Genomic DNA, 55,925 nt, shown 5'->3' with positions numbered 1-55,925 from the left:
ACGCGGCGATGACCATGATCGATGGCATGGTGAACAAGCAGGCGGCGATGATCGCCTATATCGACGATTTCTACCTGATGAGCTGGATCTCCTTTGGCGCGGTGCCGCTGGTGCTGCTGCTGCAGAAGCCCAAGGGCAAGATAGAAGTGGTGCACAGCGAGTGAGGGGACGGGCATCGTGGGGGGAGCACGCCTGTGGAAACGGAAACCTTTCCTTTCCCGCGCCGCGCTTGATCGACCGGTCCCGGAGCGCCACATGGGGATCATGCTGATCGAAACCGAAACCACGCCCAATCCGTCGACGCTGAAGTTCCTGCCTGGCCGGATCGTCATGGAGGCGGGGACCCGCGACTTCGCGACCCCGGAGGAAGCGGAGGCATCACCGCTCGCCACTGCGCTGTTCGACCTGGGCGATGTGAGCGGCGTGTTCTTCGGTCGCGACTTCATTTCCGTTACGATCGCGCCGGGCGCCGCCTGGCATGAAGTGAAGCCCGACGTGCTTGCCATCCTGATGGACCATTTCACCGCGCAGATGCCGCTGTTCCGCACGGGCGGAACGGCAGGGTTCAGCGTGCCGGCGGAAGAGGAAAGCTTCTCCGACGACCCCGCCGATGCGGAGATCGTCGCGCAGATCAAGGAGCTGATCGACACGCGCGTCCGCCCTGCCGTTGCCAATGATGGCGGGGACATCGTTTACCGTGGGTTCGACAAGGGCAAGGTATTCCTGCGGATGCAGGGCGCGTGCTCCGGATGCCCGTCATCCACGGCAACGCTGAAGAACGGGATCGAGCAGCTGCTGCGCTATTACGTGCCCGAGGTGACCGAGGTTCGCGCGATCTGATGATGCCGCACGGCACAGCGATGCCCTCTGGTTCACCTGCCCTGATGTTTTCTGACCTGCGCCGCACAACGGCGTAGTGTCACCCCTCTGCTGACGGAGAATTTGATGTCCGCTCCTCTCGACGACGGCGCGCTCGACCAGCTGTTCCGCACGGCGCGGACGTACAATGGCTATACCGACGAGCCGGTGCGCGAAGAGGAACTGCGCGCGATCTGGGACCTGATGAAGATGGGCCCGACCAGCGCCAACCAGCTGCCCGCGCGGCTGATCTGGTGCACCAGCCCGGAAGCAAAGGAAAAGCTGGCAGGCTTCGCCAGCAGCACCAACGCTGACAAGATCCGTCAAGCACCGGTCACCGTCATCATCGGCATGGATGTGAATTTCCACGAGCAGTTGCCGGACCTGTTCCCTCATACGGATGCCAAGAGCTGGTTCGACGGCAACACCGAACTACGGGAAGCGTCGGCATTCCGGAATTCCTCGCTTCAGGGCGGCTACTTCATCCTCGCCGCGCGCGCGCTTGGACTGGACACGGGACCAATGAGCGGCTTCGACGCGGGCGAGGTCGACAAGGCGTTCTTCGCGGATCAGCCCGGCGTGCGGACCAATTTCATCTCCACGCTCGGCCATGGCGATCCCGCCACCATCTTCGAGCGCAGCCCCCGACCCGAGTTTGAACGCTTCAACCGCATCGCGTGACTATGCGGTCAATGCCTAGCTCGCCTGATTAGGGGTTGAGCCGTGGCGCGGCTTTGGCAAAGGGATGTGATGCCGCGCACCCTTGTCATCGATACCGCCACCGCCGCTTGCTCTGTCGCCCTGCTCGGGGGCGAGCGGGTAATTGCCGCGGGGCACGATGTGGTCGGTCGCGGCCATGCAGAGCGGCTCGTCCCGATGATCGCGGCGCTGCCCGATGGTGGGCGGGCCGACGACATATTGGTCGATGTCGGACCGGGTAGCTTCACTGGAATTCGGGTGGGCATCGCGGCAGCGCGCGGTCTTGGCCTTGGCTGGGGTGTGCCCGTCCGGGGCTATTCCTCCACCTCCTTGCTCGCCGCCGCGGCGATTGCGGATGGCGTGCCGGCACCGCTTGCTGTCGTGCTGGAAGGGGGGCACGGTGAGGTGTTCATGCAAGGCTTCGTTGCCCCTCCGCTGGAACCCATCGATGCGCTGGTATCGTTGCGCCCGGACGCCGCTTTGGTCGCGCTGGCCGGGCGTCCGGCGGTAGGCAATGGTGTACGTTGGCTCCTTCAACTCGACCCAGCTCTCCAGGCACATGAAGCGCTGCCCAATGCGTCGCGTGCTTTCCTGCTACCGGCCGCGCTCACCAATTTGCCTCCTCGGCCGCTGTATGGCCGTGCGCCCGACGCAAAGCTGCCCGCGTGAGCAACCGGCTGCACATGATCGAACTCACCCGCGGCACGGCAGCCGACATCGGCGCGGTGGAGCAGGTGATGGCCGAAGCGTTCGATGCCCGCTTCGGCGAGGCATGGACCCGCACCCAATGCCTCGGCATCTTGGGCATGCCGGGCGTTTGGCTCACCCTGGCCAAGATCGACGGCGAGGTCGCCGGCTTCGCGCTGACCCGCGCGATCGTCGATGAGGCCGAACTTCTGCTGATCGCCACCGCCCCTTCCCACGGCCGACGCGGTGTGGGTGCGGCCCTGTTGCGCAGTGTGATGGCCGATGCGCGCGCGCGCGGCGCCGCCCGCCTCCATCTGGAAGTGCGTGCCGGCAATCCGGCCACGCACATGTACTGCCGCCATGGCTTCACAAAGGTCGGCGAACGGCGCGCCTACTACCGCGGGCGTGCAGGCGAAATCTTCGATGCGCACAGCTACGCGGTCAGCCTGACATAGGCTTGTTGCGAGTCGATAACGCTTTCGGCGTGCGCTCGCAGCGACTACATGGTCAGCATGCCACGAAAGATTGATCTCGAAGCACTCTGTCAGGAAAAAGGCCTGCGCATCACCGAACAGCGGCGGGTCATCGCCCGCGTCCTGTCAGAAGCTGATGATCATCCCGACGTGGAGAAGGTCTACGAACGCGCCTCGGCGATCGATCCGGGCATCTCGATCGCGACCGTGTACCGCACGGTTCGCCTGTTCGAAGAAGCTGGAATCCTCGATCGCCACGATTTCGGCGACGGTCGCGCGCGTTACGAGCCGTCTCCCGAGGCGCATCACGACCATCTGATCGATGTCGAAACCGGTAAGGTGATCGAGTTCGTCGATCCTGAGCTGGAACTGCTGCAGAAGCAAATCGCGGAGCGACTGGGGTTCCGCTTGGTCGATCATCGCATGGAGCTTTACGGCGTCAGCCTGACTCGCAAGGACTGAGCCGCGGGCCCGCGAGCCTCACGCGTGTAGAGGTTTTAAGCACTGAGATCCCGTTGCGAGCTCGCGACGGGTAAGAACGTGGGGTCACGGCCGATGGGCCTGCCCCACGTTCCATACGTTTCGCTTAGGACGGCTGGAACACGCCGCAAGCAATCCGCGCGCCGCTGTTGCCCGACGGATCGGTCTTCAGATCGTCCGCCTCTGCATGCACCACAAATGCGGCCCCATCGGTGTCCAGAAGGCCGGCCATCGTGGCGCCGGGCACTGTTGCTGCCACCGTGCCACGGCCGGCCGAATCGATGATAAGATTGGGAATGTCGCCCTGGTGCGGTCCCTGCGGGTTCATCGTGCCGTGCTTCATGCTGGTCGGGTTCCAATGCCCCCCTGCCGTTTCGAAGCCGGGCGCGTCGCAGCGGCCAGTGGTGTGGACGTGCGCGCCGTGGGTGCCGGCCGGCATATCCTTGGCGTCGACGGTGAACCGTAGCCCGCCCGTCACCTCGGTCGCGGTCACCCGGCCGACGTTAGCACCCGCCGCCGTCTGCAGCGTTGCAATAGCCGATGCGCCACCCGCGGTGGGCATGCCGGTTTCCAGCTTGCGATCATCGCATCCGGCCAAAGCCAGCACGCAAGCGCCCAGTCCGACGGCGATCGTAAGGTTGTTCATCATTTTCTCCCGTTTCGGGGACGAAACGAGGAGTGGATGAGCGAGTTCCGTCCGGCAACGACGATCAGTCAGGAAGCGGATCAGTTCGAGCCGTTCGCAATCAAGTGAACAAGGCGTCGGCATTGTGCGCGCTGGCGAAGGATGGCGACGACCAGGATCACGTTCAGAACCGTTATCTCGACCAGGAAGAACCACATCGGGGTGCCAGCAATCATGCTGAGACCGAGGATGATCGTCCGCGGGTTCGCGCCGAGCGCGCCGGGCAGCGACAGGAATGACGGACCAACCTCCCGCGCCAGTTGAGCGATGCGCTGGCGTTCGGCCGGATCCACCTCTGCGCCGGCAACGATGGCGTTCACCTTGTCCGTCGCGCCGGTCAGCACGTGCGACATCGCGAGATACGCCTTGCCGAGCGCGCCGCCGATCCCGGTTGGCGCGGCACGATTATGCTGAAGCCATGGCACGCCATAGGCCCACCATTGATAGCTGCGACGCGAACTCTCCGCGAAGACCGACTGGATGATGCGCGAGCCGCCGGCGCCGACCGCAAGCACCCAGGCGAACCCACCCATCGTGTCGTCGAGCATCGCCCCGAGCAGCAGGTAGAGGACGACGTGGCCACCATAGTCGCACAGTCCATCGACCACTTCGCCATTGGGGCTGGCCCGGCCAGTCATGCGGGCAAGATCGCCATCCGCCCCATCGACGACATGCCACAAGAGATGGAGCGCAAAGCCCAAGGCGATCGCGGTCGGGGTGCCGATCCGGGCGTAAAGGATCCCGGCGGCGACCACCATCAGCGCGCCGAATACCGAAACCATGTTGGGCGTAACCGGAGTCGCGGCAAGCGCGCGCGCCAGACGGCGGGCCGCAGGATGATAAAGCGTCCTGTTGAGAAACCCTTGCAACTCGCGTGGCTTTCCAGTCACGCTTGGCCGCAGTTCGATCGTTGCCACTTTTCGCGTCCCCTTGGCGGCCCCTTAGCACCGGCACGGTTTGCTTGACAGGCGTCGCGTATCTGTCACCACGCTGCCATTCATTTGTCACGTCGGGGAAGCTTTCCCGACGCTTCGGGGTTCAAGAGAATGGCGACGATCAAGGTGGCGGTTATCGGTGTCGGCAACTGCGCATCCAGCCTGGTTCAGGGCAAGTATCATTATGCTGCCAGCAACACGGCCCATGGCCTGATTCACGAGGAAATCGGCGGCTATCGCGTTTCCGACCTGGAATTCGTTGCGGCGTTCGACGTCGACTCGCGCAAGGTCGGTCTGGACCTCGGCCAGGCGATCTTCGCCAAGCCGAACTGCACCAAGGTGTTCCACGCCGACGTGCCGGCCACCGGCACGATCGTGAAGATGGGCGCGAAGCTGGACGGCGTGGCCCCGCACATGCTGACCGCCGCGAACGATCGCGGCTTCGAAGTTGACGAAACGCGCGACGCCACGAAGGCGGAAATCATCCAGACGATCAAGGACTCGGGCGCCGAGGTCCTGGTCAACTTCCTGCCGGTCGGCAGCCAGGAAGCGACCGAATTCTACATGGAATGCGCACTGGAAGCAGGCGTGGGCGTCGTGAACTGCATGCCGGTGTTCATCGCCAGCCGTCCCGAGTGGGAAAAGAAGTTCGCCGACGCCGGTCTGCCGATCATCGGCGACGACGTGAAGGCGCAGGTTGGGGCAACGATCGTTCACCGCGTGCTTTCAAACCTGTTCAAGCAGCGTGGCGTGACGATCGATCACACCTACCAGCTGAACACCGGCGGCAACACCGACTTCATGAACATGCTCGACCGCAATCGCCTGTCGAGCAAGAAGGAGTCGAAGACCGAAGCGGTTCAGGCCGTTCTCAGCGAGCGGCTGGCTGACGAGAACATCCACGTCGGTCCTTCGGACTACATTCCGTGGCTGCACGACAACAAGCTGTGCTTCCTGCGGCTCGAGGGCAATCTGTTCGGTGACGTTCCGATGAACCTGGAGCTTCGCCTGTCGGTGGAAGACAGCCCGAACTCGGCAGCAGTGGTCGTTGACGCGATCCGCTGCGTGAAGGTTGGCATGGATCGCGGTATCGCCGGCGCTCTGACCGGCCCGTCGGCGTTCTTCTGCAAGCATCCGCCGGAGCAGTTCACCGACGACGTCGCAGCACAGATGACCGACGATTTCATTCAGGCAGAATCGCCGCTTGCTGCTGAGTAAGTGAAGGCGCTGATTGTCGCAGCCGGCTATGGTAGCCGGCTGCGCGCTGTTTCTCCGTCGAAGCCGCTGACCGAGATCGCGGGCGTTCCAATGATCGCCCGCGTGATTGACGCGGCACGTGCCGGTGGCGCGACGTCGTTCGTCGTGGTTACCGGACATGAGGGCGAACGGCTGACGCAGTTTCTAAGCCAGCTCGATCCGGCGATCACCTGCGTTACAACCCCGGATTGGTCGCAGCCCAATGGTCATTCAGTTCTGACCGGGGCGGACGTGATCGGACCCGAGCGCCATTTGTTGATGATGGCGGATCACCTGTTCGACCCGCAGATCGTGGGCGCCGCAATTGCCGCCGAACCCGCCCCATTGACCCTGGCGGTCGATCGCGCGCTCGACAATCCACTGGTCGATCTGGACGATGTCACCCGGGTCCGGACGGCGGGCGACAGGATTGTCGCGATTGGCAAGCACCTGGACGATTATGACGCGTTCGACTGCGGCATCTTTTGCGTTGATGGACGGTTCCACGACGCGCTGCGGGCGGCCGTCGCGCAAGGGCAGGCAGGATCTATCTCGGACGGCGTCACGGCGCTGGCGAAAAGCGGCGACGCCAAGGTGGTGGACGTCAGCAATGCCTGGTGGTTGGATGTCGATGATCCGAAAGCGCTGGCGCAGGCGGAGGCGCATTGGGCCAGTACACTGACTGCCTGATAACATCTCGCAAGAGAAACAACCTCGCGCATGGCCGGTTCTCCCTACTCCAACGGAGAAGCGGCAATGACTCAGGCGCAGATCTATCAAGATTTGATCGCAGACCACGACAAGCAGCGCCAGATGCTCACTCGGCTGGGCGACTCGCGCGGCGCGTCGGGTGAGCGGCAGTCGCTGTTCGAGGCATTCAGGCTTGAGCTGCAAAGCCATGCGGCCGCCGAAGAGGAAGCCCTGTATTCGGTGATGCTCGCCGATCCGGAGCTCCGCGACGATGCGCGTCACTCGGTGGCCGAGCACAAGGAGGTCGATGACCTGCTGGGCGAGATGATGGCGGTCCAATTCGGTTCCGACGAATGGGAGGAGAAGTTCGCCCATATGCGTCACCGCTACGAGCATCACATCGACGAAGAAGAAGAAGAGATGTTTCCCGCGGCGGAAGCCGAGCTCGACGACAAGGTCGAGGCACGGATTGCGGCAACGTACGAGGAGCGCAAGCCCAAGGAACTGGAGATCGCGCGCGAGAACCCGCCCGGCGACGACGAGCGCGACTGAAGCCAGCCGGCGCGATGCGGATCGTCACCTTAGCGGCACCCGATGACTTTGACGGTTGGCGTACCGCCGCGCGTGGGCTGATGAGCGGCAGCGTGCCGCCCGAAGCGGTCGTTTGGCAGGTGGGCGGCGAAGCAACAGATCTGTTTGCCGCCACGCCGCCAGAGACCAGCGCACCAGATTCGACGATACCGCTGACGTTCAAAGTGCCTCGGGCTTTTCTGGACCTTGCGCGCGACGCCATCCTCCACAGCGATCCTGAGCGGTTCGCGATGCTGTACACGTTGCTGGCGCGGCTGCGGCAAACGCCAGCCCTGATCGAGGACCACGCCGATCCGTTGATCCGGCGGCTTGAGGGGCTCGCCAAGCAGGTGCGGCGGGACATCCACAAGATGCGCGCCTTTCTTCGCTTCCGTGAGGTACCCGACGAGGGAGCGGCTGAGGGTGGCGGGCCCAGGTATGCCGCGTGGTTCGAGCCAGAGCATCATATCGTGCGGGCGAACGCGGCGTTCTTCGTTAACCGTTTCGGTAACATGCGCTGGTCGATCCTGACCCCCGAGGTGTCGCTGCACTGGAGCGGCACTGCACTGCAGGAAGGCCCCGGCGCGACGAAGGCAGAGGCGCCCGACGGCGATCCAATCGAAGAGGTTTGGAAAACCTACTACGCCTCCATCTTCAATCCCGCGCGAGTGAAGGTAGGCGCGATGCTGAAGGAAATGCCGCGCAAATATTGGAAGAACATGCCCGAGACGGCGTTGGTCCCCGAACTGCTGGCGACGGCGCAGCGACGCGAGAGTGGGATGATTGAAAAGGCAAAGGCCGCACCGGGCGGCAACAGCGAGATTGCTTGGGAAGCGTTGAGAGAGGAAGCGCTGAGTTGCACGCGGTGCCACCTGTACAAGCACTCTACGCAGACCGTCTTCGGTGAAGGCCCCCTGTCCGCCAATATCATGTTCGTCGGAGAGCAGCCGGGCGACCAAGAGGATCTGGCGGGTCACCCCTTTGTCGGCCCGGCGGGACAGCTCTTTGATCGGGCGTTGGCCGAGGCAGGGATCGATCGCGCGCAAACCTATGTCACCAACGCGGTCAAGCACTTCAAGTTCGAACCGCGCGGCAAACGCCGCATCCATGCGAAGCCCGACGCCGGAGAAATTGAAGCGTGCCGATGGTGGATCGAGCAAGAGCAGGCGCTGCTGCGCCCCAAGGTCACGGTGGCACTGGGCGCAACCGCTGCGCGATCCCTCCTCGGCAAGGTCGTGACGATCAGCCGCGAACGGGGCCGCGCGCTTCAACTGCCGGGCGGGGGTGAGGCATGGATCACGGTTCATCCCAGCTATCTGCTGCGCCTGGCCGACGAAGCGGCCCGCGCGAGCGAATATTCCCGGTTCGTCGATGACTTGCGCCTGGCTAGCGAAGCGGCCGCCTGAGACCCGCAACAGGCAATGTCGTGCGGATAGGAAAGCAAGTCGGTCGGCAGACTCCTAAGCCGATTGACCGACCTGCTGCCTTCGCCCACAGGCGCGGCCATGTTCGAGAAGATACTTGCTGCCCTCGCCATCTTCACCGTCGGGGTGATCCGTGCCGGCGGATATTGGGGCATCGTGCTGCTGATGGCGATCGAGAGTGCCTGCATCCCGCTGCCCTCCGAGATCATCATGCCCTTTGCCGGCTATCTGGTCTCCACCGGGGAAATGAACATCTATCTGGCAGCAACTGCCGGCGCGTTTGGCTGCAACGTCGGCTCGGTCGTCGCCTATGAAATCGGCCGCCGCGGGGGGCGCCCGATGGCGGAGAAATGGGGCAAGTACGTCCTGGTCGGCCCGGGGGAGCTCGACATGGCGGACCGTTTCTTCAATCGCTGGGGTGCTGCAGCCATTCTGATCGGCCGGATGCTGCCGATCATCCGCACCTTCATCGCCTTCCCAGCCGGGGTTGCGCGCATGAAGCTGATCCCGTTCCACGTCTACACCTTCATCGGATCGTGGCCGTTCTGCTTCCTGCTGGCGTGGATCGGGTCGCAGCTCGGCCAGTCGTGGAACAACGATCCGCGCCTGAAGGCGTTCTTCCACCAGGCGGATCTGGCGATCGGCCTGACGCTGGTCGTCGCAGGCGGCTTCTACCTGTGGCACAAGCTCCATGGGCTGAAGAAGAAGCATTGAGGAGCAACGGCAGCGGGACCCGTCCCGCCGCCTGACAACAAGCTGCTCGGCCTAGCGCAGCCCGAGCAGCTTGTGCGTCTGCAATGAAAGGCGCCAGCGCGGCCGTTCCATGACCATCTCCATCGCCGCGGCCTGATTGGCCGCCGCGTTGGGGTCATCGAGCGGCTGGAGGAGGAAGTGGTGGAAGCGCCAGTCTTCCATGCTCACCAGGTCCGCGCCGGCTTGCGGCCAAACGACCTTCAGTTCATCGCCGCTGCGCTGAACGGTGTCGCTTCCCGCCTTCGGGCTGATGCAGACCCAGTCAATCCCAGGGTGCACAGGAAGGGTGCCGTTGCTTTCGATCGCCAGGAAGAAGCCTGCCGCGTGCAGGGCGTCGACCAGGGCGTCGTCGACCTGAAGCATGGGTTCGCCGCCCGTCAGGACAACGAACCGGTCCTTCTCGCCGCCTTCCCACATGGCGACCACCGCTGCGGCAAGCGCATCGGCATCAGCAAAGCGGCCGCCGCCCAATCCATTCATACCAACAAAGTCGGTGTCGCAGAACTTGCAGACAGCGGTGGCGCGATCCTCTTCGCGTCCGCTCCACAGGTTGCATCCGGCAAAGCGCACAAACACCGCGCGCCGCCCCGCCTGAACGCCTTCACCCTGAAGCGTCAGGAACATTTCCTTGACCGCGTAGCTCATCGTCAGGGCGCCGGTGGGGTGGTCGCGTAAGCCGTGGGATCGGCGATCCCAGCATCTTCAAATCCCTTGTGCCGCAGCCGGCAACTGTCGCACAGGCCGCAATGCAGGCCGCCGGGCGCCGGATCGTAGCACGACCAGCTAAGCCCCAGATCGAGGCCGAGCCGATCGCCCTCACGAACAATGTCCGCCTTCGTCATGTGCTGAAGCGGCGCCTTGATGCGGAAGGCGTGGCCTTCGACCCCGGCCTTGGTTGCGAGTTCGGCCAGTCGTTCGAAGCCGGCGATGAACTCAGGCCGGCAGTCAGGGTAGCCGGAATAATCAAGCGCATTGACGCCGATGAAGAGCGCGCGGGCGCCCACGGTTTCCGCCCAGGCGAGCGCCAGGCTGAGGAAAACCGTATTGCGCGCAGGGACATAGGTGATCGGAATGCCCTCACCCACGCCATCCTTGGGCACGTCGATGTCTGCGGTCAGCGCTGAGCCACCAAAGGCGGAGAGATCGATCGGCAGCACCACGTGGCGTACCGCGCCGAGTTCGCGAGCAATCTGGCGCGCTGCCGCGAGCTCCACCTGATGACGCTGATTATAGTCGATCGACAGCGCATAGATGCGATAGCCGGCCTCGCGCGCCAAGGCGGCGGAAATCATCGAATCCAGCCCGCCCGAGACGAGGACGACGGCAGATGGTTGATCGTTTGTCATGATCGCGCGGCGGCTAGGCCCATCAGCGACCTGATGCAAGGAACGGAGCGCAAGAAAAAGGCCGTTCGAACGAGCGAACGGCCAGGGAGCCCCGGCTAGAGGGCAAAACTAGGGAGAGAAGTGCTCGGCTAGAAGCACATAGCTTGCTGTACGCGTCAGACGTTAAGATCATGCTAACGATAGCGCTCGGCCTGCCTGCGGGGCGGCTTCTCCCCACGTCTACTCAGCCGGCAAGTTCCTCCACCGACACCGGAAAAACGGTCGAGCAGAAGGCGCAATCGACGCCAATGATCCCGTTTTCATCCGCCATTTCAAGACGCTCCTCATGCGGGAATTCCGCCAGCACGCCGCGGATATGCTCAAGGGTGCACCGGCAGCCCCGGCTCAGTACCGTCTCTGCGAGGACGCGCACCTCGTCCTCCTCGTTGAACAAGCGCCACAGCAAGGATTCGAGCGGCAGCGACGGATCGGCCAGTTCATCCGCACCCATGGTCGCTCCAAGCGCGGCGACATGTTCCCATTCGGGATGATCGAGCTTGGTATGGAGACGCTCGCGCCCCTCCTCGCCCTCCGGCAGATGTTGAAGCAGCAAGCCACCAGCGATGCAGCGACCATCCTGCTTTGCGAAGCCAACGCGAACTTGAGTCGGAATCTGCTCGGACTGCGCAAAATAACTTTGCACGGCATCGGCAAGTCGATCGCCGTCGAGCGGCACGATGCCCTGATAGCGTTCCTTCGTGGTCGCCAGGTCGAAGGTGATGGCGAGATAGGCCTTCCCGAACAGGTCGGCGAGCGCAGGAGCGGCTGGCGCCGCTGCGAGCAGATCGGCATCAAACTGCACATAGCCGCGGATCTCGCCGCCACGGTAGTCGCACACCAGCAGGCGGACGACACCGCCCTCGCTCTGCGTCTGCAGCGTCAACTGACCATTTACATCTTTCAGCGTCGCGCCGACCAGTGCCGTCACCGTCAGCGCCTCGGCCAGCAGGGATTCGATTACCGGCGGGTAAGCGTGCGCCGCCAGGATTTCGTCAAGGACCGGGCCAAGCCGAACCATGCGGCCGCGGGCATTCTGCGCCGGGATGGTGAAACCAATCGCACGGTCGAAATCGGGTCGAACAGTCTGCATGCTGATCATTGGCGCCTTGCCCGTCGAAGAACCGCCCACGCGAGCATGGGCGCCCTGGCCTATCCGGGGAGAACGGGAACGACGGCCTAGATGGTGCGGGAGAAGATCGGGATCAACCGATCTGTCCCAAGCACCAGCGCAGAATGGACTTTTGCGCGTGCAAACGGTTTTCCGCCTCTGCCCAGATCAGCGACTGTGGCCCATCGATTACATCGGGTGTCACTTCTTCGCCGCGGTGGGCAGGCAGGCAGTGGAGGAACTTCGCATCCGGCTTGGCCGTCGCCATCAGCGCGGCGTCGACCTGGAATGGGATCATCGCCGCGAGCTTGGTATCGGCGTGCGCCTGCCCCATCGAAATCCAGGTGTCCGTCACGACGATGTCGGCACCTTCGACGGCCTCGCGCGCGTTGCCGACGACCGTGGCGCGGCCCTTGCCGAGCGCCAGATCTGCCTCCGACGGCTGGAAGCCCTGCGGACAGGCAGCGACCACGTCGAACTGCATCAGTCCGGCCGCCTCGACGATCGAGGCGAGGACGTTGTTGCCGTCGCCCAGCCATGCGACCTTCAGGCCGGGAAGCGCCTTGCCCTGTTCGATGATGGTCAGGAGGTCGGCGGCGATCTGACAGGGGTGCGACGCGTCGGTGAGGCCGTTGATCACCGGAACGCTCGCATAATGCGCCATTTCCTCGACTTTCGCATGATCGTCGGTGCGGATCATGATCGCGTCGACATAGCCCGACAGGACGCGGGCGGTGTCGGCGACTGTTTCGCCGCGGCCGAGCTGCATCTGCCCTGCCTCCATGACGATCGACTGGCCGCCGAGCTGGCGCACCGCCATGTCGAAGGAGACGCGGGTGCGGGTGGAGTTCTTCTCGAAGATCATCGCCAGCACGTGACCTGCGAGCGGCGCATCGGCGTCTACGCGGCCCTTCGTCCAGCCGGCGCGCGCCTTCTTGCGATCGAGCGCGTCCGCGAGAATGGCGGCGATGCCATCGGCACCAGCGTCCGACAGATTCAAGAAATGGCGGGTCACTTCAGCTCCTCCAATGGCCTCATGCACATCATGGGCGGCCGCTATCCGGCGAAAATCGGCCTCGATCGAATTGGGGTCGGCCAGATGCGTCCGAACGGCTCCGGCGCCATGCACCGGAGCCTGTTCATCAATCGTCGCTGGCGGGAACGTAGACGCGCGCCGCCTCGCTGAGCTTCTCGATGCACTCAGCGATGTGGCTTTCGTCGATCACCAGCGGCGGTAGGACGCGCACGACATTCTCGCCGGCCGAGACCAGCAGCAAGCCGTGGTTGTCGCGGGCGAATTCGACGAAGCGGCGGCTGTCGCTCTTGAGCTTCAGGCCGAGCATGAGGCCGTGACCGCGCACGCTGTCGAACAGGTGATCGTAGTTCGGGATCATCTGTTCGAGACCCGAGCGCAGCCGCTCACCCATCTGCGTGACGCGATCGAGGAAGCCGTCTTCCAGGATCACGTCGAGCACCGCCTCACCCGCGGCCATCGCCAGCGGGTTGCCGCCATAGGTGGAGCCGTGCGTGCCGATCACCATGCCCTTGGCCGCTTCCTCGGTGGCGAGGCAGGCGCCGAGCGGGAAGCCGCCGCCGATGCCCTTGGCTGAGGCCATGATGTCCGGGGTGATGCCGTAAAGCTCGTGCGCGAAGAGCTTGCCGGTCCGGCCGTAGCCCGCCTGCACTTCGTCGAGCACCAGCAGCAGGCCGTGTTCGTCGCACGCCTTGCGCAGGCCCTTGAGGAACTCCGGCGTCGCGGCGCGGATGCCGCCTTCGCCCTGGATCGGTTCGACCAGGAAGCCGGCGGTGTTCTCATCGATCAGCGCCAGCGCGCCTTCGAGATCGTTGAACTCGGCGTATTTGAAGCCCGGCAGCAGCGGCTCGAACCCGTCGCGCATCTTCGACTGGTTGGTGGCCGAGATGGTGCCCATGGTGCGGCCGTGGAACGCCATCGAGAAGGTGATGAGATCGTGGCGCTGCGGATTGCCGTTGGCGAAGTGATAGCGACGCGCGGTCTTGATCGCGCATTCCACCGCCTCGGCGCCGGAATTGGTGAAGAACACGGTGTCGGCAAAGGTATTGTCGACCAGCCGCTGCGCGAACTGTTCGCCCTGCGGGCTGCCGTACAGATTGCTGACGTGCATCAGCGTCGCGGCCTGATCGGCGATCGCCTTCACCAGCTTGGGATGGCCGTGGCCGAGCGCGTTCACCGCGATGCCGCTGGCGAAATCCAGGAAACGGCGGCCATCCTCGCTGATCAGATGGCACCCCTCGCCTCGCACTGGCCGCACCCCGCAGCGGGGATAAACGGGCATCAGGGCGGTGATCGACACGGGGCGTCTCCTTGAAAGAGCAAGGGCGGCCCAACAGTGACCGCCCGGTTGCCCTGATAAAGACCCCGCACCGGGGGCGTCAACACCACGCAGGGCGTGACGCCATAACCGGCGGATCAGCCCTTTGCTGCGTCCAGCGCCTGCGCGAGATCGGCGAGGATGTCGTCGATATGTTCAAGCCCGATCGACAAGCGGACGTAGCCGGCCGAGACGCCGGTCGCGAACTGCTCCTCCTCCGACAATTGCGAATGGGTGGTGGAGGCGGGATGGATCGCGAGGCTGCGCGCGTCGCCGATATTGGCGACGTGATAGAATAGCTGAAGCGCGTCGATGAAGCGCCGGCCACCGTCCCGGCCGCTGGCGAGCTCTATCCCGACCAGGCCGCCGAGGCCCCCGGCGAGATAGCGATCGGCGCGGGCGCGCTGCTCGCCCTCCTGCACCGAGGGGTGGATGATGCGCGTGACGTCCGTGCGGCCCTTCAGGAATTCCACCACCTTCAGCGCATTGTCGCAATGCCGCGGCATGCGCAGCGGCAGCGTTTCCAGCCCCTGAAGGATCTGGAAGGCATTGAACGGCGACAGCGCCGCGCCGAGATCGCGCAGCAGCACGGTGCGGGCGCGCAGCGCATAAGCGATCGGGCCGAGCGGCTTCGCCGCCTCTGCCCAGACGGCACCGTGATAGCTGGGGTCAGGAGTGTTGAGCAGCGGCTGGCGCTCCGGATGCGCCGACCAGTCGAAATTGCCGCCATCCACGATCATGCCGCCGATCGAGGTACCGTGGCCGCCGATATATTTGGTGGTCGAATAAACGACGATCGCGGCGCCATGATCAAGCGGGCGGGCGAGCAAGGGCGCAGCGGTATTATCGACGATCAGCGGGATGCCGAGTTCGCGCCCCGCGGTGGCGATTTCCGCCAGCGGCGAGACGACCAGCTTCGGATTGGGCAGTGTTTCGACATACCAGGCGCGCGTGCGATCGTCGGAGGCGCGGGCGAAAGCGCCGGGGTCGCTCGGGTCCACGAAGCGGGTTTCGATCCCCATGTCGCGCAGCGTGTTCGCGAAAAGGTTATAGGTGCCGCCGTACAGGTCGGTCGCGCTGACGATATTGTCGCCGGCGCGCGCCAGGTTCTGCACCGAATAAGCTGACGCTGCCTGACCGGATGCGACCGCGACCGCCGCCGCGCCGCCCTCGATCGCGGCGATCCGCTGTTCGAGGATGTCGGTCGTCGGGTTGCCGATGCGGGTGTAGATGTTGCCGAGTTCCTGCAACGCGAACAGCCCGGCGGCGTGATCGGCATCGCGGAACTGGTAGGAGGTCGTCTGGAAGATCGGCGGCGCGACCGATCCGGTGGCGGGATCCGCGCGCCACCCGGCATGCAGCGCCAGCGTTTCCGGACGGTAATTGGCCTTGCTCACGAACACTCTCCTTCAGGCTTTGACGGGGAAGCTATCGCGTGATCGCCGGATCGCGAACCTAGATCGAGTGCGGGGGCGGGCAACAAAGTCTATGCCGTGCCCGGCGTACGGCGACTTGCGCGACGATCCCCCTTCCCCCGCAAGCGCATCCTCAGCTATCTGTGTGTTACGCGATCAACACAGACGAATGGAGTATTTCACATGGCCGGCCCCTGGTCCCATCACGCCCGCACCGGTTTGTCGGACGACATCGATTTCGAGATCAAGGGACAGGAACTGCAGTTCGTCGAGATCGAGCTGGACCCGGGCGAAAGCGCGGTCGCGGAGGCGGGCGCGTTCGTGTGGAAGGATGCCTCGATCGAGATGACCACCGTCTTCGGTGACGGTTCGGGCGGCAGCGACGGCGGCTTCATGGGCAAGCTGCTGGGGGCGGGCAAGCGCCTCGTCACCGGTGAAAGCCTGTTCACCACGGTCTTCACGCATCGCGGATCGGGCAAGGCGCGGGTGGCCTTCGCCAGCCCCACGCCGGGCACGATCCTGCCGATCCGCCTCGCCGATCTGGGCGGCACACTGATTTGCCAGAAGGACAGCTTCCTCGCGGCGGCGAAGGGCGTGTCGATCGGCGTCGCGTTTCAGCGGCGGATGATGACCGGGCTGTTTGGCGGCGAAGGCTTCATCATGCAGAAGCTGGAAGGCGACGGCTGGGTCTTCGTCCAGATGGGCGGCACGCTGGTGGAGCGCGAGCTTGCCCCCGGCGAGCAGCTGCACGTCGATACCGGCTGTCTTGCCGCCTTCACCCCTTCGGTCGAGTTCGACCTGGAGATGGTGCGCGGGGTGAAGAGCATGATCTTCGGCGGCGAAGGCATGTTCTATGCGCGGCTGACCGGGCCGGGGAAGGTGTGGGTCCAGTCGCTCCCGTTCGCGCGGCTGGCCGGCCGGATGATGGCGGCGGCACAGGGCGGCGGCGGCAATCGCGGCGAAGGATCGGCGCTGGGCGGGTTCGGCGACTTCATCGGCGGGAACCGCTAGGGCCGCAGTCCGGGCGGCGGCCGGTCCGCCGTCCGCCATTCAGGGAGGTAGCCATGCTGGATCATGTGAGCATCGCGGTGAGCGACATCCGGCGCTCCATTGCCTTCTACGAGCAGGCGCTGGCGCCGCTCGGGATCACGCGGGTCATGGTGCAGGGCGGCACCGAGGACCTGCCCGATCAGGTGGGCTATGGCGTCGGACCGAAGCCGTTCCTGTGGATTGCGAAGGGGCGTGCGATCAGCGGCAATATCCACATTGCCGTTGCGGCCCCTGACCGTGCCAGCGTCGATGCGTTCCACGCGGCGGCGCTGGCGGCGGGCGGAGAGGACAATGGCGCGCCGGGCCTGCGCCCGCATTACCACCCCGGCTATTATGCCGCGTTCGTGCTCGACCCGGACGGGTGCAATCTGGAAGCCGTCCACCACAGCTTCTGAGGCGTGGCGAACGGCCCCGACGTTCAGCCGGCGGCCGCGTCGATCACCGCGGCTGTCATGCGCGACAGGCAGATGAGCTTTCCGGCATCGTCCTCGATCCGGATCGTCCACACCTGCGTGGTGCGGCCGAGCTGCTCCGCCTTGGCGGTGGCATGGACATAGCCGTCGCGCGCGGCGCGGACGTGATTGGCGTTGATATCAAGCCCCACGGTCACCTTGCCCTCCGGCACGGCCATCGCTCCGGCGACCGATGCGACCGTTTCCGCCAGCACGACCGAGGCACCGCCGTGGAGACGACCGAACGGCTGATGCACCTTCTTGTTGACCGGCATGCGGGCGCGCAACCAGTCGTCGCCATGGTCGGTGAACTCGATCTCCAGCAGCCCCGGGAGGACGCCCTCCCCCAGGGTGTTGAGCTGCGCCAGGTCGATCGGGCGGGTCCAGATCGCCATCAGTAGGACCGTCCGATCAGCACGCGTTCCACGGCGGGGCCGCCGGTGAAGATGCAGGCGGCGCCCGGATGGCCGGTCTGCCCCATCGGCGCGTTGCGGATCGTGAGCTTCAGCGCCTTCAGCCGCTCGACCACCTTGTCGAGCTCGGCGCCGGTCGGGCGCGACCAGGCGACGTCGGCCCAGCCCGGCTTGGCCGCGCTGTCGGCAAACATCGCCTCCACGCCGGCCCAGTCATCGACCGGGCTGATGCTGGCCTTCAGCCGCTCGGACGCCTCCTTGTGGAGCGCTACCTGAATGTCCTCCAGCATCGCGCCGGCCTGTTCGACGAACGTCTCCCGGGTGACGATCCCGCTGTCGAGCTTGCCGTCCTCGCGGTAGAGGCGGTCGCGGCGGACGACCGAGACGTTGCCACCGGCCATGTCGCGCGGGCCGACCTCGACGATGATCGGCGCGCCTTTCTTCACCCACCCCCAGCGCTTCGTCGCGGCCTTTGCGGGCTTCAGGTCGAGCAGCGCGCGCACCGGTTCGCCCAGCGCGGTCTGCCTGGCGAGATCCGCCTGCAGCGCCTTGCAATAATCGACCAGCTCCGCATCCTCGGGCTTGTCACGCAGCATGGGGACGATGACCACCTGCCACGGCGCAATGCGGGGCGGCACGCGCAGGCCGTCGTCGTCGCCATGAACCATGATGACGCCGCCGATCATGCGGGTCGAGACGCCCCAGCTGGTGGTGTTGGCAAACTCCAGCTCACCATTGGCGTTCTGGAAACGGATGTTCTGCGCATGGGCGAAATTGGTGCCCAGGAAGTGGCTGGTGCCCGCCTGGAGCGCCTTGCCATCCTGCATCATCGCCTCGATCGAGTATGTCGCGACGGCGCCGGGGAAACGCTCATTCTCCGGCTTTTCGCCAGCGATGACCGGCAGGGCGAGGCAGTTTTCGGCGAAGTCGCGATAGACTTCGAGCATCTTGAGCGTCTCTTCGCGCGCCTCGTCTGCGGTGGCGTGGGCGGTGTGCCCTTCCTGCCAGAGGAATTCGCTGGTGCGCAGGAACATGCGCGTGCGCATCTCCCAGCGGACGACATTGGCCCATTGGTTGATGAGAACGGGGAGGTCGCGCCAAGACTGGACCCAGCGGGAGAAGGCGGTGCCGATCACCGTTTCGCTGGTGGGACGAACGACCAGCGGCTCCTCCAGCTTGGCCTCGGGATCGGGCGTCAGGCCGCCCTTTCCGTCCGAGACGAGGCGATGGTGGGTGACGACCGCCATCTCCTTCGCGAAGCCTTCGACATGCTCCGCCTCCTTCTCGAAATAGGAGAGAGGGATGAAGAGCGGGAAGTAGCAATTTTCGTGGCCGGTCGCCTTGATGCGATCGTCGAGCAGGCGCTGGATCCGCTCCCAGATGCCATAGCCCCATGGCCGGATGACCATGCAGCCGCGCACGCCCGATTCCTCGGCGAGGTCGGCTTCCGAAATGACGGTTTGGTACCAGGCGGCGAAATCCGCCTCGCGCGTGACGGGGAGTGCGTGCTTGATCATCAGGCGCGGATAGCTTCTCGCGGGGTCGCTCGCTAGGGCCTGTTCCAATGGGTCAGGATAACGTCGCTCGCGCCATCGGCCTGCGCCTTACGTCCGTCGCCTTGTTTGCGACGATGAACGTGGTGATCAAGGTCGCGGAGGCGCACGGCGCCGGGCTGGGCGAGATCCTGTTCTGGCGGCAGTTCGGGGCAGCACTGCTGGTGGCCTCAATCGTCGGGGCGGGGCCGGGATTTGCCTCGCTCAAGACGCAGCGATTCGGCGCGCACGTACTTCGCTGCGTCATCGGGCTGACCGCCATGTCGCTCACCTTCTGGACGTTGCTGCTGCTGCCGCTGGCGGAGGCGACGACGCTTGGCTTCTCCATGCCGATCTTCGCGACCGTGCTGGGCGCGCTGCTTCTTCACGAGGCAACCGGCTGGCGGCGATGGGCGGCGGTGCTGGCGGGTTTCATCGGCGTGCTGATCGTCACTCAGCCAGGCGACGGGCACATCCCGCCGCTGGGCATCATGACCGGGCTGGGCGCGGCGTTCTGCACTGCCTGCATCTCGATTTTGCTGCGCACGATCGGGAAGACGGAGTCGGGCCTGACCACCGTTTTCTGGTTTTCCACCCTGTCGCTGGTGCCGCTTTCCCTGGTCTACGCCTTCTCGGTGAAGGCGCACACGCCACTTGTGTGGGCATTGCTGCTGGCGATCGGCCTGCTTGGCGGCGTGGCGCAAATCGCAATGACCCGGTCGCTGCAGCTGGGTGACGTCAGCCTGGTGGTGCCGATGGATTATACCGCGCTGCTGTGGGCGACGCTGTTCGGCTGGATCGTGTTCGGGATGCTGCCGGTGCCAAGCACCTGGCTGGGCGCGCCGGTGATCATCGCGTCGGGCCTCTACATTGTGTGGCGTGAGCATGTGCGGCGGCGGAAGGAGACGAAGGGCGCGATTTCGATGGAGTGACGGCTTGCGAGGATGGTGATGATCGGACACCTAGCCTGACATGCCCTTCGTTACTTCGCTGGCCCTTGTTGCCGCTGCCACCGCTCCTGCCCCTGCCGCTACCCCCGCCGACGCGGCCTTTGACGCGATCTGGCGCGCCGAATGGGCCTGGCGCGAGGGTGAAGGCATTGCCGAGTCCGGGCCCGGCGTGGTGGACGATCGCTTGCCCGACGTATCCGCCGAGGCGCATGCCAAGCGGCTCGCCTATTGGAAGGAAACGCTGGCGAAGCTGGATGCGATCGATACCAAGCGGTTGTCGCCCGACACGCTGATCGACTGGCAGGTCTATCGCGCGCAAATCGCGGCGCAGATCGACGAAGAACAGTTCCGCGAATGGGAAAAGCCGCTGAACGGCGACAGCGCGTTCTGGAGCGACCTGCATTATACCGCGCGGGGAAGCTTTGCCGGGGGCGAGAAGGATTATCGCAGATACCTGAGCTGGCTGCGCACCGTGCCGCGGTATCTGGCGCAGCAGACCGACAATATGAGGCTGGGCCTGAAGCGCGGCTTCACCCCGCCCGCCGTCATCATGCAGGGTCGCGACAAGGCGGTAGAGACCATCGCCACGGCGACCGATCCGACGTCGGTGGTCTATTACCAGCCGTTCGCCAAGCTGCCCGCGTCGATCCCGGCCGATCGGCGCGCTGCGTTGCAGGCGGAAGCGCGCGCGATCATCGCCGAGCAGATCGTGCCCGCGCACAAGACGCTGCTGACGTTCCTGCGCACCGACTATTTTCCCGGCATGACCAACGAGCTGGCGGCGACGCGCTATGACAATGGCCCGGCCTATTACCGCAGCCGCATTCGCGCCTTCACGACGCTAAACATGACGCCCGACGCGATCCACGCGCTGGGCCTGGCCGAAATCGCCAAGATCCGCGCCGAGATGGAGCAGGTGAAGAAGGACGCCAAGTTCGACGGCGACCTGCCGGCGTTCCTGAAGTTCCTGCGCACCGATCCGCAATTCTACCCCAAGACCGCCGACGAGCTGATGAAGGAAGCGGCGTGGCATGCGAAGCGGTTCGACGCGATGGCGGGCAAATGGTTCGGCCGGCTGCCGCGCCAGCGCTTCGCGATCATCGAGGTGCCGCCCGATATCGCGCCCTTCTACACCGCCGGGCGCGGCGGGCCGGGGACGTATCTGGTCAACACCTACGATCTGCCATCGCGCCCGCTGTTCCAGCTGCCGGCGCTGACGCTTCACGAGAGCGCGCCGGGGCACGCCTTCCAGATGCCGCTGTCGATCGAAAACACCACGCTGAAGCCGTTCCGGCGCAACAGCTACATCTCGGCGTTTGGCGAAGGCTGGGCGCTGTATACCGAGCGGCTGGGGGACGAGATGGGTTTCTATCGCACGCCCTATGAGCGGTTCGGCATGCTGTCGTACCAGGCGTGGCGGGCGGCCCGGCTGGTGATCGACACCAGTATCCATGCCAAGGGATGGACGCGCGACCAGGCGCTGCAATATTTCCGCGAGAATACCGCGCTGAGCGAGCATGAGATCACCACAGAGGTCGACCGCTACATCGGCTGGCCGGCGCAGGCGCTGAGCTATTACCTGGGCCAACTCGCGGTTCAGCGCACGCGCGCGAAGGCCGAAAAGGCACTGGGCGACACGTTCGACATCCGCAACTTTCACGACATGGTGCTGAGCCTTGGCAGCGTGCCGATCCCGGTGCTCGAGGCGCGCGTCGATCGGTTCATCGCGGAAGGAGGCCCATCGCCTTATCCCAAGGAACCCGCCGCCTGATCCCAAGCGTTTAGCCCGGCATGGACGACAATCTGGCGCTGGGCCTCAAGCGATCGGCCGAAATGGCCGCGGTGTTCATGATCGGCGATGGGCTGCTGGGGCTGTTGCAGCCCAAGCGCCACGTCGCGCTGTGGCGATCGGATGTCGGCGCGGTGGACGCATTGGTCCGCCCGTTCGGCCGCCATGCCGGAAGGCGCCGGTTGTACGGCCTCGCGCAGATCAGTGCCGGCATCATGCTGGCAGCGTCACTGCGGCCGAAACGCAACGACGCCTGACCTCCCGGGCGTCCTCAGGCGATGATTGCGGCCAGACCGGCCAAAATCACCGCGAGCGCGACAGCAAACACGACCAGCCAAAGGCGTAGCGACTGCTCTCGCCGCGCACGCCGCACCATGCCGGCCGTGCCGAGCAACGCGCCGGTTCCCATGGAGATCGGCACCACCCCGCCCAGCATTGCGATGCCCGGTTTGGGATCGTCGTTGAGCGGTGGGAGGCCCAGTACATTGTGCCACAGGTGAACAAAGGCCAGCGCGACAAGCAGGCCGATGGCGGCCCCGCCAATCAGGCCGGCGGCGCCAGCCAGCACCGCCCGGCCCGACATATTTACTCTGCCGCCTCGCTGGTGACGACCGGCGCCTTCCACACCAGCTTCGGCTTGCGCGCGGCCAGCGTCTCGTCGAGCCGGCTGCGGGGTGCGAAGTGCGGCGCGGTCTTGAGGCTCTGGTCGCCCGCCTTGGCGCGTTCCGCCACCGAGCGCAGCGCGCCGACGAACTGATCGAGCGCCGCCTTCGATTCGGTCTCGGTTGGCTCGACCAGCATCGCGCCATGGACGACCAGCGGGAAATACATGGTCATCGGGTGGAAGCCCTCGTCGATCAGTGCCTTGGCGACGTCGATCGTCGAGAAGCCTTCGGGGAAGCCTTCGTCGGAGAAGATCGCCTCGTGCATGCATGGGCCGGAGAAGGCGAACGGCGCGTCGAGCGTGTCCTCAAGGCTGCGCAGGACATAGTTGGCGTTCAGCACCGCATCTTCGGCGACCTGACGCAGGCCGTCGGCGCCATGGCTGAGGATGTAGGTCAGCGCACGGGTGAACATGCCCATCTGGCCGTGGAACGCGGTCATGCGGCCGAACGTGTCGGGATGATCGTCGCCCGCCGTCTCTTCCTCGATCAGCGCGATATGGCCGTCCTTCATCCGCGCGGTGAAGGGCAGCGGGCCAAACGGCGCCAGCGCCTCCGAGAGCACGGTCGGGCCGGAACCCGGGCCGCCGCCGCCGTGCGGGGTGGAGAAGGTCTTGTGCAAATTGATGTGCATCGCATCGACGCCGAGGTCGCCCGGACGCACGCGGCCGACGATCGCGTTGAAGTTCGCGCCGTCGCAATAGACATAGGCGCCGGCCGCGTGGACCGCGTCCGAAATCGCCTTCAGATCACGTTCGAACAAGCCGCAGGTGTTCGGGTTGGTGATCATCACCGCCGCAACGTCCGGCCCAAGTCGCGCCTTCAGCGCCTCGGTGTCGACGCGCCCCTCCGGCGTGGCGGGAATATCCTCGACGCTGAAGCCGGCGAAGGCCGCCGTCGCCGGGTTGGTGCCATGGGCGCTTTCCGGCACCAGCACGACCTTGCGATGCCCCTCGCCGCGCTTTTCCAGCGCCGCCTTGATGCACAGGATGCCGCAGAGCTCGCCGTGGGCGCCGGCCTTGGGGCTCATCGCGACGCCGTGCATGCCGGTCAGTTCGATCAGCCACACGGCCAGCTCGTTGATGACGCCAAGCGCACCCTGCACCGTGTCGACCGGCTGCAGCGGGTGAACGTCGGCAAAGCCCGGCAGCCGCGCCATCTTCTCGTTCAGGCGCGGGTTGTGCTTCATCGTGCACGAGCCGAGCGGGAAGAGACCGAGGTCGATGGCGTAATTCTGCCGACTGAGGCGTGTGTAATGGCGCACCGTTTCCGGCTCGCTGAGGCCCGGCAGGCCGATCGACGCGGTGCGCGCGAGGTTGCCGAGGCGGGCGGTCGACACCTCGCCGCCAGCGAAATCGACGCCGGTGGTCTGGTCGTCGCCGATCTCGAAGATCAGCGCCTCTTCCAGCATCAGCGCCTTGTTGCCGGTGAAGGTCGCGGGCGCGCCGCCTTCATTGGCCTGGGGCGACGTGGGCTTCCAGCCGCTCTGGTTGATGGTCATGCCAGCACCTCCTGAAGCGCGGTCGCCAGCGCCTCGATATCCTCGTCGGTCACGGTTTCGGTCACCGCCACGACCAAGCCATTCTCCAGCGCGCCTTCGCCGGGATAGAGCCGGCCGAGCGATACGCCAGCGAGCACGCCGCGCTCGGCGAGCGTGCGCACCAGCGAGCGTGCCTCCTGGCCAAGGTCGAGCGTGAATTCGTTGAAGAAGCTGTCGTTGACGACGCGCACGCCGGGCACCTTGGCCAGGCGATCCGCCGCGCGGCATGCCTGCGCGTGGTTGATCCCGGCGAGCCGGCGAAGGCCCGCCTCCCCCAACAGCGTCATGTGAATCGAGAAAGCCAACGCACACAGGCCGGAGTTGGTGCAGATGTTGCTGGTCGCCTTCTCGCGGCGGATATGCTGCTCGCGGGTGGAGAGCGTCAGCACGAAGCCGCGGCGGCCATCGGCATCCACCGTCTCACCACACAGGCGGCCGGGCATCTGGCGGACATATTTGTCCTTGCAGCCGAACAGGCCGACATAGGGCCCGCCGAACTGGAGGCCGACGCCGATCGACTGGCCCTCGCCCACCACGATATCGGCGTCCATCTCACCTGGCGACTTGATCGCACCGAGTGCCACCGGCTCGGTGACGACGGTGATCAGCAGCGCCTTCTTCGCGTGGCAGGCGTCGGCCAGCGGCTGAAGATCGGTGATGCGGCCGAGGATGTCGGGATATTGGACGACGACGCAGCTGGTATCGTCATCGATGCTGGCGATCAGCGCGTCGACGTCCGTCTCGGCGGTCAGCGTCGGCAGCGACGTTTCCAGCGAATCGCCAGTGTACTTCGCCATCGTCCTGGCGACGCAGACGTAATGCGGGTGGAGACCGCCCGACAGGATCGCCTTGGCGCGCTTGGTGATCCGGCGCGCCATGCCGATCGCCTCCCAGCAGGCCGTCGACCCGTCGTACATCGATGCATTGGCCACATCGGTCCCGAGCAGGCGTGCCACCTGCGTCTGGAATTCGAACAGCATCTGCAGCGTGCCCTGCGCGATTTCCGGCTGATAGGGCGTGTAGGCGGTCAGAAACTCGCCGCGCTGGATCAGGTGATCGACGCTGGCGGGCACGTGATGGCGATACGCGCCGCAGCCGAGGAAGAACGGCGCCTCGCCGGCGGACAAATTCTGCCGCGCGAGCTTCGTCATGTGGCGTTCGACCGCCAGCTCGCTGGCATGCGCGGGCAAGTTCGCGATGGGCCCGGACAGGCGCGCGGATTCGGGCACGTCGACGAACAGGTCATCGATCGAGCCGGCGCCGATGACGGCGAGCATCTCGCGGCGATCGGTGTCGGTAAGCGGTAGGTAGCGCATTCACATGTCTCCGCACTTACCCCGAAGGGAAGCGCTGCTGGATCGGCGTCACCGCACCAATCTTGTGCGGACGGGCCCCACCCCGGCCCCTCCCCCGAAGGGGCGGCCGGTTAAATCTTACAGCTTCTCGACGAACGCCTTGTAGGCGGTTTCGTCCATCAGCCCGTCGAGCTGCGAGGCGTCGGACAGGGTCAGCTTGAAGAACCAGCCCTCGCCTTCCGGATCGGTGTTCACGAGGCCCGGTTCGTCGGCGAGCGCGGCATTGCCCTCGATCACCGAACCCGAGACCGGCGAATAGACATCGCTGGCAGCCTTCACGCTTTCGACCACGGCGGCCTCGTCACCCTTGCCGAGCGACTTGCCGGCTTCCGGCACGTCGACGAACACGATGTCGCCGAGCTGGCCCTGCGCATAATCCGAGATGCCGACCGTGCCGACATCACCGTCGACGTCGATCCACTCATGATCCTCGGTGAAATAACGGCTCATCTACTTCGCTCCTCGGACATAGCGGTGGGGGACGAAAGGCATTGCGGTGACGGTGGCGGTGTGGACCTTGCCGCGCTGCGAAAGCTGGATCGGGGTGCCGGGCGTGGCCATCGCGAGCGGAACGTACGCCATGGCGATCGGTGCCCCTACAGTCGGCGCGAAGCCGCCGGACGTGACGTTGCCGACGGTGCTGCCGTCTTCATCGATCACGGTCGCGCCCTCTCGTACCGGCTGGCGCCCCTCGACCAGCAGGCCGACACGCTTGGTGGCGGGGCCGTTCTCGCGCTCGGCCAGGATGCGCTCTGCGCCGGGGAAGCCGCCTTCCTCGCGGCGACGCTTGAACAAGGCGAAGCCGAGGTCCGCCATCACCGGCGTCGTCTCGGGCGACAGATCATGGCCGTAGAGCGGGAGGCCCGCCTCGAGCCGCAGCGAATCGCGCGCACCAAGGCCGATCGGCTTCACCTCTGGCTGCTCGAGCAGCGCATCGGCGAAGGCCTCGACGCCCTCCGCCGGGATCGAGATCTCGAAGCCATCCTCGCCGGTATAGCCCGAGCGGCTGATCCACAGGTCATGTCCCTGCCAGGTGAAGGGTGCGGCCTGCATGAACACCAGAGCATCGACGCCGGGCACGAGCCGGACCAGTGCATCCACTGCCTTGGGGCCCTGCAGCGCCAGCAGCGCATGGTCCTCCATCAGGTTCAGCGTGATGTCGTCCGGCAGATGATCGAGCATGTGCGCGATGTCGTCATATTTGGTCGCGCCGTTGACGACCATGTAGATGCGCTCGCCGTCCTCGTCCGCGGGAAGGCGCGTCAGCATCAGATCGTCGAGGATGCCGCCGTTTTCGTCGAGCAGCAGCGAGTAGCGGGCGCGGTTGAGCGCGAGGCCGGCGATATCCGCGGGCATCATCGCCTCGAGCGCGGGCACCAGGCCGTCGCCGCGCAAGGTGATCTGGCCCATGTGGCTGACATCGAACAGGCCGGCGTTTTCGCGCGTCCACAGATGTTCGGCCATGATGCCTTCGAACTGGACCGGCATCCAATAGCCCGCGAACTCGACCATCCGGCCGCCGCGGGCACGATGCCAGCCGTCGAGCGGCAGCGTCATGGTTTCGATGATTACGTCTTCGTCGTCGTGATCGCTCATCGCGGATCGTCCGTCTTCAAGGGCGATCGTCCCGCCGTGGTGGCGAAACGAACCGAACCCCCTCTGTCACGGAACCTGAGAGCTTTCGCACAGGGCCATGCCCGTGCTTACACCTTCGGTGGGCCACGCCGTTTGGCGGGGCCGCTTTCCAGAGTGTCGATGGGTTCGCGCGGTCCCTGTTGCCTGAGAGATTCCGGGGTGGTTGCTCCTTCGGCGGCGGATCATGCCTGAAAGGCCGCCCGCACTCTCCCGCGCGCCCACGCCGGTTGCCCGGCATCGACTATTCGCGCCTGTGGCGAGGTGCGCGGGGCGAGTCAATCGCCCCGCGCCGAAACCCTCAGCGCTGGGCGTTGTAGCGCAACTGATCCTGCGTCAGCTGGAACCCGACGAGGGCCTCAAAGCTGGCGGCGAGCACCGCCTGGCGGACCTCCGGGGTCGAAAGCGGATCGATCGCTGCGTCCTGATCACCCGCCTTGCGCTTGCGCGTCAGCTGTTCGCGGACCGAATCGGGCAAGGTCGCCGCAGCGCGGTTCACATTGGCGCTGGCCTGGCCGGACGTGCTCGCCAACGACTGACCCGGCTCAAACCGGACCACGACGTTGCCGACGCGCTTCGCCACGACCTGTGTGCCGCCACGGACGATCGAGATGAAATACGGCAGCGTCACCTCACGCGGGCCATCGGTGCGGGTACGCCGGGCATGGACGTCGAAGGTGACATTGCTGATCACATCGGCACCGGTATCGTCGCACGTGCCGCGCACGTTGGTGAGCACCGCCGTCACGTCGATGGCGCTCGCATCGCGGCTGGTCGCCGGATCGAACAACGTGATGTCGCCCGTACCGGCGGGAACGCCGACAACCGGGCAAGCGGACCGTACCGCCGTGATCCCTACGCCGCCGTCCAGCGAAATGTCGCCGCTCTTGGCGCAGCCGCCCGCGAGCAGAGCGAGGGCGAGCGGAGCAACGCCGGCGAGGCGAAAAGCGGGGCGGGACGCGTGGGTGCGAAAGGACACGTGCGGAGAAACCTCATGCAATCGGGTACGAAGTGCCCGCGCGCTCATAACCGCCTTCCGTGCGGGCAGGCAATCGCGTAAGCGGCAGGCATGACCGACAAGCCAGCGCTCGAACTGCTGATCGCCGCCCCGCGCGGCTTCTGCGCCGGAGTGGATCGTGCGATCCGCATCGTGGAACTGGCGATCGAGAAACATGGCGCGCCGGTGTATGTCCGCCACGAGATCGTCCATAACAAATTCGTCGTCGACACGCTGAAGGCGAAGGGCGCCGTGTTTGTCGAGGAACTGGACGAGGTGCCCGATGATGCACCGGTCGTCTTTTCCGCGCATGGCGTGCCAAAATCCGTACCGGCCAATGCCGAAGCGCGCGGGCTGGAATATCTCGATGCCACATGCCCGCTGGTGTCGAAGGTTCACCGTCAGGCCGAGCGGCTGGTCGCCTCGGGCCGCCACATCCTGTTCATCGGCCATGCCGGCCACCCGGAGGTGATCGGCACGTTCGGCCAGGTGCCCGAGGGTGCGATGACGCTGATCGAGGACGCGGCGGATGCCGAGGCGCTGCAGCCCGCCGATCCCACCAACCTCGCCTTCCTGACGCAGACGACGCTGTCGGTGGACGACACGGCCGAAGTGGTGCGCATCCTGCAGCAGCGGTTCCCGACGATGCAGGCGCCGCGCGGCGAGGACATCTGCTACGCGACGTCGAACCGCCAGGCGGCGGTCAAGGCAATCGCCAGCGCGTGCGACGCGATGCTGGTGATCGGCGCGCCCAATTCCTCCAATTCGCTGCGATTGGTCGAAGTGGCGGAGCGCGAGGGGGTTCGCGCGATGCTGGTGCAGCGCGCGGCGGATCTCGACTGGGCGTTCCTTGAAGGCGTCGGCACGCTGGGGCTGACCGCCGGTGCCTCGGCGCCCGAGTTGCTGGTGCGCGAACTCGTCGACCTTTTGTCGACGCGCTACGACGTGACCGAGCGGGAAGAGGAAACGACCCGCGAAACGATCGCCTTCAAGCTGCCGCGGTCGCTGGAGCAAGCGGCGTAACCGGACCGCTCATCCGAGCGACGCCGGGCGGCGCCGCGAGCGGGGCACCCCGCTGAACGATCGAGAAAAATGCGGGGTGTGTTGTGGCAGTCTATACTCACGTATCGGCGGAAGCGCTGGCAGCGTTCCTGCGACGCTATGATGTCGGCGAGCTGATTTCGGCGAAGGGCATCGCCGAGGGTGTCGAGAATTCGAACTATCTGGTGGACACCGACCGCGGCCGATTCATCCTGACGCTCTACGAAAAGCGCGTGGCGGCAGGCGACCTGCCCTTCTTCATGGCGTTGCTCGATCATCTCGATGCGAAGGGCCTGCCGGTGCCTCCCGCGATCAAGGATCGTGAGGGCCGCGAGATCCAGGAGCTGGAGGGCCGCCCGGCCTGTCTGATCAAGTTTCTGTCGGGCGTATCGCTATCGCACCCCACGCCCGCCCAGGCGCTGGCGGCCGGCGACGCGATGGGCGCGATGCACCGCGCCGTGGCCGATTTCGCGCCGGCTAGACCCAATTCCATGGGCCTGGAAAGCTGGCGCCCCCTGTTCGAGCGGTGCGGCCGCAGCCTGGACGAGATAGCGCCCGGCCTGCACGACACGCTCGGCACTGCGCTGGACAAGGTGGAGGCGCAGTGGCCTGCACATGATCTCGATCGCGGCGCGATTCACGCTGATCTGTTCCCCGACAATGTCCTGATGCTGGGCGACCGGGTGACGGGGCTGATCGACTTCTACTTCGCCTGCACTGACATTCGGGTCTACGATCTGGCGGTGATGCACACCGCGTGGTCTTTCGACGCCGACGGGCGCCGTTACGATGCGGCAGTGGGTGATGCGCTGGTTACCGGCTATGAACGGCATTTCCCGCTGTCACCCTTCGAACGCGGGATATTCGACACGCTGGCCTGCGGCGCGTGCATTCGCTTTGCCCTGTCGCGCGCGTGGGATTGGCTCAATACCCCGCAGGACGCGCTCGTCATGCGCAAGGACCCGCTCGCCTATGTGCGGCGGCTCAACCATTATGATCCGGAACTGTGACCTCTAATCAATGACGGAAACCACGAAAGTCGAAGCGTTCACCGACGGCGCGTGCAAGGGTAATCCCGGACCAGGTGGCTGGGGCGCGGTGTTGCGGATGGGCACGCATGAGAAGGAATTGTCGGGCGGCGAGCCGCTGACCACCAACAACCGCATGGAACTGACCGCCGCGATCGAGGCGCTGAATGCGTTCACCCGCCCGTGCCATGTCACCGTCTACACCGACAGCCGGTATGTGATGGACGGACTGACGAAGTGGATCCACGGGTGGAAGCGGAACGGATGGAAGACCGCTGACCGAAAGCCGGTCAAGAACGCCGAACTGTGGCAGGCGCTGCTCGACGCGGCCGGCCGCCACACGGTCCAGTGGCAGTGGGTGAAGGGTCATGCCGGGCATCCAGAGAATGAACGCGCCGACCGGCTCGCCAGCGATGCAGCGGTAGAAGCGGGCAAGCGGGGCTGATTGTTTCTCGCGGGAGCATGCGTGGCGGCGCTATTCGTGGCGAAACCGCGAGGGTGAATAGCGATCTATGTCGATCCGGAGTGAAGGACGCTCGCCTAGGATCAGCGCCGCGCCGATCGCCGCGGCGGCGGGCGCGGTCTGGATGCCGAACCCTCCCTGCCCCGCGAACCAGAAGAAGCCCGGCGTGTCTGGCGCAAAGCCATATACCGGCAGGCGATCAGGCGCGAAGCTGCGTAGCCCGGCCCAGGTCCGTTCAAGCCGGGTGACGCGCCAGTCGACCGCTTGCTCGAAGCGATCGATCGCGATGGCGACATCCAGCTCCTCCGGCTGAACGTCGCCCGGCGCTGTCGCGCTCTCGTCATGCGGGCTGAGCCAGAGCCGCCCGCCCGCCTCAGGCTTGAAGTAAAAGCCGCCGCCGACGTGGACGACATGAGGAAGGCCGGCAGGAGGCGTCGGCTCGGTCGCAAGCTGCACCATGGTGCGCCGGTAGGGCTGAATGCCCAGCGGCGCGGCGCCCGCAAGTCCCGCCACGTGATCTGCCCAGGCGCCGGCGGCATCGACCAGCACGGTTGCCTGGTAAACACCGCGAGGCGTTTCGAGATGCCACTGCCCATTCGTCCGCCTCGCCGCCTTCAGCGGGGCCCCAAGCACCAGCGACGTTCCTGATCGTCGAGCGCGCGCCAACATCGTTGCATGAAGGGCAGCCACGTCGATGTAGGCGCAGCTCGGCTCCATGATCCCGATCGTCCAGCCCGGTCGCAAACCGGGCACGTGATCGTGCGGGTCGACCGGGGTCAGCGTCACGCCGCTGTCCGCAAACTCGCGAAGGAAGGCGTCTGCCTGACCCGCATCCGCGGCACGGCCGATGTGCAACGAACCGAGCGGATCGAGAAAGCCGCCGCTCCGCAGCGCGTCACCGGACGCGGTCGTCAGTGGCTGGATTCCCGCACCGCCATAGGTTTCAGACCAGAAGGCGGCGGATCGCCCCGTGGCGTGATACCCCGGCACTTCCTCCGCCTCGATCAACAACACGCGCGCGCGACTGCCGATCTCGGCCGCCAGCGAGGCGCCGGCCATGCCAGCGCCGATGATCGCAATGTCGTAGCTCACCCGCGATGCTCGGCAAGAAAGGTGTCGATCGCGGCTAGCGCCCTGCTCCGCACCGGTTCCGCCTCGCGAAGAATCTCGTGCGCCGACTCCGCCCCGAACCGCAGCAGGGTCACATTGGGCAGGCGCTCCGCCACCGCCACCGCCGCACGCGGGTCGACCAATCGGTCAGCGTCGGCGACCAGCATCAAGACCGGCGTGGACAGCGTCGCCAAACGAGGATCGTTCTGCTGCGCTCGGGTGGAGGCAAAGGCGCGGGACAGCCACCGCCAGCTTGGCGGCCCAAGCTGAAGCTCGGGTGCCTGCTCATACCACCATTGCTCATCAGCGTAGCGATCAGCGTCGGCGGTCAACAGTTGTTGCCGGTCCAAACGGCTTCCCGGCCGCTCATTGGCCTTCCACGCTGCCCGCGTAGGATCTCCTACCGCGCACATCAGGCGCGCGACCCACTCTGCCACCCGCGCGGGAAACGGCGACCGCAGCCCGAGCATGGGCGCTACCAGCACGGCGGCGTCCGGATCGATCGCCCGCTCGAGCAACCCGTGCAGCACGAGATGGCCACCCATCGAGTGCCCCATGACGATACGCGGCCCGCTCACGTTCCACGTGCGCCAGAATGCCGCCAGATCATCGACGAGCGGCCCAAACTCATCCACGTGCCCGACGTGCGGGTTGGGAGAAAGACGCCCCGAACCGCCCTGCCCGCGCCAGTCCAGCGCCGTGATCGACCAGCCGGCGCGATGCCAGTGATCGAACGCCTCCAGATATTTTTCGAAAACGTCACCACGCCCGGTCTGGAACAGGATCGCACCACGCCCGCTGCCGGGCCAGTCGAAGCGGCGGAGCCGCCAGCCATCGGGCGCGGACCAGTAAGAGACGGTCGCGTCATCCGGTATCGCCCGGCGGATCGGGGGATGCGTATTCATGATGAAGCGACTTGGTTACGGTTTCGCAAGCCATTCCGTCTAGTGCCCCTTCTTCATGGGGTGGGATTTTCTTTCCTGGGCGCTTCCGATGGTGCTCGCGCTGCTGCTGATTTCAGCTGGCATCGAGGACGTGCGCGTCCGCGAAATCGCCAATTGGAAGAATGCAGCCATCGCCCTGCTCGCCCCGCTCTGGTGGGTGGCGATTGGCATGACCCCATGGCCCGGAATGGCAATCCAGGTCGGTGTTGCGGTGATCGTGTTGATGGCGTTCTTCGCTGCCTTTCACTTCGGGTGGATGGGCGGCGGTGACGTGAAGATGATCGCCGCGCTGGCACTTTGGGTGCCGGTACCCGCATTGATCCAGATCCTGATGATCATGTCCATTGTCGGCGGCGCCATCACAATGCTGATGCTGATCGACCATAGACTGCGGAAAATACAGGAAAGTCCCGAGATACCTTATGGCGTTGCGATCGCAATGGCTGGACTGCTCGGACTCCGCGAACCGCTTCTTAACCACTTTACCTGATGATGCGCCAGCATGGACAACACTGGCCAGCGCTGATGCGAAAGGCACGATGATCAATGGATAGTCGCAAGGTCATATTGCTGGTGGGGGCACTCATCGTTGCGGCGGTGACCGCCTTCATGGCCCGCACGCTGATCATGGGATCGAGCGCGCCACAGGCGTCCGCAATCCCCGGCGATCCGGCGATGGTCCCGCAGGGCCCCAAGGTGCTGGTGGCCACCCGCGCGCTGCCGGTAGGCACGATCATCGACCCCGGCGCAGTGAAATTTCAGCCCTGGCCGGCCGAGCTGGTCGAAGGCGCCTATTTCCAGGAAGGTGCCGAGTTCGACATGAAGTCGGTCATCGGTACCGTCGTGCGCAATCCGATCACTGCCGGGCAGCCGGTAACGCAAGGCGCGCTGGTGAAGCCCGGTGATCGCGGCTTCCTCGCCGCGGCGCTTGGCCCGGGCATGCGCGCCGTCACCGTGCCGGTGTCGACGCAATCCTCAGTCGCGGGCTTCGTCTTTCCGGGCGACCGGATCGACCTGCTGCTGACCCAAGAAGTCCAGGGCGGCGGCGATGGCCCGCCGCTGAAGGCTGCCGAGACGATCATGCGCAACCTGCGCGTGCTGGCGACCGATCAGCGCACGAACCAGGAGAAGGATGAGGCCGGCAACACCGTCGTGCGCACCTTCTCCACCGTGACGATCGAAGCGACGCCGAAGATTGCCGAGGAGATTGCCGTCGCGCAGACGCTCGGCTCGATCTCACTGTCGCTGCGCTCGATTGCCGACAATGCCGCCGAACTGGAGCAAGCGATCGCATCGGGCGCCGTGAAGGTACCGGACGGTACCGATCCGAAGGCCGAGCGCGCCATGATGCTGCAGCTCGCCAGTGCCCCGCAGACGGGCAATGCGACCTACGCTGTGGGCGCCGATGTGTCGCGTTTCCAACGCCGCACCGTGCCCGGCCGCGCTGAACAACCAGCGTCGTTTGCACCCGGGCCGGGCGCCGGAATGCCCGCCACGTCCTATCCAGGCGCGCCGGCACGAGTGTCGGGGCCGGTGGTGCGGATCGCGCGCGGAAACACTGTGACCGAAGTGCCGGTCGGGGGGAAGAACTGAGATGCGTGTTCGCTCGTCAGCAATGAAATGGCCGGTGGCCGCCGTCCTCGGCGCCGCCGCCATCGCTGGGACGTCGGCGGTGGCGCCTGCGCAGAACGCCGTAGCCCGGGGACCTTCCTCCGTTCTGCAGGTCGCCACCAATCGGGGCCAGCTGATTACCCTGTCGCGCCCGATGAGCGACCTGTTCGTCGCCAATCCCGAGATCGCAGACGTTCAGGTCCGCTCGCCAACGCAGCTTTACGTCTTCGGCAAAAAGTCTGGTGAGACGACGATCTCGGCGACGTCAAAAGGCGGCGCGGTCGTTTACGCAACGACCGTTCGGGTCGGCAATAATTTCGATTCGCTGGGTCAGATGCTCGCGTTGGCGATGCCGGAGGCGGCGGTGACCGCGACGACGATGAACGGGATCGTCCTGCTGACCGGCACTGTCGCAAGCCCCGAAGACGGCGCTGAGGCGGAGCGGCTCGTGCAGGCGTTCGTCGGAGATGAGACGCGCGTCGTGAGCCGTTTGCGTGCGGCGACACCGCTGCAGGTTAATCTGCAGGTGCGCTTCGCAGAGGTAACGCGGAGCTTCGTCAAGAACATCGGCAGCAACCTGACGACGATCGACGGCAGCGGCGGGTTCAAGTTCGGCATCGGCAGCGGGCGCCCGCCCGCCAGCTTTGTGACGACCGATCCAAACCTGCCGCTCGGCGTCGGCCAGAGTGTGCAGGGGTACACGATCGATCCAATCACTCGGCAGGTGGTTCAGCGCCCCGGAACAACGATTACGCCGGGTAGCCAGCGGACCACGGTGGGCTATCTCACCAAGCTGCTCGGGCTGGACTTGGTTGGCGCGCTCGACCTGGGCGAGCGAATTGGACAGGTGACAAGCCTCGCCAACCCTAATCTGACGGCGCTCTCGGGCGAAACCGGCACCTTCCTTGCCGGCGGCGAGGTTCCTATTCCGATCGCTCAGGGCCTCGGCGGGGTCGGTGTCGAGTACAAGCAATATGGTGTCAGTCTGGCCTATACGCCGACGGTTCTGGCTGACGGCCGGATTTCGTTGCGCGTTCGCCCCGAGGTGTCGCAGCTTGATTATTCCACCGCGGTGACGATTGGCGGCGCGCAGGTGCCGGGGCTGACCACGCGGCGCACCGAGACGACCGTGGAGCTTGGTTCGGGCCAGAGCTTCATGATCGCTGGGCTGCTGCAGAACAATCACAACAATTCGATCGAGAAGACGCCGGGTGTGGGCGACGTTCCGATCCTCGGCGCGCTGTTTCGGTCCAACGGCTTCCAGCGCAATGAAACCGAGTTGGTGATCGTCATCACCCCGTATCTGGTGCAGCCGGTGAACGGCAACGACATCAAGCTGCCCACGGACGGGTACAAGTCTCCGACCGATGTCGAGCGTGTCCTCCTTGGCCAATTGTCTTCGGGCACGAGCGGCGCCGACCGGCCGAAGCCGACGTTGGAAGCCGGGCCGCCCGCCGCACCGGCAATCGGTGCGACGACGCCGATCGCTCCTGCTGCGCCACTCCCGCTGCCCGGCGCGCCTGCAGAGGGGAAAGCGCCACTCGCCGACAAGGGCAAAAAGGACCGCAAGGGTAAGGTCGCGACCCCGGCCCCCGGTTTCTCGTTCAATTGATCGCCATGGTCAGGAACAGCATCATGATCAACCGCACTATCATCCTCGGCCTTGCGCCCGCCCTGCTGCTCGGAGCGTGTGGCGGCACGGCTAACCGCGGTCTCGAATCCGTTCATCAACCAGTTGTGTCGCGTGCCGACTACGCCTTTGACGTGGGCTCAGGCCCTGACGGTCTGGCACCTGGCGAGGCGCAGCGGCTGGGCGCGTGGATGGGTTCTCTCAAGGTTGGTTACGGCGACCGGATCGCCATCGACGATCCGTCGCGCGATGCCGCTACGCGCGCTGACGTGGCGGCGACGGCAGCGCGCTTCGGCCTGCTGATTTCGGACGAGGCACCGGTGACATCCGCGCCGATCGCAAACGGAACGGCGCGCGTTGTCGTCAGCCGGGCGCGCGCCTATGTGCCCGGCTGCCCGGATCACAGCCGCATGTACCAGCCCGATTTCGAGGGGCAAACGGGCTCCAATCAGGGCTGCGCCGTCAATTCGAACCTGGCGGCCATGGTTGCCAACCCGACTGACCTTGTGCGCGGCGAGGGAACACGCAGCCTGTACGACCCAGCGGTCGCTGCAAAGGCGATTGATCGGTTCCGCAAGGCGGAGCCGACCGGTGGCGGCGGTACCGCCGTTCGCAGCGAGTCGACGGGCGGGGGGACGCGGTAACATGAACGCACCATGGAAACCGGCCGGCGCCGCGGCGCGCGAGAACTTTGTCGCTTATGTCTGCGATGAAGCGACCGCAGCAACCCTGCGCCCGATCGTCAGCGAACTCGGCTGGTCGGCGGAAAAGGTCCACAAGGGTGGTCTTCGCAACGCCGTGCAATCCCTGTCGGTCACTGCATCGCCGCACATCCTGTTCGTCGATCTGGCCGAGTCCGGCGATCCGCTGAACGATATCAACTCGCTTGCCGAAGTCTGCGAACCGGGAACGATCGTGATCGCGGCGGGCCAGGTCAATGACGTTCGCCTCTACCGCGATCTCGTTGCCAGCGGCATCCAGGATTACCTCCTGAAGCCGCTTAGCGGAGACGTGCTGCGCGAAGCCTTCTCTCAGGCGCAGACCCTGCTGAATGCTCCCAAGGCGGTCGAGACGTCCGCCGAGCACCCGCATTGCGCTGTTGCCGTGATCGGCACCCGCGGAGGTGCAGGAGCTTCGACAATCGCCACCTCTCTGGCGTGGTTGATGAGCCAGAAGGAACGGCGTTCCACCGCGCTGCTCGACCTTGACGTGCATTTCGGCACCGGCGCTCTGGCGCTCGATCTGGAGCCGGGGCGTGGCCTGACCGATGCGATCGAGAATCCGAGCCGGATCGACGGACTATTCATCGAGCGCGCGATGGTCCGGGCGTCGGACAAACTGGCGGTGCTTTCGGCCGAGGCGCCGATCAACTCGCCAATCATGACCGACGGCGGCGCCTTTCACCAGTTGCAGGAAGAAATGCGGGCCGCGTTCGAGTGCACGGTCGTCGATTTGCCGCGCTCGATGCTCGTGAACTACCCCCATTTGGTGAAGGACGTGCAGACGATCGTGCTGGTCACCGAACTGACCCTGGCAGCGGCGCGCGACAGCATCCGTTTGCTATCATGGCTGAAGTCGAACGCGCCGGAGGCGCAGGTCGTGGTTCTCGCCAACAAGGTCCATCCGGGCCAGCAGCTCGAGATCAGCCGCAAGGATTTCGAGACATCGATCGAGCGCAAGCTCGATTTCCTCGTCCCCTTTGATCAGAAGCTGGCAGCGCAAGCCGCGAAGCTGGGCAAGCCCCTGTACGAAGTGGGCAAAGCGTCCAAGACCGTGGCCCCGATCACCGATCTGGTCACCCGACTGTGCTTCATCACCGACGATGCCGCGCCGGCCAAGGTCAAGGGGGCCCGCCGGGGTGGCCAGTCGCTGATGGGCAAGTTTGCCGATCTAAAGGGTTTGGTACCCAAACGGCCGGTAAAGAAATGACCCTCTACAGGCGCACAAAGCACGCGCCTGTTCGGTACTTGCCAGGAGAGCGGAAGACGACATGCCCTTGTTACCGGTGATCATCCTCGCGATCGGCGCGCTCACCACCCTGGGCCTGTTGTTCTTTGCGATGGGAGGCCCCTCCCCGCAACGCGCCGGTAACCGCCGGCTGGCCGCGGTGCGCGAGCGCCATGCCGCCAATCCCGGCGCAGCGGTGGAAGCACAACTGCGGCGCATTACCGGCCGAAGCGCCACAAAGGCGGATCAGGCAGCGATGCGCTTCCTGCCCCGTCCCGAAGAGCTGCAAAAGCGGCTTGCGATGACGGGTAAGTCGTGGACGGTCGGAAAATATGGCGCGGCCACATTGAGTGTCTTCGTGGGCGCGGTGCTTCTGCTCTTGGTGCTTGGCCTTCCGCTCATGTTGGCGTTCTTTCTGGGGCTGGCGCTTGGCGCCGGCATCCCGCATTTCGTCGTTGGGTCCTTCATCAAACGACGGGTCAAGGCGTTCAACGCCAAGTTCCCGGATGCGATCGAACTGCTCGTACGCGGCTTGCGGTCAGGCCTGCCGATTACCGAGACCATGGCTGTCGTGGGCAGCGAGGTCGCCGGCCCGGTGGGTGAGGAATTCCGCTCGGTTGCCGACAAAATGAAGATCGGCCGTTCAATGGAGGTGGCACTCCAGGAAACGGCGGACCGCCTTGGTACGGCGGAGTTTCAGTTCTTCGTCATCACTATCGCGATCCAACGCGAGACGGGCGGCAATCTGGCCGAGACGCTCCAGAACCTCGCCACCGTGTTGCGCCAGCGCGGGCAGATGAAGCTGAAGATCAAGGCAATGTCTTCGGAGTCAAAGGCGTCGGCCATGATCATCGGCGCCCTGCCCTTTATCGTGTTTGTTTTAATCTGGATGGTGAACAGCGAGTACATGCAGAATTTCTTCGTCGATCCGCGGCTGATCGTCGCTGGAGCGGGCGGACTGATCTGGATGGGGATCGGTGCCTTCATCATGGCCAAAATGGTCAGCTTCGAGATCTGATATGGAACCCAGCCAGACCCCAACGCTGCTAGGTGTCGACGTCCTCTGGGTCGCCACCATCCTCGCAGCGATCGCCGCCGGCGCCGTGCTCGTCGCGATCTACGCCGCGCTGAGCGTCCGCGATCCGATGGCCAAGCGCGTCAAGGCGCTGAACGACCGCCGCGAGCAGTTGAAGGCGGGGATTACCGCGTCCACCAGCAAGCGGCGGGCGAAGCTAGTCCAGAAGAGCGAAAGCGCGGACAAGATTCGCGATTTCCTGGAGTCGCTGAAGGTCCTGCAGGACAGCCAAGTCAAGGAAGCGCAGACAAAGCTGCTGCAGGCCGGCATCCGCAAGAAGGATTGGGCGGTCGGAGTGATCTTCGGTCGCCTCATGCTGCCGATCGTCCTCGGCGGGCTCATGGTCTTCATCGTCTATGGCACCGACACGTTTGCCGATTGGACCCCGCTGAAGCGGTATGGGCTGGTCGCGGTGACGTTTCTGCTCAGCTACAAGACACCCGACCTGTACCTGAAGAACAAGATCACCAAGCGTTCTGACGCAATCCGCAAGGGATTGCCCGACGCGCTGGATCTGCTGGTGATCTGCGCCGAGGCGGGACTGACGGTGGATGCCGCATTCCATCGCGTCGCGAAGGAACTTGGCAAGGCCTATCCAGAACTGGGCGACGAGTTTGCGCTGACCGCGATCGAGCTTGGCTTCCTCACCGACCGGCGGGCGGCGTTCGAAAACTTTGCCAACCGCGTTGCGCTGGACGAGGTGAAGGGGATCGTCACTACGATGATCCAAACCGAGAAATACGGCACCCCGCTTGCCAGCGCGCTTCGCGTGCTATCGGCCGAATTCCGCAACGAACGCATGATGCGCGCGGAGGAAAAGGCAGCGCGATTGCCCGCCATCATGACGGTTCCGCTGATCCTGTTCATTCTCCCGGTGTTGTTCATCGTGATCCTAGGGCCGGCCGCATGCTCGATCAGCGACTCGTTCATCAACGGAAGTCTGTAGTCACCGGGGAACGCACCAATGGCGGCATCGTTGAACCTGCGTAACAGGAGGTTCGTCATGCTCTTCAGCACACCTACCCAGTGGCTGGCCGTCGCCGTCGCCTTGATTGCTGGCTGGCTATTCGGGCTTGCCAGTCATCCGGGCGGCCGCAAGTGGAAGCAGCGCTATGCTGATGAACGCGACGTTCACAGCCGCAATCGCAAGGATTTCGACAGCAGGCTGGCTGAGCGGGACGCCCGGATCAAGGAATTGGAGCGCGAAAACGCCCGGCTGGCATCGGCTACACCCGTCGCCACCTCGGCCCCAGTTTTGGCCCCCACGCGGGTAGCGGCACCGGCACCCGCGTCGCGCACCGTTGCGCAGTCCGCAGCACGCCCAGCAGGGACGACCCGCGCGCGTTGGTTCGACTGGAACAATAGTGCGCCGACGCATGGCTGAGTGCGCTCGGCGCAACGCCGGGTAGCTCCCGCAGCGCGCGACCGCGCGCGGATCCCTCCCCTAAGTAAAGGGCCCTGCCACACTAGTAGTGCGGCAGGGCCCGTTCTTTTTACGGCCACGTTTCCGGCGGAGGTCTTCCGCGCGGAACACCGTCGTTGATTAGCCCTTGCGGCCGCTCTTCAGCGCCGCCTGCGCCGCGGCGAGCCGAGCGATCGGCACGCGGTATGGAGACGCCGAGACGTAATCCAGGCCGACGCTTTCGCAGAAGGCGATCGACGCCGGATCACCACCATGTTCGCCGCAGATGCCCAGCTTCAGGTTGGGCTTGGTCGCGCGCCCACGTTCGGCAGCAAGGCTGATCAATTCGCCGACACCTTCGACGTCGATGCTGACGAACGGATCCTTCGGATAAATGCCCTGCTCCACATAGGAGCCAAGGAAACGGCCGGCATCGTCGCGGCTGACGCCCAAGGTCGTTTGCGTCAGATCGTTGGTGCCGAACGAGAAGAACTCACCAGCCTCAGCGATCTCACCCGCACGCAGCGCGGCGCGCGGCAGCTCGATCATGGTGCCGACCAGATATTCCACCGTCTTGCCGCGCTCCTCGAACACAGCCTTGGCGGTGCGATCCACAACCGCCTTCATCAGCTCAAGCTCACGCTTCGTCGCGACGAGCGGGATCATGATTTCCGGGATCGGCGCCTCGCCCGACTTGTCCGCAACATCCAGGGCCGCCTCGAAGATGGCGCGAGCCTGCATTTCGTAGATCTCGGGATAGGTCACGCCGAGGCGGCAGCCACGGTGGCCAAGCATCGGGTTGAACTCATGCAGTTCCGCGGCCCGGCGCTTGAGCACATCGACGTCAACGCCAGCCGCCTTGGCCACTTCGCTGAACTCAGCCTCCTCGTGCGGCAGGAATTCATGCAGCGGCGGATCGAGCAGGCGAACCGTCACGGGCAGACCTGCCATCACCTCGAAGATCTCGGAGAAGTCACTGCGCTGTTCGGGCAGCAGCTTTTCAAGCGCCGCACGGCGTCCTGCCTCGTCCTCCGCCAGGATCATCTGCCGAACCGCGGTAACGCGATCAGCCTCGAAGAACATGTGCTCCGTCCGGCAAAGGCCAACGCCCTCCGCGCCGAAATCGCGCGCGGTGCGGCAATCCAGCGGAGTCTCGGCGTTGGCGCGGACCTTCAGGCGGCGGACTGCGTCGGCCCACTCCATCAGCACACCGAAATCGCCGGCCAGTTCAGGCTGGATCGTGGCGACTTCACCGGCCATCACCTCACCGGTCGTGCCGTCGATCGTGAGAAGGTCGCCCTCCCTCACTTCGCGGCCCCCGACGCGGGCGATCTTGGCCTTGCTGTCGATCGAAAGTGCGCCAGCACCCGAGACGCACGGCCGACCCATGCCGCGCGCCACCACTGCAGCGTGGCTGGTCATGCCGCCACGTGCGGTGAGGATGCCCTTGGCCGCGTGCATGCCGTGAATGTCCTCTGGCGAGGTTTCGGTGCGTACTAGGATCACTGCCTTGCCGTCGGCGGCCCACTTTTCGGCTGCGTCCGCTGTGAATACGGCAGCGCCGCTCGCCGCTCCCGGGGATGCCGGCAAGCCCTTGGTCAGCACGTCGCGCGTGGCTTCGGGATCCAGCGTCGGGTGCAGGAGCTGGTCGAGCGCCTGCGGATCGACGCGCGCGATCGCTTCCTCGCGCGTGATGAGGCCTTCGGCGGCCATGTCGACGGCGATCTTCAGCGCCGCCTTCGCGGTTCGCTTGCCCGAGCGGGTCTGGAGCATCCAGAGCTTGCCCTGCTGCACCGTGAACTCGATGTCCTGCATGTCGCGGTAATGGCGCTCGAGCCGGTCGAATACGGCGGCGAGCTCGGTGTAGGCGGCGGGCAGCGCCTCTTCCATGCTGAGCGGCTTGGCGCCCGCTTCCTCGCGCGCGGCCTTGGTCAGATATTGCGGGGTGCGGATGCCGGCGACGACGTCCTCACCCTGCGCATTGATCAGGAATTCGCCGTAATAAGCGTTGTGCCCGGTCGACGGATCGCGCGTGAAGGCAACGCCGGTGGCGGACGTGTCGCCCATGTTACCGAACACCATCGCCTGCACGTTGACGGCGGTGCCCCAGCTGCCGGGAATGTCGTTCAGGCGGCGGTACACCTTTGCGCGGTCCGACTGCCACGAGCCGAATACCGCGCCGATCGCACCCCAAAGCTGATCGTGCACATCCTGCGGGAACGGCTTGCCCTGCTGTTCCTCGACCAGCGCCTTGAACTCGGCGACGAGCACCTTCCAGTCGGCCGCCGACAGCTCGGTATCAAGCGTGAAGCCCTTGTCTTCCTTGGCGATTTCCAGCGCCTCTTCGAACGCGCCGTGATCGAGGCCGAGCACCACGTCCGAATACATCTGGACGAACCGGCGATAACTGTCCCAGGCGAACCGCTCGTCTCCGCTGGCCTTCGCCAGACCCTCGACGGTCTCGTCGTTGAGGCCGAGGTTGAGGACGGTGTCCATCATGCCAGGCATCGAGACGCGCGCACCCGAGCGGACAGAAACCAGCAGCGGATCGGAGGCGTCGCCGAACTTCTTGCCGGTGATCGCCTCGATATGAGCGATGCCGTCGGCGACTTCGCGACGCACGCTTTCGGGGAAGGTTTCACCCTCCTCGTAATAGCGTGTGCACATGGCGGTGCTGATGGTGAAACCCGGCGGGACCGGGAGGCCGATCGAGGCCATTTCGGCGAGGTTCGCGCCCTTGCCGCCCAAGAGGTTCTTGTCCCCGCTACCACCGTCGGAAACGCCGCCCCCGAAGCGGTAGACGTACCGTTCATCCGCCTGGGTCTTCACCGCGGTCGCCATGGGTTATCGCCTCCTGAAACTCGTTATGTGCGTCGCAACACACGCCCGGGCGCCGGATTGCAAGTACAAAGCGGCACCCAAACAGATGTAACCGTTTACCCTATCACCCTTCGATGCGCGAGAAATCGGCCACGCCGTGAACGGCTGCCCGGACGCGCGCCAACAACGCCAGACGGCCGGCACGTTTTCCGGAATCGGCATCATTTACGGTGACTTGGTCGAAGAATGCGTCGATCGGCGCGCGCAGCGTGGCGAGCGCGGCCATGGCCGCTTCGTAATCCTCGTTCGCGATCGCGTCGGCCGAGGAAGGTTCGGCCGCATCCAGCGCGGCGACCAGCGCAGCTTCGGCCGGTTCGCGGAGATAATCGGCCGCGGACTGAGCGGGGCTGGCCAGATACCCTTCCTTCTTCAGGATATTGGCCGCGCGCTTGTATCCGGCGAGGAGATTGGCGCCATCCTCGGTCCCGACGAACGATTGCAGCGCCTTCACCCGCGCGAGCAGGCGGACGAGATCGTCCTCACCGCCGAGGGCGAACACCGCATCGATCAGATCGTGACGAACGCCGGCTTCGCGCTGCTGGACCTTGAGGCGATCGGCGAAGAAGTCGAGCACGTCACCGCTGACGATCCGCGACAGCGGGAAACGGAGACCGTTGTCGAGGATCAGCGCGAGGATGCCGAGCGCGGAGCGGCGGAGCGCGAACGGGTCCTTGGACCCGCTCGGCTTCAGATCCGCGCCGAAGAACTGGGTGATGCTGTCCAACTTGTCCGCGAGTGACACCGCAACCGTCACTGGCGCAGTGGGGACGTCGTCGCCCTGGCCGACGGGCTTGTAGTGATCGCGGATCGCCTCGGCGACTTCGACGGGTTCGCCCTGCGCGGCGGCGTAATAGCCGCCCATCAGGCCCTGGAGCTCGGGGAATTCGCCGACCATGCCGGTGACGAGATCGGCCTTGGCGAGACGTGCGGCGCGTTCGGCCAACTCGGGATCGGCGCCCTTGACGATGCCTTCCTCGGCCAGCCAGCGAGCAAGCTTCGCGACGCGATCAACCTTGTCGGCGACGGTGCCGAGCTTTTCGTGAAAGATGATCTTTTCGAGCTTCTTCGCCTGGTCAGCGAGCGGCACCTTGAGATCGGTTTCGTAGAAGAAGCGCGCGTCGGACAGGCGCGCGGCGAGCACCTTGCGGTTGCCCTCCACGATCCGCTCGCCGCCATCCGCCGCGTCGATGTTCGAGGTGCAGACGAAGGCGTTGGCGAGTTTCCCGCCGGCATCGCGGCAGACGAAATACTTCTGGTTCACGCGCGCGGTGAGCTGGATCACCTCCGGCGGGACGTCGAGGAATGCCTCGTCGAAGCGGCCGAGCAGCGGCACCGGCCATTCGGTAAGACCGGCGTTCTCGCTGACCAGCCCCTCGTCCTCGACCAGCGTCAGCCCGGCCATGTTCGCGGCGAGCTTCGCGCCGAGCGCGATCGTCGCGCGGCGTTCGTTCTGGTCGACGATGACGTGGCAGGCGCGCAGCTTCTCGACATAGTCGCCGGCGCTGCCGATGGTGATGACGCCGGGATGATGGAAGCGATGGCCGACCGTCGCCGCGCCGCTTTCGACGCCAGCGATCGAGCATGGCACCACATCGTCGCCGAACAGCGCGATGATCCCCTGCAGCGGGCGTACCCAGCGCGGGCTTTCGGTCGAGATCGATGCCTCGCCCCAGCGCATCGACTTGGGCCAGGGGAAGGCGCGGATGATCGCGGGGATCGCGTCTGCCAGCACATCCGCGGTGGCGCGACCCGGCTTGTCGATCACCGCGAACAATGTCGCGCGGCCCTTCACCTCGCGGGTCTGGAGCGCGTCGCGCGTCAGGCCCGCCTTGCGCAGGAAGCCTTCGACCGCGGCGTCAGGCGCGTCGGCGGGCGGGCCCTTCAGCTCCTCACTCACCGCCTGCGTCTGCGCGGGCAGGTCGCGCGCGATCAGCGCCAGGCGCCGCGGGGTCGCGTAGGTGACGAGTTCGGCGGCCTTGAGCCCCGCCTTGTCGAGTTCGGCGGTGAACAGGCGGGCGAGATCCTCGCGCGCCTTGTCCTGCATGCGCGCCGGGATTTCCTCCGACCGCAGCTCGAGAAGAAAGTCGGTCATGCCGCGCTCCAGTTCGGGAAGCGGGCTTTCCAGCCCTCGGCATTCTTTTCCATATACGCCGTGCAGGCACCCTTCGCGAGATCGCGGACGCGGCCGATATAGGCCTGACGCTCAGCGACCGAAATCACGCCGCGCGCGTTCAGTAGGTTGAAGATGTGGCTCGCCTCGATCGCCTGCTCATAGGCCGGGATCGGCAGCTTCGCCGCGAGGCAATTCTCGCATTCGGCCGCCGCCTTGCGGAACAGATCGAACAGCGTGTCGGTGTCGGCGACCTCGAAGTTCCAGGTCGACATCTGCCGCTCGTTTTCGAGGAACACGTCGCCATAGGAAACGCCAGCGTCATTGAAGCGCAGGTCGTACACATTGTCGACGTTCTGGATGTACATCGCCAGCCGTTCGAGCCCGTAGGTGAGCTCGCCCGCGACGGGCTTGCAATCGAAGCCGCCCATCTGCTGGAAATAGGTGAACTGGGTCACCTCCATCCCGTCGCACCACACTTCCCAGCCGAGGCCCCAGGCGCCCAGCGTCGGGCTTTCCCAGTCATCCTCGACGAAGCGGATGTCGTGGCGGGTGAAATCGATGCCGATCGCCGCGAGCGAACCGAGATACAGCTCCTGCAGATCGGGCGGGCTGGGCTTCAGGATCACCTGATATTGGTAATAATGCTGCAGCCGGTTCGGGTTCTCGCCATAGCGGCCATCGGTCGGGCGGCGGCTGGGCTGAACGAAGGCGGCATTCCAAGGATCGGGACCCAGGGCGCGCAGCGTCGTCGCCGGGTGGAAAGTGCCGGCGCCCATGCGCATGTCATAGGGCTGAAGAATGGCGCAGCCCCGCGCTCCCCAATAGGAATGGAGGCGCAGGATCATGTCCTGGAAGCTTAACGGCGCGTCTGTTGAGGTGGCGTTCATCGCAGGGCGGGCAATGGCGGATGGCTCGCCAACAGGCAAGGCCCCCGCTAGGCTGGCCCCACCCCGATCAGGAAGGTTTCCCAGACCCGTGTTTCGCCCCTTCACCTCACTGTTTGCGTCCGTCGGCCTTGCCTTCACCCTGCCCGCCTGCGCCCAGCCCGCGCCGGTCGTGCAGCAGGACGCGGACCCTGCGCTGTGGGTGGTGCGCGACAAGGACACGACGATCTATCTGTTCGGCACGATCCACGTCCTGAAGCCGGGCCTGTCGTGGTTCGACGAGGCGGTGAAGAAGGCGTTCGATCGATCGGGCACGCTGGTGCTGGAAATGGTCGAGCCGGACAAGGAGACGCAGGAACGCGTTGTGGTGTCGAAGGCGTTCGCGCCCGCCGGCCCGTCGCTGACCGAGAAGCTGCCCGCCGACAAGCGCGAGCCGTTCATCAAGGCGCTGGAGGAGAACAAGCTGCCGCGCGCGACGTTCGAGCGGATGCAGCCGTGGTTCGCCGCGATCAGCCTGTCGGCGCTGCCGGTGCAGAAGCTGGGCTATGATTCGAGCAACGGGCCCGAGGGCGTGCTGACCAAGGCCGCCAAGGCACAGAAGAAGCAGGTCGTCGGGCTGGAAACGTTTGAAGGGCAGATGTCGATTTTCGACTCGCTGTCACAGAAGGCTCAGCTCGAGCTCCTCACCTCTACGGTCGACGAGCTGCCGACGGCGGGCGAAACGATGAACCGCATGGTCGCAGACTGGGCCAGCGGCAATCCCGATGGCCTGGCCAAGACGATGAACGACAGCCTGAAGAACTCGCCGGAGGTGAACAAGGCGCTGCTGGTCGATCGCAATGCCAAATGGGCGGCGTGGATCGCCGAGCGGATGCGCACCCCCGGCCGCGTGTTCATCGCCGTCGGCGCCGGGCACCTTGCGGGGCCGGAAAGCGTGCAGGCACAGCTGGGCAAGTACAAGCTGAAGGCGGTGCGGGTTAAGTATTGAGCGGCGCGCGCCGGCGGGAAGGATTGCCTTTTGCCCCCTTCCCCGCTAAGCGCGCCCGCTTCCGGCCATGGTCATCCCTGGAGGCGTGGCGCGGAAGGACACACATGAGTTTCGGAGAATATTGATGAGCGACCAGCTGACGCTCGCAGCCGAGACGCGTGACCGGGTTGGCAAGGGAGCCTCCCGGGCGCTGCGTCGTGACGGCCGCGTACCCGCCGTGATCTACGGCCAGAACAAGGAACCCGCCTCGATCCATCTCGAGGAAAAGGCGCTTTCGAAGGCGCTTGGCACGGGCCACTTCATGAACACGATCGTGATGATCAACGGCGAGCGCACCCTGCCCAAGGACGTGCACTTCCACCCGGTCACCGACCGTCCGGTTCACGTCGACTTCCTGCGCATTTCGGCCAACACGTCGGTCACCGTTGCGGTGCCGGTGGTGTTCGTCGACGAGGAAGAAGCACCCGGCCTGAAGAAGGGTGGCGTGCTGAACGTCGTACGTCACGAGCTGGAACTGGTGTGCGACGCCGGCAACATGCCGTCGGAAGTCGTTGTGTCGCTCAAGGGCCTCGAAGTGGGCGATTCGCTCCACATCTCGGCCGTGACGCTGCCCAAGGGCACGCAGTCGGCGATCGACGATCGTGACTACACCATTGCGACGGTTGTCGCTCCTTCGGCGCTGAAGTCCGAAGAGGGTGCGGCTGCTGACGCTGCCGAGGAAGCTGCTGGCGAGTAATGTCGCTGGTCGCCGCGTGATGCGGCGCGATTTCGCGGGCGGGTGGCGGCAACGCCCCCGCCCGTTTTCGTTTGGGCGCTAGCGATACGAATGGATCGGTGATGCAGCTATGGGTCGGCCTGGGTAATCCGGGCCCGCAATATGCGATGCAGCGGCACAATGTCGGCTTCATGGCGGTGGATGCGATCGCCGAGGTGCATGATTTCGGTGCCACGGCGAAGAAGTTTCAGGGCTGGGTGCGCGAAGGGCGGCTGGGCAATGAGAAGGTGCTGCTGCTGAAGCCGGCGACCTTCATGAACGAAAGCGGCCGCAGCGTTGCGGAAGCGCTTCGCTTCTACAAGCTGGATGTCGGCGCGCTGACGGTGTTCCATGACGAACTGGACCTGGCGCCGATGAAGGTGAAGGTGCGCATGGGCGGCGGGCTGGCGGGGCACAATGGCCTGCGATCGATCGACCAGTATCTCGGCCCAGAGTTCCGCCGGGTGCGGATCGGCATCGGCCATCCGGGGCACAAGGATCGCGCGACCGGCCACGTGCTGGGCAATTATGCCAAGAGCGAGATCGATCCGCTGACCGACCTGCTCGGCGCGTTGGCCTCCGAGGCGCCGACGTTGGCGGCAGGCGATGACGTGCGCTTCATGAACGACGTGGCGTTGCGGCTGCAGGGCTGATCGCCCAGCGCCGTCAGCGCCCTTCCCCATTGCCGCGCCGCGCAGTATCGCCGGCTGCCATGCTGTTTCCGCCCGCCTCCTGCCCCCGCCTCGTGGTGAAGATCGGATCGGCGCTGCTGGTCGATCCATCAGGTGCGGTGCGGCGCGACTGGCTGGCGGGGATTGCCGCCGATGTGGCCGCGCGCGCGGCCGCCGGGCAGCAGGTGGCGATCGTCTCCTCCGGCGCGATTGCACTTGGCGCGCGGCGGCTGGGCCTGCCACGCGGCGGGCGCGCCAGCCTGGAGGATGCGCAGGCCGCGGCCGCGACAGGGCAGATCGCGCTCAGCCAGACATGGGCCGAGGTGCTGGGGGCCAACGACCTGACCGCCGCGCAGATGCTGGTGACGCTGGACGATCTGGAGGATCGCCGCCGTTATCTGAACGCCGCCGCGACGCTCGGCCGGCTGCTCCAGCTCGGCACGGTGCCCGTCATCAACGAAAATGACAGCGTCGCGACCGCGGAGATCCGCTTTGGCGACAACGACCGGCTGGCGGCGCGGGTGGCGCAGGCGGCAGGGGCCGAGGGCGTCGTGCTGCTGTCCGACATCGATGGCTTGTACGATCGCAACCCGGCGCAGCCCGGTGCCGTGCATATCCCGGAAGTCGCCCGGATCGATGCGGAGATTGCGGCGATGGCCGATGATGGATCGGCATCCGGCATGGGATCGGGCGGGATGGTGTCCAAGATCGCGGCGGCGCGGATCGCCACGGGCGCCGGCGTTGCGCTGGCCATTGCATCGGGTCGGATCGATCGGCCGCTGTCCACCGATGCGCGGCACACGATCTTCCTTCCCGAAAAGCGCACCGGCGCGCGCAAGGCGTGGCTCGCGGGGCGGCTGACGACGAAGGGCGTCATCACGGTGGACGCCGGCGCGGCGCTGGCGCTGGCGGCGGGGCGCAGCCTGCTCGCGGCGGGCGCGACCGCTGTCACCGGCAGCTTCACGCGCGGTGACGTGGTGACGATCGCCGGGCCGGACGGGCCGATCGCGCGCGGTCTGGCGGAATATGACTCAACCGAGATGCAGCGCCTGCTCGGCCGCCGCAGCGACGAGCAGGAGGCGTTGCTCGGCTATGCCCCGCGCGCCGCACTGATCCACCGCAACCATATGGCGCTGCTATGATCCTGGCGTTGACCGGCGGGACCGGCTTTGTTGGCCGCGCCACGATCGATGCGGCGCTGAAGGCCGGGCATGAGGTGCGCGCGCTGGCCCGCCGGACGCAACCGGCGCGCGACGGGGTTCGGTGGGTTCCTGGGGCCCTGGACGACGCGGACAGCCTTGCGGCGCTGGTCGACGGGGCGGATGCAGTCGTCCACATCGCGGGTGTCGTCAACGCGCCCGACAAGGCGGGCTTCGTCGCCGGCAATATCGAGGGGACAAGGGCGGTCGTCGCCGCCACCGGCACGCGGCGGTTGGTCCATGTATCCTCGCTGTCGGCACGCGAGCCGCAACTCTCCATCTACGGCTGGTCGAAGCGCGAGGCTGAAGCGATCGTCACGCAAAGCGACAGCGACTGGACGATTGTTCGCCCGACCGGCGTCTATGGGCCGGGAGACACCGAATTGCGCGACATGTTCCGGCTGGCGCAGCTGGGGCTTGCCTTTCTGCCGCCGCCCGGCCGCGTGTCGCTGATCCATGTCGAGGATCTGGCGCGATTGCTGGTCACCCTCGCCGCTCGCCAGGGCGCGCACGAGCTGTACGAAGTCGATGATGGCGAGACGCTGACCCATGCCGATCTGGCGGCCGCGATCGGCCAGGCTGTCGGCCGACGCGTGATGCCGATGCACTTGCCCACGCCGCTGATGCGGCTGGGCGCGTGGCTGGACCGGATGCTGCGCGGGGACGGCGCCAAGCTGACGCTCGACCGGGTGAATTACCTCAGCCACCCGGACTGGACCGCGACCCCCGACCTTCGTCCACCGGCGACACTCTGGCGTCCCGAGATCGCGCTCGACGCAGGGCTGGCGCAAACCGCGCGATCGTACGCCATCGCACGATGACCACGCTTCCGCCGCATTCGATTGGCACCTCGCCTGCTTGCAGCTAAGGACCCGTCATGAGCGACCGCGACAGCATCTTCGACACCGTCAAGGCCCAGATCGAACCCTTCAACAAGAAGGGCGTGACGGTAACCGAGGCAACCACGTTCCAGGGCGATCTTGAATGGGATTCGCTGACCGTCATGGATTTCGTCGCCGCGATCGAGGACGAATTCGACATCATCATCACGATGAACATGCAGGCAGAGATCGAGACGGTAGGGCAGCTTGCCGATGCCGTTGCCAAGCTGAAGAACTGAACGCCCGTTTCTGCAACGGGCAATGACGAAAGGTGGCCGGGCGCATCGCGCCCGTTGAACCGACACGACCAGAGTTGAACGGTTGGGAATGAACACATGACCGAAACCGGCCTCCAGGCTGAAGCCCTGCCCGTCGAGACTGCCGCCGTGGCCCCCGAACGCGACCTGTTCGACAAGTTCGCTCCGTTGATCGCAGAGCGTCAGGCGCTGCTCGATTCCGGCGTGCGCGATCCGTTCGGGATCGTCATGGAGGAGGTGAAGTCCCCCACCGTCGCGGTCATCAAGGGCCGCGAGACGATCCTGCTGGGCACCTACAATTATATGGGAATGACGTTCGATCCGGACGTCATCGCCGCCGGCAAGAATGCGTTCGACAAGTTCGGCAGCGGCACCAACGGCAGCCGCGCACTGAACGGCACGTTCCATGACCATATGGAAGTCGAGCAGGCGCTGCGCGACTTCTACGGCATGACCGGGGCGATTGTGTTTTCAACGGGTTACCAGGCAAACCTCGGCGTCATTTCAGCCATTGCCGGCAAGGGTGAGTATATCATCCTGGACGCCGACAGCCATGCGTCGATCTACGACGGGTGCGCGATGGGCAATGCGGAGGTCGTCCGCTTCCGTCACAATTCGGTCGAGGACCTCGACAAGCGGCTCGGCCGGCTACCCAAGGAGCCGGGCAAGCTCGTCGTCCTGGAAGGCGTCTATTCGATGCTGGGCGACATCGCGCCGCTGAAGGAGATGGTCGCGGTCGCCAAGAAGCACGGCGCGATGGTGCTGGTCGATGAAGCGCATTCGATGGGCTTTTTCGGCCCCAACGGCCGCGGCGTCTATGAGGACCAGGGCCTGCAGGATGACGTCGATTTCGTCATTGGCACCTTTTCCAAGTCGGTCGGAACCGTCGGCGGCTTCTGCGTATCGAACCACCCCAAGTTCGAGATCCTGCGCTTCGTCTGCCGCCCCTACATCTTCACCGCCAGCCTGCCGCCCGCCGTCGTCGCCTCAGCGACCGCGTCGATCCGCAAGCTGATGCACGCCGCCGACAAGCGCGAGCGGCTGTGGGCGAACACCCGCCAGCTTCACGGCGGGCTGAAGCAGCTTGGCTTCCGGCTCCCCACCGAAGAGGCGGAATCGGCCATCGTGGCGGTTATCCTCGACGATCAGGACCAGGCCGTTCGGATGTGGCACGGGCTGCTGGAAGCAGGGCTGTACGTCAACGTCGCGCGACCGCCGGCGACCCCCGCGGGCATGTTCCTGCTTCGCTGCTCGGTTTGTGCCGAGCATACGCCCGAACAGATGGCCCAGGTGGTGGCGATGTTCGAGGCTGCGGGACGGGCGACGGGTGTAATCGGCTGAACGCCCGCGTAGCGCTTCCGCGAGACGCGCGGCTTTGATAGACCGTTACGCCGTGGCAACGGCAGGCACAGGGATCGCTTTCAAGAGCATGGCTTCGGCCTGGCGCCTCGTGATGTTCATCGTGATGGGGCTGGCGGGTGTCGGCGTGCTGGTCGCGCTGATCCTGACGCTCGGCGAGGCGAACAATCAGCGCAACCGCGCGTCCTCGCTTCAGTCGCACAGCTATGATGTGATGATCCTGGCGCGCACGCTGTCCGGGACGATCGCGCGGTCCGAGGCAGCGCTGGGGCGCTATGTCATCTCCGGCGACAAGCAGCTGGGGCGTTTGTATTTCGAGGATTGGCGTCGTGCCAAGGACCAGCTGCAGCGGCTGGCCAACCTGACACGCGACAATGCCGCCCAGCGCCCGATGGTCGACCGATTGCAGAGCGCCTTTGACGAGCGTGGCGAGCAGCTGTCGCTCACGGCGCTGGCGACCAACTACGGCAAGAACCAGCAGGCGCTGTCGCGCTACTATGAAGCGCGCCAGGCGTCGGCGCTGACCGAAATCAATCGCCTGCTGGATGAGGTGATCGCCAGCGAGCGTACGCTGCTGATCACGCGGACCGAGGCGACGATGGCGTTGGTCGAACGTTCGACCCGCGCCGCCTTTGTCCTGTCGTCCTTTGGTGTCCTGTTGCTGATCGGCGCAATCATCCTGGGATGGTTGACGATGCGTGCTTCGACCGACCGAGCGATCGCGCGCGCCGAGGCAGACGTGGCCCACGCCCGGGCCGACGAACTTTCGATCGCTGTGGCCGAGGCAACCGAGGAGTTGCGGGCGCAGGAAGCTCGTCTGCGGCAGGCGCAGAAGATGGACGCGATCGGTCAACTGACCGGCGGTATTGCACATGATTTCAACAACATGTTGGCGGTTGTTATTGGCGGCCTGGAACTGGCGCAGCGATCGCTGGCCAGTGGCGGGCCGGATACCTCAAGGCATTTGGAGAGCGCGCGCGAAGGCGCGGTGCGCGCGGCGGAATTGACCCGCCGGCTGCTCGCCTTTGCCCGCGAAGGCGCAATCGCTCCCGAGCGTATTCACGTTGGTACGCTGCTAACCGGCATGCGTGATCTGCTTGATCGGACGCTCGGCGACGCGATCCAGATCGACATCATCGAACATGGCGACGAGGCGCATGTTCGCGCCGACCGGGTCCAGTTCGAGAATTGCATTCTCAATTTGGCCGTCAACGCACGCGACGCGATGGACGGGCGCGGCCGCGTGAGCATCACGTCGGGGGTCGAGCGGACGACCGCCGGCACCTTCGTGACCATCGCGGTGCGCGACGATGGATGCGGCATGACGCCGGACATCATGGAACGCGTGTTCGAACCGTTCTTCACCACCAAGCCGGTCGGCAAGGGTACCGGGCTGGGGCTGAGCCAGATCTTCTCCTTTGCCCGCCAACTCGACGGCGAAGTGGCGATAGAATCGACGCCGGGTGCGGGAACGACGGTCATTCTTCGCCTTCCGCAGGACAGGGAGGCCGACGTCGTGGCCGCAGTCGACGAAGCGACGACGGTCGAGATCGGCATGGCTGAGAATCTGACCATACTGGTGGTGGAGGACGACGAGCGGGTGCTGCGCGCCACCGTCGGCGCGCTGGAGGAACTGGGCCATCGCGTGATCGCGTGCGACGATCCGCTGCGCGCGCCGGCATTGCTGGACGACAATGCCCCGGTCGACCTCATCATGAGCGATGTGCTGATGCCGGTGCAGACCGGGCCCGAAATGGTGGAGGCGCTGCCCGAACGCCACGGCCATATCGCCGTGCTGTTCGTCACTGGCTACGCCGGCGAGGCGAGCGATGCCGCGATGTTCGGCGGGCATCACGTCCTGCGAAAGCCCTTCACGCTGGCCGCGCTGGAGCGGTCGCTGGCCGACGCGTTCTCGCGGGGAACCGCGGCGACGGCGGACCGAATGGCGGCCGAATAGGACGAAGCGGCGGCGAGCGGGACCGAAAAGGGCTGGCGCTCGTTACCTTCTCGCCTATACCGGCGCACCCATCCGCAAGATCGAGCCCCTTAGCCGCGCCTCATGAAATCGATCGACCGCTACATGGCCCGGCTGATCGCGCTGCCGCTGTTCTCGACGCTCGTCATTGCGGCGATGCTCCTTCTCCTTGACCGCATGCTTCGCCTGTTCGACTTCGTCGCGACCGAGGGCGGCCCGGTCAGCGTCGTGTGGCAGCTGCTCGCCAACCTGCTGCCGGAGTATCTTGGCCTGGGCATCCCGATCGGGTTGTTGCTGGGCGTGTTGCTCGCCTTCCGCCGTCTTGCGACCTCGTCCGAACTGGACGTAATGCGCGGTGTTGGAATGAGTTACGGTCGATTGCTGCGCGTGCCTTATATGTACGCGGTCGGACTGGCGCTCATCAATCTGGCGATCGTCGGCTTCATACAGCCGCGCGCGCGCTACGCCTATGAGGGGCTGCGGTTCGAACTGCGGACCGGTGCGCTGGGCGCATCGATCAAGGTCGGCGAGTTCACCCATCTGGGCGATCGCATGACGATGCGGATCGAGCGCAGCCGCGACAAGGGACGTGAGCTTTCCGGCATTTTCGTCCACGCCCAAACGCCCAAGGGCGACTGGATCGGCGTGACGGCAGAGCGTGGCCAGTTCTTCGCCACGGACGATCCCAACACGATCATTTTCCGGCTGACCAACGGCACGTTGATCCACAATCGACCCGACTTCCCCACGCCGCGCGTGCTGACGTTCAGCGCGCACGACCTGCCGATCGACCTGCCCAAGTTCGAGCAGTTCCGCGCCCGCGGCGGTCGCAACCTTGAATATACGCTGCCCGAACTGGTGAAGATCGGAACGAGTGGCGGCAGCGAGGAAGCGCGCGATTCCAGCCAGGCCGAATTGTACTTCCGACTGGCAGAGGTGCTGATGATGTTCCTGCTGCCGCTGCTGGCGGTGGCGCTGGGCGTGCCGCCGAAGCGATCAACCTCCGCGCTGGGCGTCTTCCTGTCGATCGTGATGGTGGTCGCCTATCACAAGGTGAACCAATATGCCGCGTCGATCGGCGAGCTTGGCAGGGTCGACCCGTTCATCGCCCTGTGGACACCGTTCGCGATCTTCGCCGCGCTGATCATCTGGATGTATTACACCTTGGCCTATGTACCGGGCGGACAACCGATCGGCGCGCTGGAGCGCGTCGCCAGCAAGACGCTAAAAGCCATCACGAGCCGCCTGCCCGGCCGCCGCCGCCGGAAGGCACAGGCATGACCGCTTTCTTCCCGTCCAAGACCGTCGCGCTCTACATGGGACGCATGTTCCTGGTCCGCACGTTCGGCATCCTGGCCGGGCTGGTGCTGGTTCTTCAGGCGCTCGATCTGCTGGGCGAGTCAGGCAAGATCCTGGCGGTACCGGGCAATACCGACGCGCAGGTGTGGCAGTATATGTCGCTGCGCGTACCGCAGATCATTGCACGCTTCCTGCCCTTCGCCGTGCTGCTCGGCACGATCCTGACGCTGATCACGATGAACCAGAACAGCGAGATCGTGGCGCTGAAATCGTCCGGCATGTCGGCGCATCAG

The 55,925-nt window shown here is 65.4% G+C and carries 58 protein-coding genes and 1 riboswitch (1 of these 59 running past the window's edge); of the genes, 37 read left to right on the top strand and 21 right to left on the bottom strand.

Annotation, left to right across the window (positions count from 1 at the left end):
* The 6 genes from K0S66_RS00290 to K0S66_RS00265 all read left to right on the top strand — a co-directional run.
* Positions 1 to 164, top strand: partial view of a DHA2 family efflux MFS transporter permease subunit gene (locus K0S66_RS00290; RefSeq protein WP_301073067.1) — the final stretch only. 1,342 nt of this gene lie to the left of the window's left edge; only the last 164 of its 1,506 coding nucleotides appear in the window; its start codon lies off the left edge, out of view; the stop codon is at positions 162 to 164.
* 100 nt (positions 165 to 264) lie between these two features.
* Positions 265 to 840: a NifU family protein gene (locus K0S66_RS00285; RefSeq protein ID WP_301073332.1), complete on the top strand. Its 576-nt coding sequence runs from the start codon at positions 265 to 267 to the stop codon at positions 838 to 840.
* A gap of 105 nt (positions 841 to 945) precedes the next feature.
* Positions 946 to 1,539, top strand: a complete 594-nt coding sequence (locus tag K0S66_RS00280) for a malonic semialdehyde reductase (protein ID WP_301073066.1) — start codon at positions 946 to 948, stop codon at positions 1,537 to 1,539.
* A gap of 69 nt (positions 1,540 to 1,608) precedes the next feature.
* The gene (tsaB, locus tag K0S66_RS00275) at positions 1,609 to 2,226 is read left to right on the top strand and encodes a tRNA (adenosine(37)-N6)-threonylcarbamoyltransferase complex dimerization subunit type 1 TsaB (protein WP_301073065.1); all 618 of its coding nucleotides are present in this window, start codon (positions 1,609 to 1,611) and stop codon (positions 2,224 to 2,226) included.
* A 14-nt stretch (positions 2,227 to 2,240) separates the two neighbouring features.
* On the top strand, positions 2,241 to 2,699 hold the full coding sequence (locus tag K0S66_RS00270; RefSeq protein WP_301073064.1) for a GNAT family N-acetyltransferase: 459 nt from the start codon (positions 2,241 to 2,243) through the stop codon (positions 2,697 to 2,699).
* A 57-nt stretch (positions 2,700 to 2,756) separates the two neighbouring features.
* A complete protein-coding gene (locus K0S66_RS00265) occupies positions 2,757 to 3,179 on the top strand; it encodes a Fur family transcriptional regulator (RefSeq protein ID WP_301073063.1) in 423 nt (140 codons plus the stop codon).
* A 124-nt stretch (positions 3,180 to 3,303) separates the two neighbouring features.
* On the opposite strand, the gene K0S66_RS00260 is transcribed toward K0S66_RS00265, so the two are convergent.
* Positions 3,304 to 3,843 (bottom strand): superoxide dismutase family protein, encoded by a 540-nt coding sequence (locus tag K0S66_RS00260; RefSeq protein ID WP_301073062.1) that lies wholly within the window; start codon positions 3,841 to 3,843, stop codon positions 3,304 to 3,306.
* Positions 3,844 to 3,923: 80 nt separating this feature from the next.
* Positions 3,924 to 4,799 carry a CDP-alcohol phosphatidyltransferase family protein gene (locus tag K0S66_RS00255; RefSeq protein ID WP_301073061.1) on the bottom strand — a complete coding sequence of 292 codons (876 nt, stop codon included), beginning with the start codon at positions 4,797 to 4,799 and terminating at the stop codon, positions 3,924 to 3,926.
* A gap of 129 nt (positions 4,800 to 4,928) precedes the next feature.
* Here K0S66_RS00255 and K0S66_RS00250 point away from each other — a divergent pair, with 129 nt between their 5' ends.
* The 5 genes from K0S66_RS00250 (at position 4,929) to K0S66_RS00230 (ending at position 9,451) form a co-directional block, all read left to right on the top strand.
* Positions 4,929 to 6,035, top strand: coding sequence for an inositol-3-phosphate synthase (locus K0S66_RS00250; RefSeq protein WP_301073060.1), 1,107 nt, complete (start codon positions 4,929 to 4,931; stop codon positions 6,033 to 6,035).
* Positions 6,036 to 6,743, top strand: coding sequence for an NTP transferase domain-containing protein (locus tag K0S66_RS00245; protein ID WP_301073058.1), 708 nt, complete (start codon positions 6,036 to 6,038; stop codon positions 6,741 to 6,743).
* A 66-nt stretch (positions 6,744 to 6,809) separates the two neighbouring features.
* Positions 6,810 to 7,295, top strand: coding sequence for a hemerythrin domain-containing protein (locus K0S66_RS00240; RefSeq protein WP_301073057.1), 486 nt, complete (start codon positions 6,810 to 6,812; stop codon positions 7,293 to 7,295).
* Positions 7,296 to 7,309: 14 nt separating this feature from the next.
* Positions 7,310 to 8,719 carry a UdgX family uracil-DNA binding protein gene (locus K0S66_RS00235; RefSeq protein ID WP_301073056.1) on the top strand — a complete coding sequence of 470 codons (1,410 nt, stop codon included), beginning with the start codon at positions 7,310 to 7,312 and terminating at the stop codon, positions 8,717 to 8,719.
* Between the two features lie 99 nt (positions 8,720 to 8,818).
* Positions 8,819 to 9,451: a DedA family protein gene (locus tag K0S66_RS00230; RefSeq protein ID WP_301073055.1), complete on the top strand. Its 633-nt coding sequence runs from the start codon at positions 8,819 to 8,821 to the stop codon at positions 9,449 to 9,451.
* 51 nt (positions 9,452 to 9,502) lie between these two features.
* Here the strand turns inward: K0S66_RS00230 and queE are convergent, their stop codons facing one another.
* From queE to K0S66_RS00200, 6 genes are all read right to left on the bottom strand, one after another.
* Positions 9,503 to 10,135: a 7-carboxy-7-deazaguanine synthase gene (gene queE, locus K0S66_RS00225; RefSeq protein ID WP_301073054.1), complete on the bottom strand. Its 633-nt coding sequence runs from the start codon at positions 10,133 to 10,135 to the stop codon at positions 9,503 to 9,505.
* 2 nt (positions 10,136 to 10,137) lie between these two features.
* Positions 10,138 to 10,836, bottom strand: a complete 699-nt coding sequence (queC, locus tag K0S66_RS00220; protein WP_301073053.1) for a 7-cyano-7-deazaguanine synthase QueC — start codon at positions 10,834 to 10,836, stop codon at positions 10,138 to 10,140.
* 223 nt (positions 10,837 to 11,059) lie between these two features.
* Entirely contained in the window at positions 11,060 to 11,965 is a 906-nt protein-coding gene (locus K0S66_RS00215; RefSeq protein WP_301073052.1) for an Hsp33 family molecular chaperone HslO, read from the bottom strand.
* Positions 11,966 to 12,077: 112 nt separating this feature from the next.
* On the bottom strand, positions 12,078 to 12,998 hold the full coding sequence (gene argF, locus K0S66_RS00210; RefSeq protein WP_301073051.1) for an ornithine carbamoyltransferase: 921 nt from the start codon (positions 12,996 to 12,998) through the stop codon (positions 12,078 to 12,080).
* A 127-nt stretch (positions 12,999 to 13,125) separates the two neighbouring features.
* Positions 13,126 to 14,316 (bottom strand): aspartate aminotransferase family protein, encoded by a 1,191-nt coding sequence (locus K0S66_RS00205; RefSeq protein WP_301073050.1) that lies wholly within the window; start codon positions 14,314 to 14,316, stop codon positions 13,126 to 13,128.
* A gap of 116 nt (positions 14,317 to 14,432) precedes the next feature.
* Positions 14,433 to 15,731, bottom strand: a complete 1,299-nt coding sequence (locus K0S66_RS00200; RefSeq protein WP_301073049.1) for a PLP-dependent transferase — start codon at positions 15,729 to 15,731, stop codon at positions 14,433 to 14,435.
* 201 nt (positions 15,732 to 15,932) lie between these two features.
* Here K0S66_RS00200 and K0S66_RS00195 point away from each other — a divergent pair, with 201 nt between their 5' ends.
* Both K0S66_RS00195 and K0S66_RS00190 read left to right on the top strand, forming a co-directional pair.
* Positions 15,933 to 16,760, top strand: a complete 828-nt coding sequence (locus tag K0S66_RS00195; RefSeq protein WP_301073048.1) for a TIGR00266 family protein — start codon at positions 15,933 to 15,935, stop codon at positions 16,758 to 16,760.
* Between the two features lie 53 nt (positions 16,761 to 16,813).
* Complete coding sequence (locus tag K0S66_RS00190) at positions 16,814 to 17,194, top strand: VOC family protein (protein ID WP_301073047.1); 381 nt, start codon at positions 16,814 to 16,816, stop codon at positions 17,192 to 17,194.
* A gap of 23 nt (positions 17,195 to 17,217) precedes the next feature.
* Here the strand turns inward: K0S66_RS00190 and K0S66_RS00185 are convergent, their stop codons facing one another.
* The gene (locus tag K0S66_RS00185; RefSeq protein ID WP_301073046.1) at positions 17,218 to 17,646 is read right to left on the bottom strand and encodes a hotdog fold thioesterase; all 429 of its coding nucleotides are present in this window, start codon (positions 17,644 to 17,646) and stop codon (positions 17,218 to 17,220) included.
* Positions 17,646 to 19,181 (bottom strand): proline--tRNA ligase, encoded by a 1,536-nt coding sequence (gene proS / locus K0S66_RS00180; protein WP_301073045.1) that lies wholly within the window; start codon positions 19,179 to 19,181, stop codon positions 17,646 to 17,648. The genes K0S66_RS00185 and proS overlap by 1 nt, the downstream gene beginning before the upstream one ends.
* Positions 19,182 to 19,228: 47 nt before the next feature.
* Here proS and K0S66_RS00175 point away from each other — a divergent pair, with 47 nt between their 5' ends.
* Genes K0S66_RS00175 through K0S66_RS00165 form a run of 3 tightly spaced genes read left to right on the top strand, consistent with a single transcriptional unit; the run spans position 19,229 to position 22,192 of the window.
* Positions 19,229 to 20,128 (top strand): DMT family transporter, encoded by a 900-nt coding sequence (locus K0S66_RS00175; RefSeq protein ID WP_301073044.1) that lies wholly within the window; start codon positions 19,229 to 19,231, stop codon positions 20,126 to 20,128.
* A gap of 40 nt (positions 20,129 to 20,168) precedes the next feature.
* Positions 20,169 to 21,917, top strand: a complete 1,749-nt coding sequence (locus K0S66_RS00170; protein ID WP_301073043.1) for a DUF885 family protein — start codon at positions 20,169 to 20,171, stop codon at positions 21,915 to 21,917.
* A 20-nt stretch (positions 21,918 to 21,937) separates the two neighbouring features.
* Positions 21,938 to 22,192 carry a hypothetical protein gene (locus K0S66_RS00165; protein ID WP_301073042.1) on the top strand — a complete coding sequence of 85 codons (255 nt, stop codon included), beginning with the start codon at positions 21,938 to 21,940 and terminating at the stop codon, positions 22,190 to 22,192.
* A gap of 14 nt (positions 22,193 to 22,206) precedes the next feature.
* On the opposite strand, the gene K0S66_RS00160 is transcribed toward K0S66_RS00165, so the two are convergent.
* The 6 genes from K0S66_RS00160 to K0S66_RS00135 all read right to left on the bottom strand — a co-directional run bounded on the left by K0S66_RS00160 (position 22,207) and on the right by K0S66_RS00135 (position 28,034).
* Positions 22,207 to 22,503, bottom strand: a complete 297-nt coding sequence (locus K0S66_RS00160) for a hypothetical protein (protein ID WP_301073041.1) — start codon at positions 22,501 to 22,503, stop codon at positions 22,207 to 22,209.
* A 17-nt stretch (positions 22,504 to 22,520) separates the two neighbouring features.
* A complete protein-coding gene (gcvPB, locus tag K0S66_RS00155; RefSeq protein ID WP_301073040.1) occupies positions 22,521 to 24,098 on the bottom strand; it encodes an aminomethyl-transferring glycine dehydrogenase subunit GcvPB in 1,578 nt (525 codons plus the stop codon).
* Complete coding sequence (gcvPA, locus tag K0S66_RS00150; protein ID WP_301073039.1) at positions 24,095 to 25,453, bottom strand: aminomethyl-transferring glycine dehydrogenase subunit GcvPA; 1,359 nt, start codon at positions 25,451 to 25,453, stop codon at positions 24,095 to 24,097. The genes gcvPB and gcvPA overlap by 4 nt, the downstream gene beginning before the upstream one ends.
* A 117-nt stretch (positions 25,454 to 25,570) precedes the next feature.
* Entirely contained in the window at positions 25,571 to 25,942 is a 372-nt protein-coding gene (gcvH, locus tag K0S66_RS00145; RefSeq protein ID WP_301073038.1) for a glycine cleavage system protein GcvH, read from the bottom strand.
* Positions 25,943 to 27,088 (bottom strand): glycine cleavage system aminomethyltransferase GcvT, encoded by a 1,146-nt coding sequence (gene gcvT, locus K0S66_RS00140; protein ID WP_301073037.1) that lies wholly within the window; start codon positions 27,086 to 27,088, stop codon positions 25,943 to 25,945.
* A gap of 160 nt (positions 27,089 to 27,248) precedes the next feature.
* Positions 27,249 to 27,350, bottom strand: a riboswitch (glycine riboswitch).
* A 75-nt stretch (positions 27,351 to 27,425) separates the two neighbouring features.
* Complete coding sequence (locus tag K0S66_RS00135; RefSeq protein ID WP_301073331.1) at positions 27,426 to 28,034, bottom strand: hypothetical protein; 609 nt, start codon at positions 28,032 to 28,034, stop codon at positions 27,426 to 27,428.
* Between the two features lie 159 nt (positions 28,035 to 28,193).
* Between K0S66_RS00135 and ispH the strand changes: the two genes are divergently transcribed.
* The 3 genes from ispH to rnhA all read left to right on the top strand — a co-directional run bounded on the left by ispH (position 28,194) and on the right by rnhA (position 30,635).
* Positions 28,194 to 29,144, top strand: coding sequence for a 4-hydroxy-3-methylbut-2-enyl diphosphate reductase (gene ispH / locus K0S66_RS00130; protein WP_301073036.1), 951 nt, complete (start codon positions 28,194 to 28,196; stop codon positions 29,142 to 29,144).
* Between the two features lie 83 nt (positions 29,145 to 29,227).
* A complete protein-coding gene (thrB, locus tag K0S66_RS00125; protein WP_301073035.1) occupies positions 29,228 to 30,172 on the top strand; it encodes a homoserine kinase in 945 nt (314 codons plus the stop codon).
* A 10-nt stretch (positions 30,173 to 30,182) separates the two neighbouring features.
* Entirely contained in the window at positions 30,183 to 30,635 is a 453-nt protein-coding gene (rnhA, locus tag K0S66_RS00120; RefSeq protein WP_301073034.1) for a ribonuclease HI, read from the top strand.
* Positions 30,636 to 30,665: 30 nt separating this feature from the next.
* Here the strand turns inward: rnhA and K0S66_RS00115 are convergent, their stop codons facing one another.
* Both K0S66_RS00115 and K0S66_RS00110 read right to left on the bottom strand, forming a co-directional pair.
* On the bottom strand, positions 30,666 to 31,745 hold the full coding sequence (locus K0S66_RS00115) for an FAD-binding oxidoreductase (protein ID WP_301073033.1): 1,080 nt from the start codon (positions 31,743 to 31,745) through the stop codon (positions 30,666 to 30,668).
* Positions 31,742 to 32,668 (bottom strand): alpha/beta hydrolase, encoded by a 927-nt coding sequence (locus K0S66_RS00110; protein WP_301073032.1) that lies wholly within the window; start codon positions 32,666 to 32,668, stop codon positions 31,742 to 31,744. Before K0S66_RS00110 ends, K0S66_RS00115 begins: the two co-directional genes overlap by 4 nt.
* A 55-nt stretch (positions 32,669 to 32,723) precedes the next feature.
* Between K0S66_RS00110 and K0S66_RS00105 the strand changes: the two genes are divergently transcribed.
* The 8 genes from K0S66_RS00105 to K0S66_RS00070 all read left to right on the top strand — a co-directional run bounded on the left by K0S66_RS00105 (position 32,724) and on the right by K0S66_RS00070 (position 40,354).
* Positions 32,724 to 33,197 carry a prepilin peptidase gene (locus K0S66_RS00105; protein WP_301073031.1) on the top strand — a complete coding sequence of 158 codons (474 nt, stop codon included), beginning with the start codon at positions 32,724 to 32,726 and terminating at the stop codon, positions 33,195 to 33,197.
* A 56-nt stretch (positions 33,198 to 33,253) separates the two neighbouring features.
* A complete protein-coding gene (cpaB, locus tag K0S66_RS00100) occupies positions 33,254 to 34,300 on the top strand; it encodes a Flp pilus assembly protein CpaB (protein WP_301073030.1) in 1,047 nt (348 codons plus the stop codon).
* A gap of 1 nt (position 34,301) precedes the next feature.
* Positions 34,302 to 35,930 (top strand): pilus assembly protein N-terminal domain-containing protein, encoded by a 1,629-nt coding sequence (locus K0S66_RS00095; RefSeq protein ID WP_301073029.1) that lies wholly within the window; start codon positions 34,302 to 34,304, stop codon positions 35,928 to 35,930.
* A 23-nt stretch (positions 35,931 to 35,953) separates the two neighbouring features.
* Positions 35,954 to 36,592, top strand: a complete 639-nt coding sequence (locus K0S66_RS00090) for a CpaD family pilus assembly lipoprotein (RefSeq protein WP_301073028.1) — start codon at positions 35,954 to 35,956, stop codon at positions 36,590 to 36,592.
* Position 36,593: 1 nt separating this feature from the next.
* Positions 36,594 to 37,877, top strand: a complete 1,284-nt coding sequence (locus K0S66_RS00085; protein ID WP_301073027.1) for a pilus assembly protein CpaE — start codon at positions 36,594 to 36,596, stop codon at positions 37,875 to 37,877.
* Positions 37,878 to 37,938: 61 nt separating this feature from the next.
* A complete protein-coding gene (locus K0S66_RS00080; RefSeq protein WP_301073026.1) occupies positions 37,939 to 38,913 on the top strand; it encodes a type II secretion system F family protein in 975 nt (324 codons plus the stop codon).
* Position 38,914: 1 nt separating this feature from the next.
* Positions 38,915 to 39,916: a type II secretion system F family protein gene (locus K0S66_RS00075; RefSeq protein ID WP_301073025.1), complete on the top strand. Its 1,002-nt coding sequence runs from the start codon at positions 38,915 to 38,917 to the stop codon at positions 39,914 to 39,916.
* Positions 39,917 to 39,973: 57 nt separating this feature from the next.
* The gene (locus K0S66_RS00070) at positions 39,974 to 40,354 is read left to right on the top strand and encodes a hypothetical protein (RefSeq protein ID WP_301073024.1); all 381 of its coding nucleotides are present in this window, start codon (positions 39,974 to 39,976) and stop codon (positions 40,352 to 40,354) included.
* Positions 40,355 to 40,513: 159 nt separating this feature from the next.
* Here K0S66_RS00070 and ppdK read toward each other — a convergent pair whose 3' ends face one another.
* From ppdK to K0S66_RS00055, 3 genes are all read right to left on the bottom strand, one after another.
* Entirely contained in the window at positions 40,514 to 43,213 is a 2,700-nt protein-coding gene (gene ppdK, locus K0S66_RS00065) for a pyruvate, phosphate dikinase (protein WP_301073023.1), read from the bottom strand.
* Positions 43,214 to 43,316: 103 nt separating this feature from the next.
* Complete coding sequence (gene glyS, locus K0S66_RS00060; RefSeq protein ID WP_301073022.1) at positions 43,317 to 45,344, bottom strand: glycine--tRNA ligase subunit beta; 2,028 nt, start codon at positions 45,342 to 45,344, stop codon at positions 43,317 to 43,319.
* The gene (locus K0S66_RS00055; protein ID WP_294441812.1) at positions 45,341 to 46,210 is read right to left on the bottom strand and encodes a glycine--tRNA ligase subunit alpha; all 870 of its coding nucleotides are present in this window, start codon (positions 46,208 to 46,210) and stop codon (positions 45,341 to 45,343) included. Before K0S66_RS00055 ends, glyS begins: the two co-directional genes overlap by 4 nt.
* A gap of 130 nt (positions 46,211 to 46,340) precedes the next feature.
* Between K0S66_RS00055 and K0S66_RS00050 the strand changes: the two genes are divergently transcribed.
* From K0S66_RS00050 to K0S66_RS00005, 10 genes are all read left to right on the top strand, one after another.
* Positions 46,341 to 47,237, top strand: coding sequence for a TraB/GumN family protein (locus tag K0S66_RS00050; RefSeq protein WP_301073021.1), 897 nt, complete (start codon positions 46,341 to 46,343; stop codon positions 47,235 to 47,237).
* Positions 47,238 to 47,361: 124 nt separating this feature from the next.
* A complete protein-coding gene (locus K0S66_RS00045; RefSeq protein WP_301073020.1) occupies positions 47,362 to 47,973 on the top strand; it encodes a 50S ribosomal protein L25/general stress protein Ctc in 612 nt (203 codons plus the stop codon).
* Between the two features lie 101 nt (positions 47,974 to 48,074).
* Complete coding sequence (pth, locus tag K0S66_RS00040; protein ID WP_301073019.1) at positions 48,075 to 48,644, top strand: aminoacyl-tRNA hydrolase; 570 nt, start codon at positions 48,075 to 48,077, stop codon at positions 48,642 to 48,644.
* Positions 48,645 to 48,703: 59 nt separating this feature from the next.
* Positions 48,704 to 49,804 carry a glutamate 5-kinase gene (gene proB / locus K0S66_RS00035; protein WP_301073018.1) on the top strand — a complete coding sequence of 367 codons (1,101 nt, stop codon included), beginning with the start codon at positions 48,704 to 48,706 and terminating at the stop codon, positions 49,802 to 49,804.
* Entirely contained in the window at positions 49,801 to 50,682 is an 882-nt protein-coding gene (locus K0S66_RS00030) for an NAD-dependent epimerase/dehydratase family protein (RefSeq protein ID WP_301073017.1), read from the top strand. Before proB ends, K0S66_RS00030 begins: the two co-directional genes overlap by 4 nt.
* Positions 50,683 to 50,738: 56 nt before the next feature.
* On the top strand, positions 50,739 to 50,981 hold the full coding sequence (locus K0S66_RS00025) for an acyl carrier protein (protein WP_046410945.1): 243 nt from the start codon (positions 50,739 to 50,741) through the stop codon (positions 50,979 to 50,981).
* 96 nt (positions 50,982 to 51,077) lie between these two features.
* Positions 51,078 to 52,340: an aminotransferase class I/II-fold pyridoxal phosphate-dependent enzyme gene (locus K0S66_RS00020; RefSeq protein WP_301073016.1), complete on the top strand. Its 1,263-nt coding sequence runs from the start codon at positions 51,078 to 51,080 to the stop codon at positions 52,338 to 52,340.
* Between the two features lie 88 nt (positions 52,341 to 52,428).
* Positions 52,429 to 54,315, top strand: a complete 1,887-nt coding sequence (locus K0S66_RS00015; RefSeq protein ID WP_301073015.1) for an ATP-binding protein — start codon at positions 52,429 to 52,431, stop codon at positions 54,313 to 54,315.
* A gap of 102 nt (positions 54,316 to 54,417) precedes the next feature.
* Positions 54,418 to 55,614 carry an LPS export ABC transporter permease LptF gene (gene lptF, locus K0S66_RS00010; protein WP_301073014.1) on the top strand — a complete coding sequence of 399 codons (1,197 nt, stop codon included), beginning with the start codon at positions 54,418 to 54,420 and terminating at the stop codon, positions 55,612 to 55,614.
* Positions 55,611 to 55,925: LptF/LptG family permease (locus K0S66_RS00005; RefSeq protein ID WP_301073012.1), on the top strand; the 315-nt coding region annotated here is incomplete at its 3' end. The genes lptF and K0S66_RS00005, both read left to right, overlap by 4 nt.

It is taken from the genome of Sphingomonas sp. (assembly GCF_029239295.1).
Taxonomy (GTDB): Bacteria; Pseudomonadota; Alphaproteobacteria; order Sphingomonadales; family Sphingomonadaceae; genus Sphingomonas.
This window is presented reverse-complemented; position numbering and strand designations above follow the sequence as displayed.

Coding starts and splice junctions, on each gene's coding strand:
- K0S66_RS00015 (WP_301073015.1), top strand. CDS start 52,429: ATGGCTTCGGCCTGGCGCCTCGTGATGTTCATCGTGATGGGGCTGGCG.
- proB (WP_301073018.1), top strand. CDS start 48,704: ATGCTGTTTCCGCCCGCCTCCTGCCCCCGCCTCGTGGTGAAGATCGGA.
- K0S66_RS00260 (WP_301073062.1), bottom strand. CDS start 3,843: ATGAACAACCTTACGATCGCCGTCGGACTGGGCGCTTGCGTGCTGGCT.
- ispH (WP_301073036.1), top strand. CDS start 28,194: ATGACCGACAAGCCAGCGCTCGAACTGCTGATCGCCGCCCCGCGCGGC.
- K0S66_RS00170 (WP_301073043.1), top strand. CDS start 20,169: ATGCCCTTCGTTACTTCGCTGGCCCTTGTTGCCGCTGCCACCGCTCCT.
- gcvPB (WP_301073040.1), bottom strand. CDS start 24,098: ATGACCATCAACCAGAGCGGCTGGAAGCCCACGTCGCCCCAGGCCAAT.
- K0S66_RS00025 (WP_046410945.1), top strand. CDS start 50,739: ATGAGCGACCGCGACAGCATCTTCGACACCGTCAAGGCCCAGATCGAA.
- K0S66_RS00030 (WP_301073017.1), top strand. CDS start 49,801: ATGATCCTGGCGTTGACCGGCGGGACCGGCTTTGTTGGCCGCGCCACG.
- K0S66_RS00285 (WP_301073332.1), top strand. CDS start 265: ATGCTGATCGAAACCGAAACCACGCCCAATCCGTCGACGCTGAAGTTC.
- cpaB (WP_301073030.1), top strand. CDS start 33,254: ATGGATAGTCGCAAGGTCATATTGCTGGTGGGGGCACTCATCGTTGCG.
- K0S66_RS00095 (WP_301073029.1), top strand. CDS start 34,302: ATGCGTGTTCGCTCGTCAGCAATGAAATGGCCGGTGGCCGCCGTCCTC.
- K0S66_RS00020 (WP_301073016.1), top strand. CDS start 51,078: ATGACCGAAACCGGCCTCCAGGCTGAAGCCCTGCCCGTCGAGACTGCC.
- K0S66_RS00175 (WP_301073044.1), top strand. CDS start 19,229: ATGGGTCAGGATAACGTCGCTCGCGCCATCGGCCTGCGCCTTACGTCC.
- K0S66_RS00270 (WP_301073064.1), top strand. CDS start 2,241: ATGATCGAACTCACCCGCGGCACGGCAGCCGACATCGGCGCGGTGGAG.
- K0S66_RS00250 (WP_301073060.1), top strand. CDS start 4,929: ATGGCGACGATCAAGGTGGCGGTTATCGGTGTCGGCAACTGCGCATCC.
- K0S66_RS00080 (WP_301073026.1), top strand. CDS start 37,939: ATGCCCTTGTTACCGGTGATCATCCTCGCGATCGGCGCGCTCACCACC.
- glyS (WP_301073022.1), bottom strand. CDS start 45,344: ATGACCGACTTTCTTCTCGAGCTGCGGTCGGAGGAAATCCCGGCGCGC.
- K0S66_RS00195 (WP_301073048.1), top strand. CDS start 15,933: ATGGCCGGCCCCTGGTCCCATCACGCCCGCACCGGTTTGTCGGACGAC.
- gcvT (WP_301073037.1), bottom strand. CDS start 27,088: ATGAGCGATCACGACGACGAAGACGTAATCATCGAAACCATGACGCTG.
- K0S66_RS00070 (WP_301073024.1), top strand. CDS start 39,974: ATGCTCTTCAGCACACCTACCCAGTGGCTGGCCGTCGCCGTCGCCTTG.
- K0S66_RS00190 (WP_301073047.1), top strand. CDS start 16,814: ATGCTGGATCATGTGAGCATCGCGGTGAGCGACATCCGGCGCTCCATT.
- queE (WP_301073054.1), bottom strand. CDS start 10,135: ATGAGCTACGCGGTCAAGGAAATGTTCCTGACGCTTCAGGGTGAAGGC.
- queC (WP_301073053.1), bottom strand. CDS start 10,836: ATGACAAACGATCAACCATCTGCCGTCGTCCTCGTCTCGGGCGGGCTG.
- K0S66_RS00045 (WP_301073020.1), top strand. CDS start 47,362: ATGAGCGACCAGCTGACGCTCGCAGCCGAGACGCGTGACCGGGTTGGC.
- K0S66_RS00090 (WP_301073028.1), top strand. CDS start 35,954: ATGATCAACCGCACTATCATCCTCGGCCTTGCGCCCGCCCTGCTGCTC.
- tsaB (WP_301073065.1), top strand. CDS start 1,609: ATGCCGCGCACCCTTGTCATCGATACCGCCACCGCCGCTTGCTCTGTC.
- K0S66_RS00265 (WP_301073063.1), top strand. CDS start 2,757: ATGCCACGAAAGATTGATCTCGAAGCACTCTGTCAGGAAAAAGGCCTG.
- gcvH (WP_301073038.1), bottom strand. CDS start 25,942: ATGAGCCGTTATTTCACCGAGGATCATGAGTGGATCGACGTCGACGGT.
- K0S66_RS00240 (WP_301073057.1), top strand. CDS start 6,810: ATGACTCAGGCGCAGATCTATCAAGATTTGATCGCAGACCACGACAAG.
- K0S66_RS00165 (WP_301073042.1), top strand. CDS start 21,938: ATGGACGACAATCTGGCGCTGGGCCTCAAGCGATCGGCCGAAATGGCC.
- K0S66_RS00105 (WP_301073031.1), top strand. CDS start 32,724: ATGGGGTGGGATTTTCTTTCCTGGGCGCTTCCGATGGTGCTCGCGCTG.
- K0S66_RS00280 (WP_301073066.1), top strand. CDS start 946: ATGTCCGCTCCTCTCGACGACGGCGCGCTCGACCAGCTGTTCCGCACG.
- K0S66_RS00235 (WP_301073056.1), top strand. CDS start 7,310: ATGCGGATCGTCACCTTAGCGGCACCCGATGACTTTGACGGTTGGCGT.
- ppdK (WP_301073023.1), bottom strand. CDS start 43,213: ATGGCGACCGCGGTGAAGACCCAGGCGGATGAACGGTACGTCTACCGC.
- lptF (WP_301073014.1), top strand. CDS start 54,418: ATGAAATCGATCGACCGCTACATGGCCCGGCTGATCGCGCTGCCGCTG.
- pth (WP_301073019.1), top strand. CDS start 48,075: ATGCAGCTATGGGTCGGCCTGGGTAATCCGGGCCCGCAATATGCGATG.
- rnhA (WP_301073034.1), top strand. CDS start 30,183: ATGACGGAAACCACGAAAGTCGAAGCGTTCACCGACGGCGCGTGCAAG.
- K0S66_RS00185 (WP_301073046.1), bottom strand. CDS start 17,646: ATGGCGATCTGGACCCGCCCGATCGACCTGGCGCAGCTCAACACCCTG.
- K0S66_RS00085 (WP_301073027.1), top strand. CDS start 36,594: ATGAACGCACCATGGAAACCGGCCGGCGCCGCGGCGCGCGAGAACTTT.
- K0S66_RS00110 (WP_301073032.1), bottom strand. CDS start 32,668: ATGAATACGCATCCCCCGATCCGCCGGGCGATACCGGATGACGCGACC.
- K0S66_RS00075 (WP_301073025.1), top strand. CDS start 38,915: ATGGAACCCAGCCAGACCCCAACGCTGCTAGGTGTCGACGTCCTCTGG.
- K0S66_RS00230 (WP_301073055.1), top strand. CDS start 8,819: ATGTTCGAGAAGATACTTGCTGCCCTCGCCATCTTCACCGTCGGGGTG.
- proS (WP_301073045.1), bottom strand. CDS start 19,181: ATGATCAAGCACGCACTCCCCGTCACGCGCGAGGCGGATTTCGCCGCC.
- gcvPA (WP_301073039.1), bottom strand. CDS start 25,453: ATGCGCTACCTACCGCTTACCGACACCGATCGCCGCGAGATGCTCGCC.
- K0S66_RS00055 (WP_294441812.1), bottom strand. CDS start 46,210: ATGATCCTGCGCCTCCATTCCTATTGGGGAGCGCGGGGCTGCGCCATT.
- K0S66_RS00215 (WP_301073052.1), bottom strand. CDS start 11,965: ATGCAGACTGTTCGACCCGATTTCGACCGTGCGATTGGTTTCACCATC.